Consider the following 57,671-nt stretch of genomic DNA (forward strand, 5'->3'; position numbering starts at 1 on the left):
CGTGGGTCAGGTCCTCATCGCGGCGGGCCCGTCCGGTCAGCAACGGCTGCACGCACACGAACGACATCGAACGCTCCTCGGCGAGCTGCCCGAGGACCCGCCACCGGTGCCCGGTCGGCTCACAGGCCACCGTCGCACCGGTGAACCCGGCCTTCGAAGCGTGGCCGGTGGCCCAGTCCAACGCCCGTCCCAGGTCCCACGCCTTGCACCGAAACGTCCGCCGGGCCAGGACCTTGGAGTCGTGGTCGCAGACCACGACCATCTGCTTGGCATCGGCCAGGTCGATCCCGACGATCGCGTTGCTCGTCGGGACTGCTGCCCGGAGTCGAGCCAGTCGCGCGTTCCTGTTGCGGTCACCACGCGAGACACCGTTAGCGTTGTTCATGAACGTCCTCCTTGAGTGGGGTTGGGACACCAAGCCCGAAACACCGCACCAGGGAGGACGTTCACCTGTCCACCAACGACCCCCACCTGCGGCTACCCAGAACGCCTTCCTATGCCGCACTCAGTGCGGCGCCCTGCGACGGTGCAGCGGCCACCCTGTGCATCGGCAACAGCCCCGCAATGGTGGCTGGCTCACCGCCCCCTGCCCAGCTGTGTCACGTAGGACGCTCGCGGTGCGTGAGCCACCTTCTTCCCTAGCGACGGCACCGGACAGGGTGGCTCAACCACCGCTGCCCGACCTGCCGCTTCCCGTGCCTGGTCAGGACCATGTTCAGACCGCCGCGGTTGAGCGCCTGCTGGCTACTCGGCCGCCGCGCGGCGCAGCGACTCGGAGAGCCGCTCGGCGGCAGCGATCACGGCCGGGGCGTGCATCCGTCCGGGCTGGCGCGAGAGCCGCTCCAGGGGGCCGGAGACGGAGACGGCGGCGATGATCTTGCCGCCGGGGGAGCGGACCGGCGCGGAGACCGAGGCGACGCCCTGCTCGCGCTCGCCGACCGACTGCGCCCAGCCGCGGCGCCGGATGCCGGAGAGCGCGGCGGCCGAGAACGCGGCGTTCTGCAGGCCGCGGTGCATGCGCTCGGGGTCCTCCCAGGCGAGCAGCACCTGGGCGGCGGATCCGGCGCGCATCGTCAGCTGGGAGCCGACCGGGATCGTGTCGCGCAGGCCGGAGGGGCGCTCGGCGGCGGCGACGCACACGCGGTGCTCGCCCTGGCGCCGCCACAGCTGTGCCGACTCGCCGGTGATGTCGCGCAGCCGGGCCAGCACCGGACCGGCGGTCGCGAGCAGTCGGTCCTCGCCGGCGGCGGCGGAGAGCTCGGCCAGGCGGGGGCCCAGGACGAAGCGGCCCTGCATGTCGCGGGCCACCAGACGGTGGTGCTCGAGGGCCACGGCGAGGCGGTGCGCCGTCGGGCGGGCCAGGCCGGTACCGGCGACGAGCCCGGCCAGCGTCGCGGGTCCGGACTCGAGCGCGGTGAGCACCAGCGCGGCCTTGTCGAGCACGCCGACGCCACTGGAGTTGTCCATATGGCAATACTGCCGTCTCACTCTCTGGGATGCAAGCGGTACGGTGTGTGACGTCGTCGGGACCCGGCGACCCCCAGTCGTCGTCGAAGGAGAACCGTGATGGGCAGGACCCTGTCGGAGAAGGTGTGGGACGAGCACGTCGTCCGGTCGACCCCCGGAGAGCCCGACCTGCTCTTCATCGACCTCCACCTCATCCACGAGGTCACCAGCCCGCAGGCCTTCGACGGCCTGCGGCTCGCCGGTCGGCAGGTACGCCGTCCCGACCTGACGCTGGCGACCGAGGACCACAACGTGCCGACCGTCGACTGGGACAAGCCCATCGCCGACCCGGTGTCGCGCACCCAGGTCGAGACCCTGCGGCGCAACGCCGAGGAGTTCGGCGTCCGGCTGCACCCGCTCGGCGACATCGAGCAGGGCATCGTCCACGTCGTCGGTCCCCAGCTCGGCCTGACCCAGCCCGGCATGACGATCGTGTGCGGCGACAGCCACACCAGCACCCACGGGGCGTTCGGCGCGATCGCCTTCGGCATCGGCACCTCCGAGGTCGAGCACGTGCTCGCGACCCAGACGCTCATGCAGGCCAAGCCCAAGACGATGGCCGTCACGGTCAACGGCTCGCTGCCGGCCGGGGTGACCGCGAAGGACCTCGTCCTGACGCTGATCGCCCACACCGGCACCGGTGGCGGTCAGGGCTACATCGTCGAGTACCGAGGCCAGGCCATCGAGGAGCTCTCGATGGAGGGCCGCATGACGGTCTGCAACATGTCGATCGAGTGGGGCGCCAAGGCCGGCCTCATCGCGCCCGACCAGACCACCTTCGACTACATCGAGGGCCGGCCCGAGGCGCCGAAGGGTGCCGACTGGGACGCTGCCGTCGCCCACTGGAAGACGCTGGTCACCGACGACGACGCCGTCTTCGACGAGGAGATCGTGCTCGACGCCTCGACGATGACGCCCTTCGTCACCTGGGGCACCAACCCCGGGCAGGGTGTCCCGCTGGGCGCCTCGGTGCCCTCGCCCGACGACTTCGAGGACCCGCAGGACAAGGTCGCGGCCGAGAAGGCCCTCGAGTACATGGGTCTCGAGGCCGGTACGCCGATGCGCGACGTCAAGGTCGACACCGTCTTCGTCGGCTCCTGCACCAACGGCCGCATCGAGGACCTGCGCCTCGCGGCCGAGATCATCAAGGGTCGCAAGGTCGACCCCGACACGCGTCTGCTCGTCGTGCCCGGCTCGGTGCGCGTGCGCCTGCAGGCGCAGGACGAGGGCCTCGACGTGATCTTCACGGAGGCCGGCGCCGAGTGGCGCGGGGCGGGCTGCTCGATGTGCCTGGGCATGAACCCCGACACCCTCGAGCCCGGCGAGCGCAGCGCCTCCACGTCCAACCGCAACTTCGAGGGGCGCCAGGGCAAGGGCGGACGCACGCATCTGGTCTCGATCCCGGTGGCTGCGGCCACCGCGGTCCGCGGCACCCTCTCGTCACCGGCAGACCTCGACCCGGTGGGGAGCAACTGACATGGACGCGTTCACCAGCCACACCGGCATCGGAGTCCCGCTGCGCCGCAGCAACGTCGACACCGACCAGATCATCCCGGCCGTCTACCTCAAGCGCGTCACCCGTGACGGCTTCGAGGACGGCCTGTTCTCGGCCTGGCGCAACGACCCGACCTTCGTGCTCAACAACCCGGCGTACGCCGGGGGTTCGGTGCTCGTCGCCGGGCCCGACTTCGGCACGGGGTCGTCTCGTGAGCACGCCGTCTGGGCCCTGCAGAACTACGGCTTCCGCGTCGTGATCTCACCGCGCTTCGCCGACATCTTCCGGGGCAACTCCGGCAAGGCCGGCCTGCTCGCGGCGCAGGTCGACGAGAAGGTGGTCCAGCGTCTGTGGGACCTGCTCGCCGACCAGCCCGGCACCGAGATCACCGTCGACCTCGAGTCGCGCACGGTGCGCGCCGGTGAGGGGGTCGATGCCATCGAGGACTCCTTCGACATCGACGACTACACGCGGTGGCGCCTGCTCGAGGGTCTTGACGACATCGGCATCACGCTCAGCCACGCCGACGACATCTCCTCCTACGAGGCCACCCGGCCGTCGTGGAAGCCGGCCACCATGCACGCCTGACCTCACCTGCCCCACTCGAGAACCGCGCCCGGTGCGCGGTTCTCGTGGTTTTCGAGGAGTTCACCCCCGCGTACGTGGTGCTCCCGGTGGTGACGTGAAAGTGTCTTGTGCGCAAGACAGTTTCCTCGACGAAAGGTCCCGTCATGCCCCACATCACCAGCAATGGCATCACGCTCCACTACACCGACACCGGCGGCGAGGGTCGCCCCGTCGTGCTCATCCACGGCTGGCCGCTGAGCGGCAGGTCGTGGGCTGACCAGGAAGGTGCGCTGGTCGACGCAGGCTACCGCGCGATCGCCTACGACCGCCGCGGTTTCGGCGACTCCGACAAGCCCGAGTCCGGCTACGACTACGACACCCTCGCCGCCGACCTCGCCGGCCTGCTCGACGGGCTCGACCTCTCCGACGTCACGCTCGTCGGCTTCTCCATGGGTGGCGGCGAGGTGGCGCGCTACCTCGGCACCTACGGCGACGAGCGCGTGCACTCGGCAGTGCTCGCGGCTGCGGTCCCGCCCTACCTGCTCAAGACCGACGACAACCCCGACGGCGGCCTGGGCGATGGTGACGTGCAGGGCATGATCGACGGCGTCACCACCGACCGTGAGGGTTTCCTCGAGCAGTTCACGACGGGCTTCTACTCCGTCGACGGCGCCGTCGTGGTCGACGACCAACAGTTCCAGGAGGCCCTGGCCCTCGAGGCGCAGGCCGTCGACGCCGGTCTCGCCGGGTGCATCGCCGCCTTCGGTCGCACCGACTTCCGTGCCGACCTGGCCAAGATCGCGGTGCCCACGCTGGTGATCCACGGCGACAGTGACGCGACGGTGCCGTTCGAGGTGTCCGGAAAGCGCTCAGCTGAGGCGATCGAGGGCTCGACGCTGGTGGTCGTGAAGGACGCGCCGCACGGTCTCAACGTGTCGCACAAGGTCGAGTTCAATACCGCGCTCCTGGAGTTCCTGGCGCGCTGAAACGCCCGAATCGGCCTGATTTCCCTCAACTGTGGGCAAAAAACGGCCTCACCTTCGGCGTGGCGATTGTGAGCATGCCCACGAATGCCTAGCGTGCCTAGGGAAAGTCGAGCATCGGCTCGGCATCATCAGGTTCTCTGAAGGGGAAGACAGTGAACAAGTCACAGCTCATCGAGGCGCTGGCAACGCGTTACGACGGCAACAAGAAGCAGGCGGCGCACGCGCTCGAGTCCGTCCTGGACACGATCACGCGCGAGGTGGCCAAGGGCGAGAAGGTCGCCATCACCGGCTTCGGCTCGTTCGAGAAGCGCGTGCGCGAGGCTCGTTGGGTGCGCAACCCGCAGACCGGGGCCCGCATCAAGGCCAAGAAGACCTCGGTCCCGAAGTTCACCGCGGGCGCTGACCTCAAGAACGTCGTGTCCGGTGCCAAGAAGCTGCCCAAGCTGACCGTCGCTGCTGCCGCACCTGCGGCCAAGAAGGCTGCGGCCCCGGCCAAGAAGGCTGCGGCCGCCGCGACCAAGGCCGCTGCCCCGGCCAAGAAGGCCCCGGCCAAGAAGGCTCCCGCCAAGGCGACTCCGGTCAAGGCGGCCGCGACCAAGGCGGCTCCGGCCAAGAAGGCTCCGGCCAAGGCGGCCGCGACCAAGGCGGCTCCGGCCAAGAAGGCTCCCGCCAAGACCGCGGCGGCCAAGAAGGCACCGGCCGCCAAGAAGGCCGCTCCGGCCAAGGCCGCGGCCCCCGCCAAGAAGGCCGCACCGGCCGCCAAGAAGGCGCCGGCCAAGAAGGCCCCCGCCAAGAAGACCCCGGCCAAGAAGGCCTGACCCGGCACCCACGCACCCCCGCAGCACCGCGACGGGCCGTCCTCCTCCGGGAGGGCGGCCCGTCGCGGTGCGTGCGGGCCCGCCGCGCCCTCAGAGCAGCGTGGCGCTGACGGCCGTCGTCGCGACGCCCAGACCGAGCGCGGCCGCCGCCCGCAGGTCGTCGAGGTCGTCGACGTCGCGGCGCAGCGACCTCAGCGCGCCGGGAACGGCGAGCGCACCGGCGTCGCGATGGGCCAGGGCCGAGTCGGTGCCGAACTCCGGCTCGAACTCGTCCCACGGCGCCGTGTAGAGCGTCGTGCCGGTCCCCTCGGCGTCCACGACGTACGACGCGCCGCCCGGCACCAGCGACGCGAGCGCGGCGTCGAGGTCCTCGGGCCGCAGCGCCGGCAGGTCCGCCAGCAGCGCCACCGGCTGCCGCCCCGGCCACCGGCGCTGCGACTCGGCCGCGGCCTGGCGCAGCGCCCCGTTGAGCCCACCACCCCCGTCGGGCACGGTCGCGCAGCCGGCGGCCGCGAGACGGGCCGCGAACGCGGCGTCGTCGGTGACGGCGAGCACGGCGTGCACGGCTCCGGCCGCGAGGCACGCGGCCGCGGTGTCGAGGGCGAACGCCTCGGCCAGGTCGCGCCGCCGCTCGTCGGGAACGCCCTGCAGTCGCGACTTGCCCCGGGCCGGTGGCTTGACCGGCAGCATCACGACGTAGTCGGCCACCCCACGATCCAACCAGGTGTCGGACGGCCGCAGCGCACCCGGACGAGTAGCCTGATCTGCTGTGAGAGTGCGCAAGCTGCAGGAGAAGAGAGGGTGGGCCTTCACCCTGGGCGCGATCATCCTGCGTCCGACCTTCCTGCTGACCACCAAGCCTCACTGGGTCGGCGGTCTGAAGATCCCCGAGACCGGCGGCTGCGTGCTGGTGATCAACCACCTCTCCTACGTCGACCCGCTCACCGCGGCGGTCTTCACCCACGACCACGGCCGACTCCCGCGCTACCTCGCCAAGTCCGGCCTGTTCGAGAACAAGGCGCTGGCCCGCTTCATGCGCGCCGCCGGTCAGATCCCGGTCGAGCGGCTCAGCCGCTCCGCGGCCGGGGCCTACGACGCCGCGGTCGCGGCCGTGCGCGCCGGCGAGTGCATCGTGGTCTACCCCGAGGGCACCATCACCCGCGACCCCGACCTGTGGCCGATGAAGGGCAAGACAGGTGCGGCCCGCATCGCGCTCGAGACGGGCTGTCCGGTCATCCCGATCGGCCAGTGGGGGGCCCAGGACCTGCTCGCCCCCTACGCCACCAAGCCCGACCTCTTCCCGCGCAAGCGCATCGACATCCGCGTCGGTGACCCGGTCGACCTCTCCGACCTCGTCGACCAGCCACGGACGGCCGCGGTGCTGGCCGAGGCGACCGACCGCATCATGGCCGCGATCACCGCGATCGTCGAGGAGATCCGCGGCCAGAGCGCCCCGGCCGAGCGCTTCGACCCGCGCCGGTCCGGCGTGGCCGAGATCGGCAACCCCCACACCGGCCCCCACCACGACCCGCACCAGGACCCCCACCAGCCCCACCAGGACCCGCACCGGCCCCGCACGCAGAAGGACTCCGCATGAGCAACAAGGTCGCCGTGCTGAGTGCCGGCTCGTGGGGCACGGCGTTCTCGATGGTGCTCGCCGACGCCGGCAACGACGTGACCCTGTGGGCGCGCCGCGAGGAGGTCGCCGCGGCCATCAACCACGAGCGCGAGAACGCCGAGTACCTCCCCGGCATCCAGCTGCCGCCGTCGGTCGAGGCGACCTCCGACGTCGAGAAGGCCATGCACGGCGCCGACGTCGTCGTGCTCTCGATGCCCTCGCAGACCCTGCGCACCAGCCTCACCGCGTGGGTGCCGTTCCTCGAGCCCGACGCCGTGCTTGTCTCGCTCATGAAGGGGGTCGAGCTCGGCTCCCTCAACCGGATGAGCGAGGTGATCCACCAGGTGACCGGCGCCGGCCCCGAGCGCGTCGCCGTGGTCAGCGGCCCCAACCTCGCCAAGGAGATCGCCCGCCGCGAGCCCGCCGCCTCCGTGGTGGCCTGCGCCGACGAGGACGTCGCCAAGCACCTGCAGAAGCGCCTGCACTCACCCGCGTTCCGCCCCTACTCCAGCGTCGACGTCCTCGGCTGCGAGCTCGGCGGCGCCTACAAGAACGTCGTCGGCCTCGCCGTCGGCATGGCCGTCGGCCTCGGCTTCGGCGACAACACCACCGCCTCGCTGATCACCCGCGGCCTGGCCGAGACCGCGCGCCTGGCCATGAAGCTCGGCGCCAACCCGCTGACCCTCATGGGCCTCGCCGGGCTCGGCGACCTCGTCGCCACCTGCTCCTCGCCGCTCTCCCGCAACCGCAGCTTCGGCGAGAAGCTCGGCCGTGGCATGACGACCGACGAGATCTACGCCTCCACGCGCCAGGTCGCCGAGGGCGCCAAGTCGTGCGCCAGCCTGCGGGCCCTGGCCGAGCGGTCCGGCTGCGACGCCCCCGTGGCGACGTACGTCGACGACGTGGTGGCCGGACGGATGACCGCCCCCGAGATGATGGACGCCATCCTCGCCCGCGACACCAAGTCCGAGATCGGCTGACCCCCGATAGTCGTGGACCTTCCGCACGCGTGCAGAAGGTCCACGACTATCGGGTCAACCGGTGGTGAGGGTGTCGAGGGCGCTCTCGAGGTCGGCCCACAGGTCCTCGACGTCCTCGATGCCGACCGACATGCGCACCAGCCCGACGGGGATCGAGGGCGACTCGGTCTTCCAGCGGCGTCGGCGCTCGAAGGTCGACTCGACCCCGCCGAGCGACGTCGCGTGCACCCACAACGTGGTCTTGCGCACGAGGAGGTCGGCGGCGAGCTCGCCCTCGGCGAGGACGATCGCGACGATGCCGCCGAAGCCGGGGTAGCGCACCTCGCCGACCGCCGGGTGGGCCTCGAGCCGCGGCAGCAGCGCCTGCGCGTTGGCCTGGGCCCGCTCGACCCGCAGGTGCAGGGTGCGCATCCCGCGCACGGCGAGCCACGCCTCGAGCGTGCCCGGCGTGGATCCGGCCAGCGAGCGCCGGCCCTGGAGGACGTCGTGGAGCTCGTCGTCGGTGACGACCAGGGCGCCGAGGAGGGCGTCGCTGTGGCCGGCGAGGTACTTGGTGGCGGAGTGCACCACGATGTCGGCACCCAGGGCCAGCGGCTGCTGCAGCAGGGGAGTGGCGAAGGTGTTGTCGACGACGACGGAGGCGCCGGCGGCGTGCGCCGCGGCGGCGATCGTCTCGATGTCGGCGACCTCGAGCGCCGGGTTGGTCGGTGACTCGATCCAGACCAGGGCGGCGTCGTCGCACGCCGCGACCACGGCCGCGGTGTCGGTGATGTCGACGAGCTGCCCGGTCAGCCGTCCCCGGGCCTCGAGGTCGGCGACCGCCATGATGCTGCCCTGGTAGGCGTGCTGGGGCAGCACGACCTTGGCGCCGTGCCCGACGAGGTCGAGCACCGTCGTCACGGCCGCCATGCCGGAGGAGAAGGCCAGGCAGCGCCCGCCCTCGAGCCCGCCCAGCACGTCCTCGAACGCCGTCCACGTCGGGTTGCCGTAGCGGCCGTACTCGAGGTCGCCGCCGGCGACGTAGGTCGAGGCCATGGTGATCGGCACGTTGAGCGGCTGGTCGGGCTCGTGGGGCGGGCGGCCCGCGGTCACCGCGACGGTCGAGGGGCGAAGCGTCGTCGGAATCGGGTCGGGCATGTGCTCGAGGATAGGGTCGTCGCCGTGACCGGCACTCCCAGGCCCACTCCCAGGCCCACCACCCGGCCCCGCGTCGCCGTCGTCTTCGGTGGCCGCTCGACCGAGCACGCGATCTCGTGCGTGTCCGCGGGCAGCGTGCTGGCCGCCATCGACCGCGAGCGCTACGACGTCGTCCCCATCGGCATCGCCACCGACGGCCGTTGGGTCCTCGAGTCCGGCGACCCCGAGCGGCTGCGGCTCGACGGCGCCGGCGCCCTGCCCCGCGTCGACGGCGACCGCGCCCCGGTGGCGCTCTCGCGCGTCGAGCACGGCACCGACCTCGTCGTCTCCGAGCCCTCGCACCCGCCGCAGACCCTCGGCGAGGTCGACGTCGTCTTCCCGGTCCTGCACGGCCCCTGGGGCGAGGACGGCACCATCCAGGGCATGCTCGAGATGGCCGGGGTCCGCTACGTCGGCGCGGGCGTGCTCGCCTCGGCCGTCAGCATGGACAAGGCCTACATGAAGGTGGTGCTCGCGGCCGCGGGGCTGCCGGTGATGCCGAGCATCACCGTGACCACGCGCTCGTGGGCCGCCGACCCCGACGCCTGCCGCCGGGCCGCCGACGCCCTGGGCTACCCGCTGTTCGTCAAGCCCGCCCGCGGCGGCTCCAGCATCGGCATCTCCAAGGCCCACGACGCCTCCGAGCTCGACGCCTGCCTGGCCGTGGCGTTCGAGCACGACCCCCGGGCCCTGGTCGAGGTGTCGGCCGAGGGGGCGCGCGAGGTCGAGTGCGGGGTGCTGCAGGCCCTCGACGGCACCCCCGAGACCAGCGTCCCGGCCGAGCTGCGGGTCAACGGTGACCACGAGTTCTACGACTTCGAGGCCAAGTACCTCCCCGACGAGGCGACCTCGGTCGACATCCCCGCGGTGCTGCCCGACGGCGTCGAAACCGAGATGCGGGCCCTGTCGGTGCGGGCCTTCGAGGCCGTCGGCTGCGAGGGGCTCGCGCGCGTCGACTTCTTCGTCATGCCCGACGGCTCGCTGGTGGTCAACGAGGTCAACACGATGCCCGGGTTCACCCCGCTGTCGATGTTCCCCCAGATGTGGGCCGCCACCGGCCTCGACTACCCCGCGCTGGTCGACCGGCTGATCGCGCTGGCCCTGGCCCGCGGGACGGGCCTGCGCTGACCGGTGCCCCGTCAGCCGTCGCAGCGTTGCTCGAGGCGCAGGTGCTCGTCCACGAGCGGTGACAGCTCGGCCAGGGCCGCCGCGGTGGTGTCGTCGCCCTGGAAGGGCTCGTCGGGGCGGTAGTCGGAGGGCACCACGAGCGAGACGACCGGGCGGTAGCCGGGCGCGGTCGCGCGCAGGTCGACGCTGGTGTCGTCGTCGGTGCCGTCGAGGATGAACCAGCCGACGCCGTTGACCTCCTGGCAGCGTGACGTCTGGTCGAAGTCGCCGGGCACCGGCACCCCGCAGGTGACGGTGATCGCGGGGTCGCCGTACGCCGCCCCCAGCGCGTCGGCCGGGGACGCGTCGACCCGGTCCTCGTCGGCGAGCGAGTCGGGCAGGTCGGCGACGAAGGCCTCGCAGGCGGCGCGGTCGGCCGCGCTCAGGTCGTAGGAGGCGATCTCGGGCGAGCCGCTGCAGGCGAGCAGGACGACCGCGAGGGGCGCGAGCACGAGGGCGCCCCGGGCCCCACGGGACCCGGGGCGTCGCGGCGTCACGGTCAGATGTGGACGACCGGGCACGTGAGGGTGCGCGTGATGCCGTCGAGGTTCTGCACCTTCGACACGACGAGCTTGCCCAGCTCGTCGACGTTGCGGGCCTCGGCCCGCACGATCACGTCGTAGGGACCGGTGACGTCCTCGGCGAGCGTGACGCCCTTGACCTGGGCGATGGCCTTGGCCACCTCGGCGGCCTTGCCGACGTCGGTCTGGATCAGGATGTAGGCCTGGACGACCATGGGTGCGCTCCTTTGCGGCGGCTCTCACTGCCCTGACGGTGGCGAGCAGGAGATCTGGCGGCCAACCTATCGCGGGGCTGCGGGCTGTCGATACCCGCCGTCTGGTGGGATGGCGTCATGGCCCCACCCTCCTCGACGTCACCGTCGCCGCAGCCGGGTGCGACCCTGTCGGACGTCGGCGAGTTCGGCCTGATCGCCGAGCTGGTCGCGCACTTCCCGCAGGGCGAGCACGTCCTGGTCGGACCCGGCGACGACGCCGCCGTGCTGCGGATCAAGGGCGGCCACGTGGTGGTGTCGACCGACCTGATGGTCGAGGGGCGCCACTTCCGCCGCGACTGGGCCTCGGCCGAGGACGTCGGGCACCGCGCCGCCGCCCAGAACCTCTCCGACATCAACGCGATGGGCGGGCGGGCGCACTCGCTGACCGTCGGGCTGGCCGCTCCGGCCGACCTGCCCGCGGCCTGGGCCCTCGACTTCGCCCGGGGCTTCGCCGCCGAGTGCGCGCTGGTGGGCGCCTCGGTGGTTGGCGGCGACCTGACCCGCGCCAGCGAGATCGTGATCGCGGTGACCGTGGTCGGGGCGTGCACGCAGGCGCCGGTGCTGCGGTCGGGTGCCGCTCCCGGTGACGTGCTGGCGCTGTGCGGTCGGCAGGGGTGGGCGGCCGGCGGGTTGGCGGTGCTGGGCCGGGGGTTCCGCTCGCCGCGGGCGCTCGTCGAGGCCTACCGCCGCCCCGAGCCGCCCTACGACGCCGGCCGCGCCGCCGCCGAGGCCGGCGCCACCGCGATGATCGACGTCTCCGACGGGCTGCTGGCCGAGGCCGGCCACCTCGCCGCCGACTCCGGGGTTGTCATCGACGTCCGCTCGGCCGCCTTCGACCTGCCCGAGCCGCTGCGCGCGGTGGGGGCGGCGCTCGGCTCCGACCCGCTGGCCCTGGTGCTCGGGGGAGGCGACGACCACGCGCTGCTCGCGACCTTCCCCCCGGGCTCGCTGCCCGAGGGCTGGACCGCGGTGGGCGAGGTGCGGGCCGCCGCCGCGGGGGAGCCGGGCTCGGTCACCGTCGACGGGGCGACGTACGACGGTGTGACGGGGTGGACGCACTTCTGAAAAACAAGAGGACCGCCACCCGAAGGTGGCGGTCCTCCCGACATGCTCCCGATGGTGGTCGGGAAGATCAGGGGGTCAGCGGCTGACCTTGCCGGCCTTCAGGCAGCCGGTGCAGACGTTGAGACGCTGGGGGGTGCCGTTGACCTTGGCGCGCACGCGCTGGATGTTGGGGTCGAAGCGGCGCTTGGTGATCTTGCGCGACCACGGCCGGTTGTTGCCGAAGGTCGGCTTCTTGGCGCAGATGTCGCAGACGGCAGCCACGGGACACTCCTGGATCGTTGACGTTCGAGAAAGATGTGCGGGCCCGGTGGTCCGGGCAACCGAAGAATCGTATCCGACGCGCCGCGCGGGTCGAAATCGTCGGCCCCCGACCCGGTCGGTAGCCTCGCCCGTCATGGAGCAGGCCCCGGCGAGCGACCGTATCGAGCTGGCCGTGGTGCTCCGCTTCGTCGACATCGCCGTCGACGCGCTCGCCGAGGCGCGCGAGGAGATCGACGCGCTCAACGTCTACCCCGTGCCCGACGGCGACACCGGCACCAACATGTACCTCACCGTCTCGGCCGCGCGCGACGCCGTGCGTCAGGCCACCGGGGGCGACCCGCGCGCCGACCGCGAGCAGGCGCTGGCGGCGTTCGCCCGGGGCGCCCTGCTCGGCGCCCGCGGCAACTCCGGGGTGATCCTGAGCGAGATGCTCGGCGCGATCGCCCGCCGGGTCGCCGGCTCGACGCCCGACGACCGCAACGCCGAGGTGATGGCCGAGGCCCTGCACGACGCCACGCAGGCGAGCTACCGCGCGGTGGGGGAGCCTGTCGAGGGCACGATGCTCACGGTCGCCCGGGCGGCGTCCGAGGCCGCACGCCGGCGCGCCGCCGAGGACGGGGCCCGGGCCCGCGACGTCTTCACCTCGGCCGCGGAGGCCGCGCGCGAGGCGCTGGCCCGTACCCCCTTGCAGCTCGAGGCGCTGAGGCTGGCCGGCGTCGTCGACGCCGGCGGCCGGGGGCTGAGCGTGATCCTCGACGCGGCCGAGACCGTGCTGACCGGACGTCGTCCGGTGGCGGTGACCAGGGCGGCCATCCCGGTGCCGCACGTGCCCGACCCCGGTGACCACGCCGACCTGGGCCCGGAGGGTCCGGCCTACGAGGTGATGTACCTCCTCGACGCCGGCGACGACGCCGTCGCGGGCCTGCGCGCCCGGCTGGCCGACCTCGGCGACTCGCTGGTCGTCGTCGGCGGTGACGGTCTCTGGAACGTCCACGTGCACGTCGACGACGTCGGCGCCGCGATCGAGGCCGGCATCGAGGCGGGTCGCCCGCACCGCGTCCGGGTGACGCACTTCGCCGAGCAGGTCGCCGAGCGACGCGGCGCGCCCACGTCCGTGCCCGCCCCCACCCGCATCGGCCGCCGGGTGGTCGTCGTGGCCGCGGGCCCCGGGCTGGCCGGGCTCTTCGAGGCGGCTGGCGCCGTGGTCGTCCTCGGCGGACCGGGCAACCGGCCCTCCACGGGTCAGGTGCTCGAGGCGATCACCGCCTGCGGCGCCGCCGAGGTCGTCGTGCTGCCCAACGACCCCGACTCCGTGCGCGTGGCCCGCATCGCGGCCAGCACCGCCGAGGCCGACCACGCGATGCGGGTCGCCGTCGTGCCCACCCAGGCGCAGGTCCAGGGCCTCGCGGCCATGGCGGTGCACGAGCCCGGCCGCAGCTTCGACCAGGACGTCCTCGAGATGACCGCGACCGCCCGCCACGCGCGCCACGGCGCGGTCACGCTTGCGGCGCGCAAGGCGCTGACCATGGCCGGCTGGTGCGAGCCGGGCGACGTGCTCGGCGTGATCGAGGGCGACTTCGTCGAGATCGGCGCCGACCTCTTCTCGGTGACCACGGCGATCCTGGGCCGCCTGGTCGCGGGCGGCGGTGAGCTGGTCACCCTGGTGACCGGTGACGGCGCCGACGACCTCGGCGAGCGCGCCGCGGCGTGGCTCGACACCACGCACCCGACCGTCGACGTGGTCGTCTACGACGGGGGCCAGGAGCGCTACCCGCTGCTGCTGTCGGTGGAGTGAGGCAGGGTTGAGGTCGTGATCTCCCTCGACTCGCCGGTGACCTCGGTGCTGGGCGACTCCAAGAAGGCCAAGGCGTTCACCGACGGACTCGGCCTACGCACCGTCGGTGACCTGCTCCACCACTTCCCGCGCCGCTACCTCGAGACGGGCCGGCTCACCAAGGTCGACGACCTGCAGCCCGGCCAGATGCTCGCCGTCATCGGCGAGATCGTGAAGAGCGAGGTCAAGACCCACCAGGACCGCCGTACCGGCAAGATGGCGGCCCGGGTCGAGACCTGGGTGCGCACCGACGGCCCGCGCCTGCAGATCACCTTCTTCGCCCGCAACGCCAAGGCGGCCGCGTGGCGTGCGGGCAAGCTGGGCCCCGGCACCACCGGTCTCTTCCTCGGCCAGGCCAAGCTCTTCAACAGCCAGTGGCAGCTGACCCACCCCAAGTTCGTGCTCTTCGGCGCCCAGGAGAGTCACGACGACGACATCGCGACCGTCGAGGCCATCGGCGACCTCTACCCGATCTACCCCCTCACCAAGGGCCTCGAGTCGTGGGACGTCGCCCGCGTCGTCACCTTCGCCCGCTCGATGGTCGACGCGTTGCCCGACGTGGTCCCTGACTCCGTGCGCGCGCAGTACGACGTCGTCGACGCGACCACCGCCCTCGGCTGGGTGCACGCGCCCGAGGACCTCGCCCAGGTCCGCCGGGCCCACCGCCACTACCGCTTCGAGGAGGCCCTGGTCACCCAGCTGGTGCTGGCCAAGCGTCGGCGCGCGGTGCGCGAGACCGGTGCCCAGGCCCGCGACGGCGGCGACGGCGCGCTGCTGGCGGCGTTCGACGCGCGGCTGCCGTTCGAGCTCACGGCCGGTCAGCGCGAGGTAGGCGCCCAGCTCGAGGCCGACCTCGCGCGGCCCCACCCGATGAACCGGCTGCTCCAGGGCGAGGTCGGCTCCGGCAAGACCCTGGTCGCGCTGCGCGCGATGCTGCGCGTCGTCGACTCCGGCGGCCAGGCGGCCCTGCTCGCCCCCACCGAGGTGCTCGCCCAGCAGCACCACCGCTCGATCACCGCGATGCTCGGCGACCTCGCCGAGGGAGGGGTCTTCGGCGGGACCACCGTCGAGCTGCTCACCGGCTCGATGACCAAGGCCCAGCGCACGGCGCCGATGTCGCGGATCGGCAGCGGCGAGGCCGGCATCGTCATCGGCACCCACGCCCTGCTCGAGGACAAGGTCCAGTTCGCCGACCTCGGCCTGGTCGTCGTCGACGAGCAGCACCGCTTCGGCGTGGAGCAGCGCGCCGCGCTCACCGACAAGGCCGGCAGCCCGCCCCACGTGCTGGTGATGACCGCGACCCCGATCCCGCGCACCGTCGCCATGACCGTCTTCGGCGACCTCGAGGTCTCCACCCTGCGCGAGCTGCCCGCGGGGCGCGCCGAGATCCAGACCAACGTGGTCAACCTCGTCGACCACCCCGGCTGGATCACCCGGGTGTGGGAGCGCGTGCGCGAGGAGGTCGACAAGGGCCACCAGGTCTACGTCGTGTGCCCGCGCATCGCCGGTGACGAGCTCGAGGCCAACCAGACCGACCTGCCCGAGGTCGACGACGACGGCCACGCCGTGGCCCCCGAGGCCTCGAGGCCGCCGCTGGCGGCGGTCGAGGACGTCGTCACCGAGCTGGCCGACGGCCACCTCGCCGGGCTGCGCCTCGCGGTCCTGCACGGGCGGCTGGCCCCCGACGTCAAGGACGCCACCATGCGCGCGTTCGGCCTGGGCGAGATCGACGTCCTGGTCTCGACGACCGTCATCGAGGTCGGCGTCGACGTGCCCAACGCCACCGCGATCGTGCTGCTCGACGCCGATCGCTTCGGCGTCTCCCAGCTCCACCAGCTGCGTGGTCGCGTCGGCCGCGGGGGCCTGCCCGGTCTGTGCCTGCTGGTCTCGTCGGCCGAGTGGCTCTCCCCGGCCCGCGAGCGCCTCGACGCGGTGGCGAGCACCACCGACGGCTTCGAGCTCAGCCGGGTCGACCTCGAGCAGCGCCGCGAGGGCGACGTGCTCGGCGGGTCCCAGTCGGGGCGCCGCTCGACCCTGCAGAATCTCCGGGTGCTCCGCGACGAACAGACCATCGTCCAGGCCCGCGAGGCCGCCGAGGCGCTCCTCGAGGCCGACCCGACCCTCGCGGCCACGCCCCTGCTCGCCGAGGCCGTCGCCGACCTCGAGGCCTCCGCCAACGCCGACTTCATCGAGAAGTCGTGACCCGCATCATCGCGGGCCAGGCCAAGGGCCGCCGGCTGCGCACCCCTCCCGGCGAGCACACCAGGCCGACCACCGACCGGGTGCGCGAGGCGCTCTTCAGCGCCCTGGAGTCGTGGTGCGGCTCGCTGCACGGGCTGCGCTTCCTCGACCTCTACGCCGGCAGCGGCGCGGTCGGCCTCGAGGCCTGGTCGCGCGGCGCCGGGGCGGTGACCTTCGTCGAGTCCGACAAGGCGACCGCCGCCCTGATCCAGGCCAACGCCCGCGACCTGGGCTTCGCCGCCGCCGACGTCAAGCCGCTGCGCGTCGTCACCGCGCTCGCCGGGCCCCCGGCCCAGCCCTACGACGTGGTGTTCAGCGACCCGCCCTACCCCCTGCCCGAGACCGACCTGGCCGACGACCTGCGGCTCCTCGCCGACGGCTGGCTGGCCCCCGACGCCCTCGTGGTCGTCGAGCGGTCGCGACGCAGCCCCGAGCCCACGTGGCCGCCGGGCCTGGTGGCCGATCGCGACAAGCGCTACGGCGAGACCCGGCTTTGGTACGGTCACGCCCCGTGAGCCAGTCATGAGTCGTGCCGTCTGCCCCGGGTCCTTCGACCCCGTGACCCACGGGCACCTCGACATCGTCGGACGGGCCGCGCGGCTGTTCGACGAGGTCGTGGTCGCCATCGGCGTCAACCAGTCCAAGAGCCGGCTCTTCGGGCCCGAGGAGCGCGTCGCCATGCTCGAGCGCGCGGTGGCGGGCTTCCCCAACGTGCGCGTCGAGGGCTTCACCGGCCTGGTCACCGACTTCTGCGTCGAGCACGACGCACAGGCGATCGTGAAGGGCCTGCGGTCCTCCAGCGACTTCGACTACGAGCTGCCGATGGCCCACATGAACTCCGCCCTCACCGGGGTCGAGACGGTGTTCCTGCCGACCGCGACCGGCCAGTCCTTCGTGTCCTCGAGCCTGGTCAAGGAGGTCGCCTCCTTCGGCGGCGACGTGTCGGCGTTCGTCCCCGACTTCGTGCTCGAGGCCCTCACCCGCCGCTTGGCGGAGCGCACATGATTTCGCGGCACGGCGAGCGACCAGTACGCTTCTGGTCTGTTCTGTTGTGCCCGGACCCGGAAGTGATCCCCTGACCAGCCTGGACCCGAGAGCGCCGCTCGTGCTCGACACCCGCGAGCTCGGCCGCCGCCCGGGGTCCCAGCGTGAGGTGACACTGACGGTGCCGGCCCCGACAGGACTGGGCATCGACATCCTCTCCGTCCCCGAGGGCTCACCGGTCACCATCGACCTGCGGCTCGAGGCGGTCATGGAAGGGGTGCTGGTCACGGGCACGGCGCGAGCCGGGCTCGACGGCGAGTGCGCACGGTGCCTGGATCCGATCGTCGACGAGATCGACGTGACGCTCCAGGAGCTGTACCTCTACGACGACGACCATCACCACCACGGCAGTCACGACGAGGCCGGTGAGGACGACGAGGTCAGCACGATGGAGGACGACCTGGTCGACCTCGAACCCCTGCTGCGGGACGCGGTGGTGCTCGCACTACCGTTCCAGCCGCTGTGCCAGGACGACTGTCCCGGGCTGTGCGCCGAGTGCGGCGCATCGCTCAAGCAGGACCCCGAGCACTCGCACGACGACCCGATCGACCCGAGGTGGGCAGCGCTCACCAGGCTCGACACGCAGACCGACCTGAACACCTAGGAGAATCCAGTGGCTGTCCCGAAGCGGAAGATGTCGCGGAGCAACACCCGCCACCGTCGCTCGCAGTGGAAGGCCGTCGCGCCGACCCTGGTCACCTGCGCCAACCCGGCGTGCGGTTCCCAGCACCTGCCGCACCGTGCGTGCGGCGAGTGCGGCCAGTACGGCGCCCGCACCGCCCGTCGCCAGGTCCTCTGACCTCCTCACCGTCGCGATCAGCAACTACGTCTCGCTGCGCACGGCGCTCGGGGATCCGGTACTCGACCCCGAGCTCCTCGAGCGCGCCCTGACGCACCGGTCCTACGCCTACGAGAACGGTGGGCTGCCGACCAACGAGCGGCTGGAGTTCCTCGGCGACTCGGTGCTCGGGGTCGTGGTGACCGAGACGCTCTACACGATGCACCCCGACCTGTCCGAGGGTCGGCTGGCCAAGCTGCGCGCCGCGGTCGTCAACGCACGCGCCCTGGCCGGGGTCGCGATCACCATCGGGCTCGGTGAGCACGTCAAGCTCGGCCGCGGCGAGGAGTCGACGGGCGGGCGCCACAAGGCGTCGATCCTGTCCGACACCGTCGAGGCGGTCATCGGCGCCGTCCACCTCAGCGGTGGCATCACCGTGGCCGCCGAGGTCGTCCACCGGCTCTTCGACCCCCTCATCGAGGAGGCGTCGGCGATGGGCGCCGGCCTGGACTGGAAGACCTCGCTGCAGGAGCTCGCCGCCGAGCACACCCTCGGCGTGCCCGAGTACGTCATCACCGACGAGGGCCCCGACCACATGAAGACCTTCCACGCACAGGTCCGCGTCGGCGGCCGGCTCTACGGCAACGGCGTCGGGCGCTCCAAGAAGGAGGCCGAGCAGGCCTCGGCCGAGACGGCGTACGGCGAGATCGTGGCCGCGATCGAGGCTGCGTCCGTCCCCGACCCGAGCGCGTGACCCGGCCCGTCCGTGCCTGAGCTGCCCGAGGTCGAGGTCGTGCGCGCCGGCCTCGAGCGCCACGTCCTCGGCGCGCGGATCACCCGCGTCGACGTCCTGCACCCCCGCCCGGTGCGCCGCGACCCGCGCGGCCCCGAGGGTTTCGCCGGCGCGCTCGCCGGACGACGGATCGCGGCGGCCCGCCGTCGCGGCAAGTACCTCTGGCTGCCCCTCGACAACGGCGACGCCCTGCTCGCCCACCTCGGCATGAGCGGGCAGATGCTCGTGCAGCCGCAGGACGCCCCCGCCGAGCGCCACCTGCGGGTGCGGCTGGTGCTCGAGGGCGCCGCCGAGGACCGCGAGCTGCGCTTCGTCGACCAGCGGATGTTCGGCGGGCTGTCGATCAGCGCCGGTGGGGCCGACCTGCCCGCCGAGATCGCCCACATCGCGCGCGACCCGCTCGACCCCGAGTTCGACGACGACCTGTTCGTGGCCCGCGTCCGCAAGCGGAGCTCGGGCGTCAAGCGGCTGCTGCTCGACCAGGGCCTGGTCTCCGGCGTCGGCAACATCTACGCCGACGAGTCGCTGTGGCGCGCGGGCCTGCACGGCGAGCGGCCCGGCGAGCGGCTCACCGGCGCCCAGGTGCGTGCCCTGCTCGGGCACGCCCGCGAGGTCATGGGCGAGGCGCTGCGCCAGGGCGGCACCTCGTTCGACGCCCTCTACGTCAACGTCAACGGTGAGTCGGGTTACTTCGACCGGTCCCTGCACGCCTACGGGCGCCAGGACCAGCCGTGCGACCGCTGCGGCACGCCCATCAAGCGCGTCGCCTTCATGAACCGGTCGTCCTACTTCTGCCCGAAGTGCCAGCCGGCGCCGCGCCGGCGACGCCCGCCCTTAGCAGGCAACACGCCGGATTGACCCTCGCCTTTCGGGGTGGGACTCTGGTAGGCGGCCCGCCGGACCTGACCGTCAACCTCCGAACGGACATTTCCGGACCCACCCACCGTCACACCCCACCACATCGGAAGGTTCACCATGGCCAAGGCGCTGATCGGCTACCTGAGCAGCGACCAGCGAGACCCCCGCGACGCCGCCGACAACGCTCGGCTCCGCAAGCGGGTGGCCGAGCTGGAAACCCTCGTCCTCCGACTCTCGGAGGAGAACGACAGGCTGGTGGCCGCGCGGGCCGCCGAGCTCCTCGACACCGCCCCGATGCCGGAGATGCAGCCGGCCTGAGCACGTCGGTCGGCGGCGGCCGCCGACCGGGCCCCGCCCCTGACGGGGCGGGCTCCCGACGACCTACCGGGTCAGCCGGTCACCGGACCCGGACGGTGTTCGACACGTCGGCGACCGTCCTCGGGGTCGAGCCGACCTCGGCGACGTACGTCGTGCCCCGGCGGGCGTTGCGGTCCCTGACCCGGACGACGACCCGGCCGGTCGCGTCGAGGACGCCGACCCGCACGACCCGACGTACGCCGTGGGCGACCCGGACGATCCTGACCCTGGCGCCCGCGGCCATGCGAGGCGCGCGGACGGTGAGGACGTCGGCGGCGCGCCCGCCCTCGGGCGTGCCGACCAGGGTGGACCTGATCACGGATCCGAAGACGACGGTGCTGTCGAGCGTGCGGCTGCGGACGCCGTCGCTGACGACCGCGGTCAGCTGCGCGCGGCCGAGCCTGGTCCCGACGAAGGTGTAGGTGGCCTCGCCGCGGGCGTTGGTGACCCGGTTGGCCCGAGCCTCGCCGCCGCTGCGCTCCGGGCCGAAACGGAAGAACTGCACCCGGTAGCCGCGCACGGGGTTGCCCTCCTGGTCGACGACCCGCACGGTCTGGGTGACGGTGCTGCCGACGGCGACCACGTCGGTCGCGTCGGAGGTGACCTTGAACCGGGACGCGTCGAAGTCGAGCTCGTAGAAGTCGGCGGTGCTGGAGCCCACGGCGTCGTCGGTGCCCGTGGCGGCGGTGCCCGCGGTGTCGGTGTAGCGGTAGGTCGGGGCGTTCCACGTGCCCGTGAGGTCGATCGACCCGGTCTCGAAGGAGACGACCCAGACGTCCCCGGCGTCGTCGAGGTCCGACACGACGAAGTCGTCGCTGTAGTCGTAGTTGTCGAGATCGCCGCTGTAGGTGAGCGCCACGGGCTTGCCGACGACCCGGTTGCCGAACTGGTCGAGGGTGTCGACCTCGTAGTAGGTGCGGTTGCCGGCCAGGGCCGGGTCGACGGGAGCCACCTGCTCGGCGGCGGGGGACCGCACGATCTCGACCCTGCCGTTGAGCGGGTTGCTGGTGTCCCACTCGGCGGTCTCGCTGCCCGTGAGCGCGCCGGCGTGCGTGGTGACCGTCGCGGTGACCTGGCCGTCGGGGTCGAAGTCCCGGTCGCGTCCGATCGCGACCTTGAAGTCGATCGCGCCGTCGGCGTCGGTGAGCCCGGTCAACGACCGGCCGAGCTGCTCGAGGGTGCCCGCCGGTGCGCCCACGACGGACGGCAGCTGCTCGTCGCCGGTGGTGAAGAAGCCGTGGTCGAGCTCCACTGTGGTGAGCTGGCCCACGACCGGGTCGGGCAGCAGGTCCGCGTCGCCCTGGACGCCGGAGGCGGTCGGGTCGACGTCGAAGGTGTCGTCGGGCGCCGTGACCGTCACCTTGCCGACCAGCGGCCGGCCGGGGGTGCCGCTGCCCAGGTCGTCGACGACGACCGTGCTCCCGGTCGGGGGAGCCACGCTGACCAGGTCGACGTCGAGCGACGAGGTGGCGTCGGCGTCCCCGATCGCGGGGGTGGCGGCGGTGGTGGCGTCGATCGTGCCCCCGAGCTCGCTGCCCTGGCCGTCCTCGGGCGGGTCGCTCAGCACCGCGGAGAAGGAGCCGTCGGCGTCAGTCGGCACCTGGAGGGAGGTGACCAGCGGGCCCGGGGTGGCGGGGACGAACCCGGCGTCCGCGAGCGGGTCTCCGCCCGCGGCGCCGCGCACGAGGGCCAGGTCGACCAGCCGGCCGGGCAGCCCGGTGCCGTTCTCCAGGCGCAACGACCCGGCGACCGGGCGGTCGGCACCCGCGGCCGTGCGCAGCGGGCTGTCGTCGTCGAGGTCGATCGTGGCGTTGCCGACCTCGAGGGTCAGGATGCGGCTGCGCGGGATGGCGTGGGCGTCGGCGGCGTCGGGTCCGAGACCGGCGACGAGCACGTAGGTGCCCGGGGTCTGCGTCGTCGGCAGCGGTACGACGAACTCGCCGACGACGTCGCTGGTCACGAGGTCCATGCCGACCGCGGGCAGCTGCGACGCGGGGACCGCGGGGTCGAACGGCGTGATGGTCCAGAAGTAGCGCAGGTCCTGGGCGTCGTCGACGTCGACCGCACCCGCGACCGGGTCGGTGACCTGCACGGTGAGATCGCCGGGGGCGTACTCGTCGAGGTCGAAGGCGCCGCCGTCCTGCGAGGTCGCCACCAGTCGGAGCGTGGCGGGGGCCGCCACCGCGGTCGACGCGAGCGAGCTCACCGCCGAGAGGGCCAGGGTCGAGGCGAGGGCGAGGGCGAGGCCGCGCCCGTGCGGGGTGGGGTTCATGGAGGTCCTTTTCGGGGATGGGGATGAGGTGGTCGGGGCGCGGCGCGTGGCCGTGACCCGGGTCAGCCGGTCTCGCAGACGAAGCTCCCCTGGTCGGGGTAGGGGACCAGGCGTTCGGGGGCGGGGATCGCCAGCTCGGCCGAGCCGACGGACCCCGTGGCGGCCGCCAGCTGGCGCAGCGCCGAGACCATCGACGACGTCGGCTCGCGCAGGACCCGGCCGCTGCCGTAGCCGGACCGGCAGACCTTGTAGTAGTTGGTCGTCGAGCGCCAGTCGATCAGCCGGTCGCCCTGGGCCCGCCGGGCGCTGCCCTCGTCGCCCATGTCGGCCTGCATCGCGTCGGCCCCGGAGCCGCCGTACAGGACGTCGCGGCCGTTGACGGTGCGTCGACGCCGGTCGGTGTCCTCGACCGGTGCGGCCAGCTGCCACAACCGCCGGTCGAAGGTGCGGCGCTTGACGTCGAGCAGGTCGTTGCCGGCCCCGCCGAACAAGCGGTCGTGGCCGGTCCCGCCCCAGGCGGCGTCGGCGCCGTCGCCGGCGAGGACGACGTCGTCGCCGCTGCCCGCGTTGACGACGTCGTTGCCCGCGCCCGCGTGCAGGGAGTCGAGGCCGTCCCCGCCCAGCAGGAGGTCCTCGCCGCCGAGGGTCGACTGCGAGAGGGTCACGACCCGCACGAGGGTGCCGTGGGGGCGGACCAGCTCGCGGATGAACCCGGTGCGGTCCGAGACGGTGCGGTCGACGCCTCCCAGGGCGCCGGCCGGCGTCGGGACGTCGATGCCCTGGTCGCCGACGAGGGCGTCGTCGCCGCTGCCGCCGTCGAGCACGTCGCCCGCGACCCGCTGGCCCAGGTAGGACTGCTGGGCGCGGGTGGTGCGGGTCGCGTCGAACTGCCCGTAGAGGTCGTCGTCGCCGGCTCCGCCGGCGAGCCGGTCGCTGCCGGCCCAGACGCCGGGCACCTCGTCGGCCATGGCCACCCGGCGTACGACGTGCACGCCGGAGGACCCGCCCGCGAGCAGGGCGCTGGGGCCGTCGCGGGTGACCCGGCCGTTGTCGCCGAGCAGGACGTCGCCCCCACCGTCGCCGCCGAGCACGTCGTTGCCGTCGACGAGACCGGCCGCGCTGCGGTCGAGCGAGCCGGGGACCGGTGTCAGCAGGCGGTCGGTGACCGTCGTGCCGGCCACGGTGATGATCGCGCCGGTGGTGTGGGACCCGCCGCCCAGCACGTCGTCCTCGCCGTCGCCGCCGCTGAGCGCGTCGTCACCGACGTTGCCCTCGAGGTAGTCGTCGTCGGCGCCACCGTCGGCGGTGTCGTCGCCGGCCTGGCCGAAGACGAGGTCGCGGCCCTCACCGGAGGCGATGGTGTCGCCGCCGCCGATGCCGGCAGGGACGGCGTCGGTGGTGGTGGCGACGTCGAGGAGCAGCACGGTGCGCAGGCGGGTGCCGTCGGCGCGGGTCGTGGGCGTGCCGGGGGCCGACGGGCGGGTGAGGACGCCGTTGTCGCCGAGCACCACGTCGTCGCCGCTGCCGCCCTCCAGGGCGTCGCCGTCGTCGAGCAGGGTCGTGGTGCTGCCGGCGGAGGCCGGGCCCGGGCTGGTCAGGCGGGTCCCGGTGTCGCCGAGCGGGCGGCCGTCGGTGGCCGAGGAGCCGCCGAGCACGTCGTCGTCGCCGGGGCCGGCGGCGATGGTGTCGCCGCCGTCGTTGCCCTCGAGGTGGTCGTCGCCGGACCCGCCGTCGATGACGTCGCGGCCACCCTGGCCGAAGACCAGGTCGGCGTACCCGCCGCCGAGGATCGTGTCGGCGCCGGCCGTGCCGACGTCGGGGCTCGAGTCGAACGTGGCGACGTCGTCGAGGGTCAGGACGTAGGGCGGGGCGTCGTGCGCCTGGGGCGTGACCAGGGCCTCGACCCGGGTCGGCAGGGCGTTGTCGCCGGCGACCAGGTCGGCGCCGTCGAGCCCGTCGGGGCCGCCGTCGCCCCGGATGGTGTCGAGGCCGTCGGGCACGCCCGCGCCGTCGCGGACGACGGTGTAGCGCGACCGCGTGGTCGGGTCGAACGTCGAGCCGCCGACGACCACGTCGTCGCCGTCGTCGCCGTAGGCGAGGTCGGACCCCGGCCCGCCCTCCACGACGTCGTCGTCGGGTCCGCCGCGGACCAGGTCGTCGCCGGTCGAGCCGAGCACGAAGTCGCAGGAGCTGCCGCCGTAAAGCTCGTCGTAGGCGGTCTCGGTGCCGGGGGAGGCCACCGGGACCCCGTCGACGCCGTCGCCGGGCAGCACCGTGAGGTAGCGGGTGGTCGGCGTCGGCCCGCAGACCAGGGCGCTGGAGTCGAAGCGCAGCGGGGAGCCCGCCGTCGCCACCACCGCGGCCGGGACCAGCGGGGACGCTCGCCAGGCGACCGCGGGGTCGGTGACCGCCGTGACGATCGACTCCGAGACCACGACGGCGTTCTCGGCGACCAGCACGTCCTCGGCGCGGCCGCCGAGCAGCACGTCCTGGCCGTCGGTGGCGCCGCCGGTGGGGCTGCCGCCGACGAGGTCGTCGGCGCCCTCGTTGCCGCGCAGGCGGTCGTCGCCCGCGCCGCCGTCGAGGTGGTCGTCGCCGAGGCCGCCGACGACCACGTCGGAGGCGGCGCCGCCGAGCAGGACGTCGGTGCCGTCGTCGCCGAGCAGCAGGTCGTTGCCGTCGCCGCCGTCGGCGAGGTCGGTGCCGTCGCCGGCGCCGAGGTAGTCGGAGCCGGAGCCGCCGCGCAGCTCGTCGTCGCCGTCGCCGGCCAGGACGCAGTCACCGTCGGCGTTGTCGCCGCCGGGGGTGAGCATGGAGGGCAGGTCGACGACGCCCGTGTCGTCGGGGTCGGCGTTGCCGTCGACGTCCACGGTGACGCCGTCGCGGTCGAGGTCGACGCGACCGCCGGTCACCACGACCTCCCCGCGGAGCAGTCCCTGGAAGCCGTCGGTCGAGCCGGGCCGCTGGATCCGGCCGTCGACGACGTCGAGCCCGGCCAGCGTGCCGGTGTCGGCGGTGAGGCCGTCGTTGGCGTCGCCGGCGTAGAGGTCGCCGTCGAGGTCGACGAGGCCCTTGACCACGCGGGTGACCGAGTTGCAGGCCAGCAGGCGCTGCGCGACCGACGGATCGGTCGCGCCCGCGTCGGGCTCGGTGTCGCGGCCCTCGCCGTAGACGCTGTCGACGCCCACGTCGCCGACGAGCAGGTCGGAGCCGCTGCCGCCGGCGACGACGTCGTCGCCCGCGCCGCCGTCGAGGTAGTCCTTGCCCGCGCCGACCGCGTCGGGGCCGAGGGTGCCGTCGAGGAGGCGCCGGCCCCCGCGGACGAGGGTCACGTCGTCGCCGTACAGCACGTCGTCGCCCGGGCCGCCCTCGGCCCGGTCGTCGCCGGTGCCGCCGCGGATGACGTCGCGGTCGGTCGTGCCGTCGGTCGTGCCGTCGGTCGTGCCGTCGGTCGGGGTGGTGACGTCGTCGCCGGTGGCCCCGGCCGCGTCGCCGGACAGGTCGTCGTCGCCCGCGCGCCCGCAGATCTCGTCGGGACCGCTGCCGCCGTCGAGGGTGTCGACGCCGTTGCCGCCGACCACGACGTCCTTCTCGGTGCCGCCGGTCACGAAGTCGCCGGTGGCGGCGCCGCTGTCGGGGGTCCCGGACTCGCAGAGGTCGTCGAGGGCCGCGTCGCCGGGCACCCGGGCGGTGAGGGTGTCGACCGTCGTGGGCTCGGGGTTGGTCCGGCCCTCGGTGAGCACCAGCGCCGTACGCCGGCCCGTGGTGAACAGGGTGTCGATCCCGGGGGCGGTGAGCGTGGACTCGTCGCCGCCGACGACGACGTCGGACCCGTCGCCGCCGTCGACCGAGTCGAGGCCGGGTCCGCCGACGAGCACGTCGCCGCTGTCGAAGCCGAGCCGGACCTGGTCGGCCACGTCGGCGTCGGTGCCGTCGGCCTTGCGGACGAGCACCGCGCGCACGTCGCGGCCGGGCCCGCCGACGAGGCTGTCGTTGCCGTCGCCGCCGTTGCCGCGGTCGGCCCCGGGTCCGCCCTCGAGGCGGTCGTTGCCGGTGCCGCCCGCGAGGTCGTCGCGACCCGCGCCCCCGCCGACGACGTCGTCGTCGGCGCCGCCGGTCGCGGTGTCGTCGCCCAGGCCGGTCTCGATGCTGTCGGTGCCGGGGCCGCCGTCGATGCCGGTGTCGTCACCGTCGCCGGTGCTCAGGGTGTCGTCGCCGACACCGCCGGACAGACGGGTGACCCGGGCCGAGAACGCCGAGGTCGTCAGGGCGATCCCGCCCTGGGCGTCGGTCGAGAACTCCTCGCCGGCCAGGAACGAGATCTTGTCGTCGCCGGTGCCGCCGTCGGCCTGGAAGGTCGGGGGAGCGGCCAGGTCGTCGGTGGTGCCGACGGTGGTGGACAGGACGTCGGTCGCGGACATCGAGAGCCCGGACTGGTAGATCGTCAGGTCGTAGTGGCCGTTCGGCTTGAGCTGGGTCTCGACGTTCTGGACCCGTCCGAAGCCGCTGACCTCGTAGACCGTGCGTCCGGAGCCCTTGTCGAACTCGCGCACCTCGTACTCGTCGGCGATGTCCGCGGCGCCGGCGATCCGTTGGGTGCTCTGGTCGCCTGAGGTGAGCACGAGGGTGCCCCCGTCGCGGAGCACGAGGGTCGGGACGACGTCGGGGCAGCCGTACTTGAACAGCTCGTAGGGGCCGAGCTTGAGCAGCTCGTACTCGTACTCGAGCGAGGTGAGCAGCAGCTCGATCTCGACGTAGACCGAGATCGAGGCCTCGATCTCGGCGCTCGCGTCGAAGACGCACGACGCCTGGCCGGAGAACAGGGTCTTGATCTCGGCGGTGCGCAGCCGTCCGTCGTCGTCGGGGTCGTTGATGTCGAGGTTGACCGTGAGGGTGACGCTGCCCTTGAGGCCGGCGGTGACGATGCCGATGCTGACGCCGGCCCCGGCCTCGAGGGTCGTGACGACCTTGACCTCGGGCACGTCGACGCCGTCGCCGTCGAGGTCGTCGAGGTAGAAGCCCTGCCGGATCACGCTGCCGCCGTCGAAGGCGGCGTACGCCGTGCGGAGGGCATCGACGTCGCCGGGGGCGACCGAGCGGGCGGCCAGGGTCTGGGCGTAGGAGTCGAAGCCGAGCGCGAGGCGGCCCTCGACCGAGATCGACCCGCCGACGAACGGCGTGATCGGGACGGGTCCGGCCATGATCGGGCCGAACGTCTGGTGGTAGGCCACCTGGGCCTTGAGGGTGCCGAGGTCGAGGCGGAAGTAGGACGCCTCGCCCTCACCGGTGAGCACGTCCATCAGCTGGTCGGGGTCGGACAGGAAGGGCAGCGAGAAGCCGGGCAGCTGGCCGGTCACCTCGCGGGTGCGGGTCGCCACGCTGGTCTTGGTCTTGCGCGCGCCGAGGCGGTTCTCCTGGGTCGTCTGACCGGGGGCACCCTGGGCGGGCTTGTCGGCGGCGGCGAGGTCCTCGTCGTCGGGGCAGGGCTGCGGGGCCTTCTTGACGACCGTGGGGGGCGGCGTCGTGCCGCCGGTCGCAGGCCCGGCGGTCGACGTGGTGATCGCCTCGGTGCACTTGCTGTAGAGGGACACGTCGCTGGGGTCCAGGCTCAGGGCCGTCCCGGCGGTCGCGAGGTTCTCGAGCGGGACGTAGCCGTCGCCGGTGCTGCTCTTGAGCGCGGCCACGCCGTGGAGCACGTCGGTCACGCCGCCGACGAGGGTGATCACGCGGTGGGCGAGCTCGAGCTGGGGCTTCTTGGTGGCCTTCGAGAGCGTCTCGAGCAGGCTGAGCAGCGACACCTCGTCGCCTCCGGCGAGCTCGGAGAGGTCGGAGACCACGGGGATCGGGGTGCGTAGCACGTCGACGACGTCGCGGACGGGTGCGAGGTAGGGGTCGATGACCGCGAAGGGCGTGGCCACCGTGTCGATGACGCCGCCCATCGCGAGCTGCACGTCGTTGTAGGTGATCTCGGTGGGCTCGCCCGCGGAGTCCTCGTCGAAGCCGCCGGTCGGGCTCCACGGGATGTCGATGCGGCCCTTGAGGCCGAAGACGCCGTTGGCCATGGCGCCCTTGTCGTCGGTGGTGTCGAACCCGAGCTCGAGGCCTTGGTCGTCGCCGACGAAGCGCGGCGTGGTCGCCAGGCCCCCGTCGTAGAGGTCGAAGAGGCTGTAGGCCGTCGTGTCGGTGGTGGTCGGCGTGATCTCGATCGTGGTGTCGACCGAGCCACCGGTGGCCGTCGGGGTGAGCAGGGCCGGCAGGTAGCCGACGATGGCGTCCATCGTGGCGGGCATGTCGGCCCGGACCTTGAGCGACAGCGTGTCGGAGGGAGCGACGACGACCTGGGGGCCGACGCCGCGCTGCAGCTGCAGGGTGACCGGCAGGGTCCAGCTCGTGGTCGTGGCGACGAGCTTGGTGGAGCGGACCTCGAGCCCGGGCAGACCGGTGTCGAACGGCTTCTGGCCCGTCTTCGACGACCCCTTGAGGATGGTCGTGACCGTGACGGTGTCCCACCCGGTCGCGGTGTTGGTCGCGCAGGGGGTCGTGCTGGGCGGCGTGGTGGGCGCGGGGCACGGGCTGCACGCCTTGTTGGTGCCGCCGCAGGCGACGGTGACGGTGACGGCGCCCGGGGCCTCGAGGCCGGGCGCTCCCGTGATGGCGGCCCTGACTGCGGTCGCGAGCGCCGTCTTCAGTGCGGTGTCGGTCGTGGCGGTGGTGACGGCGGTCGTCGCGAGCTGGGTGCGCAGCCTGCTGGTCAGCCCGGTGAGGATCTCCGGGACGCCGGCGCCGGCGTCGAGGTCGGTGCCGATCAGGGGGGCCGAGACGGGGGCGCCGTCGGGGCCGAGGTTGCGGGGCGCGGAGCCGTCCATGGCCGACCCGAGGGCGGCGGCCAGGCCGTCGAGGCCCTCGGCGAGGTAGGCGACCTTCATGGCGTCGCGCACGGGCGCGACGGCGCCGGCGCCGCCGGAGGAGTCGGTCGCCAGGCCCCGGTAGGCGATCACGCCGCCGGTGCCGACGGCGAGCGCGGCCCGGGCGGCGTCGCCGGAGCGCGCGTTGCTACGACGGGTCTCGAGCCGGCCGCCGGTCGTGCCGCTGGGCACGTAGTCGGTCACGACCCGTACGCCGAGGTCGGCGGAGGAGCCCGTGGCGGCGACGGTGAGCTCGCCGACCCCGGCCTGCAGCGCGCCGGCCAGGGGGGTGCCGCTGCTGGTCAGGGTGGCGGTCGAGTCGGTCCTGGTGTCGTCGTCCACGGCGGGTCGGGCGGTGGTGCGGTCGACGCGGACGGCGAGGGTGGTGGTGGACGCGACACCGACGTCGGGGGTCTTGGTGCTGGTGACCTGCCCGCGGCCGGGCTTGGCGGGGTCGCCGCCCGCCGCGGGCATGCCGAGGTCGTCGAAGCGCAGCGGGGCGGGCAGGGTCGTGCCGTCGGGCGCCGACGCCTGCAGCCTCACCTCGAGGTCGGTGGAGCCGAGGACGAAGGAGAGGCGGGGGAGGTAGCTCCCCGGCTGGCCGCTGACCGTGACCATGCTGCCGACGGCGGCCGCCATCTCCTGGGCGCTCGACACGTGCGCCAGACCGGCGGTCGTGGTGCCGGTGCGCTCGTCGGCGGTGGCGGTGGCGGCCAGGGTGGCGAGGCCCTGCCGCAGGGCCTCGCGCTCCACGGCGAGCTGGGCGGGCTTGAGGTCGACCAGCGGCAGGGTCGAGGTGTACTGGTCGAACGGCAGGCCGTCGGCGACGTTGTCGCCCTCGAGACGGTCGAACTCCGAGAGGCTGGTCGACAGCCCGTCGATGACGGAGTCGCGCAGGGCGAAGGGGTCGCCGAGCACGATCGTCTCGACGACCTGGCCGTCGGTCAGCGGGGTCTGCCCGTTGGGGGCCAGCCCGGAGCAGGTGAGGGTGTCGGCCGTGACGATCTCGACGTTCTGGCAGCCGAGCCCGTCGGCCAGCAGGCGCCGCGCGACCTGCGTGTCCTCGCCGCCCGCGACGGGCACGGCGGCGTTGAGGGCCGAGTAGAGCGTCTGGCCCGGCGCGAGCGAGGTGATCGCGAGCCGGACGGTGTCGGTGGCGCCCTGGGTGACCCGGGCGGTCCCGGTGAGGAACTGGGCCGGGACGGGGTCGAAGACCCGCAGCGGGGCGTACCCGGCGTCGAAGCTCGCCGTCGGCAGCCCGGTGGGGTTCCAGGTGACGCCGGCCGAGCCGGTCGCGCCGCCGGCCTGCCCGGTGGCGTACGTCGAGCCCGAGAGCGGCTCCTCGCGGGCGCGGAAGGCGATCGAGGCGGTCATGGCGGAGGTCAGCGCGAGCTGGTCGGGGTCCAGGCCGCCGTCCTCGTTGAAGAGGTCGGTGATGTCGAGGGGCGAGGTGGCCGAGGCCGTGCCGGACGGCACGCGGTCGAGGGTGACCGCGGGGCCGGTGCCGGCCCGGCCGAGCGTGAGGTCGGTGAGGTCGGCGGTGACCTTGAGGAAGCCGATGCGGGCCGCGAGGCCGGTGACCTGGGTCTGGGTCGTGGCCGACAGCCCGCCGATCCGGATGAGCGAGGCGTCGTGGGGCAGCAGGAAGGTCTGGCGGTCGCTGCCGGCCGCGGGGGTGCCGGTCTGGATGCCGAAGCCGACGTCGAAGGACGCGTCGGTGGCGGTGGCCCTGGCGACGCCCGGGTTGTCGGGGTCCGTCGACCGCAGGCCCGTCAGGCCGACGAGCGCGCCGAGGGTCCCGGGGTTGCCGAGGGCGAGCTCGGCGGTGCTGGACGCGCGCTCGACGTCGACGGCCACGTCGAGGCGGCCGTCGACGAGCTCGGCTGCGGCGGAGGAGCCCGGGATCTCGCCGATGCGGCCGACGACGTCCTGGACCGTGCGCGGCAGGGAGCGAGCCGTGTAGGAGGTCGTGGAGACCTCGCCGGTGCCGGGATCGGTCACCGCGGAGGTGAAGGAGACCTCGAGGTCGGGCTCACCGTCGGAGCCGTCGATGCGGACCAGTCCCGAGGGCGCCTCGCCCAGGGCGGTGTCGGGCTCCTCGACGATCGACCCGGGGCCGTGGAGCACCCAGTCGTCGACCGTGAGCGTGCCGAGGCCGCTGGCGGTGGTGGCCTGGCAGTAGACGGTGTCGCCGGGCGCCGCGACGCCGGTCGGCGGGTTGGCGGGGGACGGCCCGCACACGACCTGGGCGGCCGCGGCCGTCGAGAGCAGGGCCAGCAGGTCGTCGCCGGGGGCGAAGAGGTCGGAGGTGCCGCCGCCGAGGTGGGGGAAGGGGACGTCGGCGGCGTCCTGGAGCGCCAGGACCGTGCCGGTGTACTGGGCCAGCGACGTCACGCCGTCGACCATCGACAGCCCGGTCGCCTGGGCCAGGCGGCCGCCGTAGGTGCGCACGGCGTCGGCAGCCGCCGGCCAGACCTCGGCGCCGGGGTCGCCGGACCGCTCGAGGGTCAGGCTCCCGGAGCGCTCGGCGTCGGTGCCGCCGGTGAGGGAGGCGGGCAGGGCGACGTCGAGGGCGACGTCGAGGTCGTTGTCGGTGGTGGTGACCCGGAACAGGTCGGCCAGGGTCGAGTAGCGCAGGTCCTCGAGGGTCAGCAGGGAGCGGCCGTCGGGGTCGCGCATCGTGATGACCTGGTCGCGGTGCGCGCGGTAGTGACCACCGGTGACCCTGACCCTGGTGAAGCCCTGGCGGGCGTCGAAGCCTCGCAGCGAGTCGGTCTCGAGGTCGACGGAGAGGTCCATGACCGGCTGGCTGACCAGCGCCACCCGCAGCAGGGGGTCGTCCTGGGCCGGGTCGATCGCGACCACGAACGGGGCGTCGTCGCGCGTCGTGAGCGACACCGTGGCGGTGCCCGCTCCGTCGTTGGGCCCAAGGCGCAGGTCGCCGTCGTCGTGCACCAGCGGCACCCCGGTGCTCACGGTGCGGTCGTAGGTGAAGGCGATCGTGGACGGGTCGGAGTCGTCGACGATCGTGACGCCCTCGACGGCGTCGAGCGCCGCGTCGAGGTCGGTGTTCTGCAGGGCCGTCTCGAAGTTGCGGGTCAGGCTCTCGTCGAGCCCGAGCACGTCGGCCAGGGAGGTCGTCGTGAACGGCAGGGGTGTCGCGAGCTCGGGGGTCTGGCCGACCGCCGAGATCGACCCGGTCAGGGCCAGGACCCCGATGCGCAGGGCGGAGGCGTCCCCCGCCGTCGACGGCACCGCGGCGGCCGGTGCGGTCAGTGCCGGGCTGCCGAGCACCACCAGCGCTGCGGCCACCAGGGTTGTGACGGCGCGACGCAGCGGCCTCAGGACATGGCTGTTCACGAGAATTCCCCCCCCGGGTCGCCGGAAATCGGCGACCCGGGGCCGGTCTACGCCCTCTCGGGGCCGTGCGCACCGCTTTCGGACCAATTGAGGCAAAGATGTGGATCACGGGACGGCGGGGGCGCCGCGGGGTCGTGGCACTCCACCGTTCCGACGGCGCGCGCGGGTAGGGTGGGGCCCGCTGAGCTTCCCCCGCGTCAGTGCCACCCGACGTACCCCCTCACCGGTGACGGAGCCCCGCGTTGTACCTCAAGAGCCTGACCCTCAAGGGCTTCAAGTCCTTCGCGTCGGCGACCACGCTCCAGCTCGAGCCGGGCATCACCTGCATCGTGGGGCCCAACGGCTCCGGCAAGTCCAACGTCGTCGACGCCCTGGCCTGGGTGATGGGCGAGGCGAGCGCCAAGAGCCTGCGCGGCGGCAAGATGGACGACGTCATCTTCGCCGGCACCTCCGGCCGCCCGCCGCTGGGCCGGGCCGAGGTCGTGCTCACCATCGACAACTCCGACGGCGCCCTGCCGATCGAGTACGCCGAGGTCACCATCAGCCGCACGATGTTCCGCAGCGGCGGGTCCGAGTACGCGATCAACGGCACGGGCTGCCGGCTGCTCGACGTCCAGGAGCTGCTCAGCGACTCCGGCATCGGCCGCGAGATGCACGTCATCGTCGGCCAGGGCCAGCTCGACACGATCCTGCACGCCACGCCGGAGGACCGGCGCGGCTTCATCGAGGAGGCCGCCGGCGTCCTGAAGCACCGCAAGCGCAAGGAGAAGGCGCTCCGCAAGCTCGACGCGACCGACGGCAACCTGACACGGCTCGGCGACCTGCTCCACGAGCTGCGCCGCCAGCTCAAGCCGCTGGGGCGCCAGGCCGAGGTCGCGCGGCGGGCCGCCGGCGTCCAGGCCGACTTCCGTGACGCGCGCGCCCGCCTGGCCGCCGACGACCTCGTCACCGCCCGGCAGGCCCTCGAGCAGGAGATGGCCGACGAGTCGATCCTGCTCGAGCGCCGCCAGCAGGTCGAGGCGCAGCTGGCGACCGCCCGGCAGCAGGAGGCCGAGCTCGAGGCGGCCCTGCGCGAGGACCTCCCGGCGCTGAGCCGGGCCCAGGAGACGCAGTACGCGTTGACCGGCCTGCGCGAGCGCTTCCGCGGCACCCAGGGCCTGGCCGCCGAGCGCATCCGCAACGCCGCCGGGGTCGCCGAGTCCAGTGCCGACCGCGGCAAGGACCCCGACGCCATCGAGGCCGACGCCGAGCGGATCCGCGTGCAGGAGCAGCAGATCGCCGCCGAGGTCGAGGCCGGGCGGGTCGCGATGGAGGAGGCCGTCAAGGCCCGCCGCGCCGCCGAGGACGCCGCGGCCGAGGAGGACCGGCGCATCGCCGCCCTCCAGCGCGCTGCCGCCGACCGCCGCGAAGGCCTGGCCCGGCTGCACGGCCAGGTCAACGCACTGCGCTCGCGCGCCACCGCCGCCGAGGACGAGCTCGGACGCCTCGCCCTGGCCCGCGAGGAGGCCATCGCCCGCGCCGAGCGCGCCCAGCACGACTTCACCGCCCTCGAGACCCGCGTGGCCGGTCTCGACGCCGGCGAGGAGGGGCTCGACGCCGAGCACGAGGCGGCGGTGTCGCTGCTCGACGACGTCGAGGAGCGGCTGGCCAAGACCCGCGCCGAGGCCCTGCAGGCCGACCGGGACCGCTCGACCCTCGCGGCCCGCAAGGACGCCCTCGAGATGGGGCTGGCCCGCAAGGACGGGGCCGGTGCCCTGCTGGCCGCCGAGCAGGAGGTCGGCGGGCTGATGGGCTCGGTCGCCGCGCTGCTCGGCGTGCGCTCGGGCTACGAGGCCGCGGTCGCGGCCGCCCTGGGTGCTGCCGCCGACGCCGTGGCGGTCACCGACCCCGCCGCGGCCGTCGCCGCGCTCACCCACCTCAAGAGCGGCGACCTGGGCCGCGCGGGCCTGCTGCTCGCGGCCCCGGCCGGCACCCCCGAGCCCGACCGGTCCGACTGGCCCGCGCTGCCGGGCCACGCGACGTACGCGCTCGACCTGCTCGAGTGCCCCGACCGGCTGCGCCCCGCCCTCGCGCGGCTCCTCGAGCGGGCCGCGGTCGTCGACGACCTCGACGCCGCGCAGGCGCTGGTCACCGACCTGCCCACCGTCGTCGCGGTCACCCGCGACGGCGACCTGCTCGGCGTCCACCTGGCCGCCGGCGGGTCCCACGCCCAGCAGAGCCTGATCGAGATCCAGGGCGCCGTCGACGAGGCCGCCGAGGCGCTGCTCGAGGCCACCGCGGCCGGCGAGCGTCTCGGCTTCGACCTCAGCCGGCTCGAGGCCGAGCGGCTCGAGGCGCACAAGCGCGTCGACGTGGCGCTGGCCAAGCTGCACGAGTCCGACGCCACGCTCGCCGCCGTCGCCGAGGAGCTCGGCCAGTACGGCTCCCAGGCCCGCGCCGCCAAGGGCGAGGCCGAGCGGCTGGCCGCCGCCATCGCCAAGGCCGAGGCCGCGCGCGACCAGGCCGTCGCGGGACTCGCCGAGCTCGAGCAGCGGCTCGAGGCGGCCGAGCGGTCCGGCGCCGACGGGCTCGATGCCGGCGCCGAGCCCGACACCACCGAGCGCGCGCGCCTGGTCGAGGCCGCCAAGGCCGCCCGCCAGGGCGAGATGGACGCCCGGCTCGCGCTGCGCACCGCCGAGGAGCGCGCCCGCGCGATTCACGGCCGGGTCGACGGCCTGCTGCGCCAGGCCCGCCAGGAGCGCGAGGCCCGTGCCAAGGCCGCCGAGCGCCGTGAGCGGCTCATGCGCGAGGGGGCGGTCGCCGAGGCGGTCGCCGTCGCAGCGTCCTACACGCTCGCGCGCCTCGAGGTCGCGATCCACGAGGCGACCCAGGCCCGTCAGCAGGTCGAGCAGGCCCGCAGCGGACGCGAGCGTGCGCTGCTCGACGTCCGCGCCACCCTGCGCGACCTCACGAAGCAGCACGACGAGCTCGTCAACTCGGTCCACCGCGACGAGATGGCCCGCACCCAGCAGAAGATGCGCATCGAGCAGCTCGAGGAGCGGGTGCTCGACGAGCTCGGGCTCGACCCCGACGGCCTGGTCGCCGAGTTCGGCCCCGACCAGCCGGTGCCGCCCCCGGCCTCCCTGGAGCTGCCCGAGGGGGCGGCGGCACCCGAGCCCACGCCGTACGTCCGCGAGGAGCAGCAGAAACGGCTGCGCACCGCCGAGCGCCAGCTGCGCGAGCTCGGCAAGGTCAACCCGCTGGCGCTCGAGGAGTTCTCCGCGATGGAGGAGCGCCACAAGTTCCTCACCGAGCAGCTCGAGGACCTCAAGTCGACCCGCAAGGACCTGCTCGACATCGTCAAAGAGGTCGACAACCGCGTCGAGCAGGTCTTCACCGAGGCCTACGCCGACGTCGAGAAGGCCTTCGACGCGACCTTCGCGCGGCTCTTCCCCGGCGGCGAGGGCCGGCTCGTGCTCACCGACCCCGACAACATGCTGACCACGGGCATCGAGGTCGAGGCCCGCCCGCCCGGCAAGAAGGTCAAGCGGCTCTCGCTGCTGTCCGGTGGCGAGCGGTCCCTGGTCGCGGTGGCCTTCCTCGTCGCGCTGTTCAAGGCCCGGCCGTCGCCGTTCTACATCCTCGACGAGGTCGAGGCCGCGCTCGACGACACCAACCTCGGACGGCTGCTGCAGATCTACGAGGAGCTGCGCGAGAGCTCGCAGCTGCTCGTCATCACCCACCAGAAGCGCACGATGGAGGTCGGTGACGCCCTCTACGGCGTCACGATGCGCGGCGACGGCGTCTCGACCGTCATCAGCCAGCGCCTGCGCGAGACCGAGAGCCCCTGATGCCTGCTGCACGACCCACCCGGGCCGACTACGTCGCCTGGCGCACCGCCACCACGCGCTGGAGCGACGACGACGTCTACGGCCACATGAACAACGCCCGCTACTTCGACCTCATCGACACTGCGGTCAACGTCCACCTCGCCGAGGCCACCGGCACCGACATCCGCCTGCTGCCCGCCGTGGGGCTCGTCGCCGAGGTCTCGTGCCGCTACTTCGCCGAGATGGGCTACCCCGGCGACGTCGAGATGGGGCTGGTGGTCGACAAGGTCGGCACCTCCTCGGTCGTCTACCGCATCGGTCTCTTCCAGGGCGACGGCGACGAGGCCCGCGCCGAGGGGCGCTTCGTGCACGTCTACGTCGACAACAGCGGCGGCGACGGCGGTCCGCGGGGCGTCACGCCCGTGCCCGACGTCGTACGCGCCGCGGTGCTGCCGCTGCTGCGGGAGCCCGCCCCGTGACCCGCCCCGTGAGCGCGCCCGCCATCGCGGCGACCCGCGGGCGCTACTGCCCGTGCTGCGACCGCCACCTGCGCGAGGGCTTCCTGCCCGGCCCCGACGGTCGGCCCGACGCCTCCTGCCCCAGGTGCAGGTCGCTGGAGCGCCACCGGTTCTTCGCGATCCTGCTGGGCGCGCTGCGTCCGCAGATCGGCCGCGTCGGCACCCTCCTCGACATCGCGCCGGCGCCCCAGGCGCGGGCGCGGCTGCTCGAGCTCGAGCCCGACCACTACGTGCGCTTCGACCTGCGACCCGGTCGCGGCGTCGACCTGCGTGGCGACATCACCGCGATGCCGCTGCGCGACCGGTGCGTCGACCTGCTCGTCTGCTACCACGTGCTCGAGCACATCGTCGACGACCGGGCCGCGATCGCCGAGATCGGTCGCGTGCTGGCCGCCGACGGCCTCGGCATCCTCCAGGTGCCGTGGCGCCCCGGCACCGTCACCGACGAGGACCCCGACGCCCCGGAGGAGGAGCGCATCCGCCGCTTCGGCCTGGCCGACCACGTGCGCTACTACGGCGACGACGTCGAGGACCGCCTCGTCGCCGGTGGGCTCGACGTCACCCGGGTGACCCCCGCCGACTATGTCGGCGCCGAGGCCAACGCCTGGATGGGCCTGGGGGAGGACCAGTCGGTGTGGCTGGTGCGTCCCGCGTCGTCGCCGGGGGGCGCGAGCCGCTGGACGATCCCGACCACCAGCCCGCTGACCACCACCCTCGACTCGCTGGTCGCCGAGCTGGCCAAGGTGCGCGCCGAGCGCCAGGACGCCCGCCGCGCACTGCGCCAGGCCTCGGCTCCCCGCTGACCCGTCGCGTCTACGCGACGGGTCGGCGTCGATGTGGGGCTCGTGGTGCGCGTGTGCCACGGTGGGATGTCAAACCGCTGAACCGCTGAACCGCTGAACCCCGACTCGGAGGAGTGCCCGCTCTCGTGGCCCCAGTCCTGATCTTCATGCTCGTCGTGGTCGGCGTCGCCGTCCTGGCCCTGGTCTACGCCGCGTTCCCGCACCGCGGCGAGCCCGTTCCCGGAGCACCGTGGATCGGCGACCTCCTGGAGCGGGCGGCCGACGCCGTACCGACGATCGAGGACGGTGACCTCGACCCGGCACGGGTCGGCGACGACGACCGGCCCTCCCGGCGCTCGCCGCACGACCCGGCTGGTTAAGTAGCACCCATGGAGTGGCTCTACCTTGTCATCGGCATCGCGGTCCTGCTCGTCGCCGCGGTGGTCGGCCTCGTCACGACCCGCGGTCGTCGTACGCCGCCGTCGGTGCCGCCGGGCGGTGGCACCGACGTCCTCGAGGCGCCCCCGGTCCAGGCACCGCTGGTCGAGACGCCGCTGGTCGAGCCGCCGCTGGTCGAGCCGCCGGTCGAGGCCCCGGTCCGCGAGAAGCCCGAGAGCACGAAGTCGCGGCTGGTCCGGCTGCGCGAGCGCCTCGCGGGCTCGCAGGGCGGATTCGGGCGCGGGCTGCTCGCGCTGCTGAGCCGTGACCGCCTCGACGAGGACACCTGGGAGTCGATCGAGGACCTCCTGCTCACCGCCGACATCGGCGTCGCGCCCACCCAGCAGGTCGTCGACAACCTGCGCACCCGGCTCCGGGTCGACGGCTCCGAGGCCGGCGACCCCCGCGCGGTGCTGCGCGACGAGCTGATCACCCTGGTCGACCCGACGATGGACCGCCGCCTGAAGGTCAGCGGCGTCGACGGCAAGCCCGGCGTCGTCCTCGTGGTCGGCGTCAACGGTGCCGGCAAGACCACGACCGTCGGCAAGATCGCCCGGATCCTGGTCGCCGAGGACCGCAGCGTCACCCTCGGGGCGGCCGACACGTTCCGTGCCGCCGCCGTCGACCAGCTCGCCACGTGGGGAGAGCGCGTCGGCGTCGAGGTGATCCGCGGGGCGGAGGGCACCGACCCGGCCAGCGTCGCCTTCGAGGCCGTCAAGCACGGTGTCGACGCCGGTGTCGACACCGTCATCGTCGACACCGCCGGCCGGCTGCAGAACAAGCAGGGCCTGATGGACGAGCTCGGCAAGGTCAAGCGCGTCATCGAGAAGCAGGCCGAGGTCACCGAGGTGCTGCTGGTCCTCGACGCGACCACCGGCCAGAACGGCCTCATCCAGGCCCGCGTCTTCCGCGAGGTCGTCGACGTCACCGGCATCGTGCTCACCAAGCTCGACGGCTCGGCCAAGGGCGGCATCGTGGTCGCCGTCCAGCGTGAGCTGGGGGTACCGGTCAAGCTCGTGGGTCTCGGTGAGGGGCCCGACGACCTGGCGCCGTTCGACGCGGCCGCGTTCGTCGACGCGCTGCTGGGCTGAGGCCGCGGCGCCGGATCTCGGGCGGTCGCGCCGGAAGATCTTCGACGCCGGGCTGGTGTGAAACGTCCACGAAACACGTGGGCCGAACTCGTTTCCTGAGCGAAACACAGTGAGGTCTGCCTCGAAACCTCCTCCGACCAGGGTTTCCTCCACTGGGACAGGGGTCGACGCGCGACATCGTGGTCGCGTCCGGCGGCTCCTTCTGTGGATCGCACTTTGGAGGTTCTGTGAACTTCGCCTACGACGGCTACTACGCGTGGATGCTGGTGGCCTCCTCGATGGTGTTGCTGATGACGGCACCCGGACTGGCGCTCTTCTACGGTGGCATGAGTCGCGCCAAGTCCGTGCTCAACATGATGATGATGTCGTTCGTCTCCCTCGGGCTCGTCGGCGTCGTCTACGTCCTGTGGGGCTGGTCGATGTCCTACAGCGACAACTTCAGCGGTGACGGCAACCTCATCGCCGACCCGTTCTCGCAGTTCGGGCTCACCGACACCGACCCCGCCAACTACGTCTTCGTCGCCTTCCAGATGACCTTCGCAGTCATCACGGCGGCGCTGATCAGCGGTGCCATCGCCGACCGCGTCAAGTTCTCCGCCTGGGTCGTCTTCGTGCCGATCTGGGTGACGCTCTCCTACTTCCCGCTCGCCCACATGGTGTTCGGCGGCGGCTTCCTCTCCGGCGCTGCCGGCGGCCTCGCCTCCAAGATCTTCGAGGGCGCCGAGGGTGCGGCCGAGATCGCCCCGATCGACTACGCGGGCGGCACGGTCGTGCACATCAACGCCGGTGTCGCGGGCCTGGTGCTCGCGCTCGTGATCGGCAAGCGTCTCGGCTTCGGCAAGGAGCCCATGAAGCCGCACAACCTGACGCTGACCATGATCGGCGCGGGGCTGCTGTGGTTCGGCTGGTTCGGCTTCAACGTCGGCTCGATCGTCTTCAGCTCCGACGCGCTGGCCGACCCCGAGGCCTACATGACGCAGTTCACCACCGAGACCGGGCTGGTGTGGGTCAACACGACCGCAGCCACCTGCGCCGCCATGCTCGGCTGGTTGCTGCTCGAGAAGATCCGTGACGGCAAGGCCACCTCGCTCGGTGCCGCCTCCGGCATCGTGGCCGGCCTGGTCGCCATCACGCCCGCCTGTGGCGCGCTGTCCCCGATCGGCTCGCTCATCCTGGGCGCCGTGGCCGGCGTCGCCTGCGCCATGGCTGTCGGCCTCAAGCACCGCTTCGGCTTCGACGACTCCCTCGACGTGGTGGGTGTCCACCTCGTCGGCGGCATCATCGGCACCATCGGCATCGGCTTCCTCGCCACCGGCACGGGCCTCTTCTACGGCGAAGGCGCCAAGCAGCTCGTCATCCAGGTGACCATCGCCGTCTTCGCGATCGTCTGGTCGGCCGTCGTCACCCTGGTCATCGCCTACGCCATCAAGTTCACCATCGGCTGGCGCCTCAGCGACGAGGACGAGATCGACGGGATCGACTTCGTCGAGCACGGCGAGTCGGCCTACGACTTCTCCAGCGGCGGTGGTGCTCGGCGGACCTCGGTCCTCGAGACCAGGACCGCGTCCCCGCTCACCAAGTCCGAGGAAGGAGCCACGGCATGAAGCTCGTGACCGCAGTCATCAAGCCGCACAAGTGGGAGGACGTCCGCGAGGCCCTCGAGACCTTCGGCGTCACCGGCATGACCGTCAGTGAGGTCAGCGGCTACGGCCGCCAGAAGGGCCACACCGAGGTCTACCGCGGCGCCGAGTACGACATCGCGCTGGTGCCCAAGATCCGCATCGAGATCGTGGTCGACGACAACGACACCGAGGACGTCGTCGGGATCATCGTCAAGACCGCGCAGACCGGTCGCATCGGTGACGGCAAGGTCTGGGTCAGCCCGGTCGAGACCGTCATCCGGGTCCGGACCGGCGACAAGGACGAAGCTGCGTTGTAGGAGCAGCAGCTGTCGTGGACGCCCCGGTCGTCGTGAGACGGCCGGGGCGTTTACACGCGCGAAACATTCGGCCCGGAGGCTGGTGACCCATGGTTTCCCTACCGGTCGCGACCGCCGCGCTCGTCATCGACTCGGGCGACACCGCCTGGCTCCTGACCTCCTCCGCCCTCGTGCTGCTGATGGCGCCGGGCCTCGCGCTGTTCTACGGCGGCATGGTGCGCTCCAAGAGCGTGCTCAACATGATGATGATGACCTTCGGCTCGCTGGCCGTGATCGCGGTGCTGTGGACCGTCGTCGGCTACTCGCTCGCCTTCGGCGACGACGTCGGGCTCGGCCTCGTCGGTGACCCGATGCAGTACGCCGGGCTCGGCCAGCTGCTCGATCCCGGCAGTGACGGATCCTCGACCTACCCCCTCATCCTGTTTGCCATGTTCCAGGGGCTCTTCTGCGTGATCACCGGAGCGCTGGTCTCGGGCGCGATCGCCGACCGGGCCCGCTTCGGCGCCTGGATGGTGTTCGTGTCGGCCTGGACGCTGCTGGTCTACGCCCCCGTCGCGCACTGGGTCTTCGACGTCTCCTCCGGAGACCACGTCGGGGGCTGGCTCGTCAACCGGCTTGGCCTGGTCGACTTCGCCGGTGGCACGGCGGTCGAGATCAACTCAGGTGCCTCGGCGCTCGCGCTCGCCCTCGTGCTCGGGCGCCGCGTCGGCTTCGGCAAGGAGCCGATGCGTCCGCACAACCTCACGTTGGTGATGCTCGGTGCGGGCCTGTTGTGGTTCGGCTGGTTCGGTTTCAACGCCGGCTCCGCGCTGGCCGCGGACCACCGTGCGGCTGTGGTGTTCGCCGCCACGCTGCTCGCCGGGGCCGCCGGCACCCTGGGCTGGCTGGTCGTGGAACGGTTCCGTGACGGCCACGCCACCTCGCTCGGCGCGGCGTCCGGCCTCGTGGCAGGACTGGTCGCGATCACGCCGTCGTGCGGCTCGGTGTCACCGGTCGGCGCGATCGTCATGGGCGCCGCGGCCGGCGTCGCGTGCGCCTACGCCGTGGGCCTGAAGTACCGGCTCGGCTACGACGACTCCCTCGACGTCGTCGGCGTCCACCTCGTCGGCGGTCTCGTCGGCACGTTCGGTGTCGGTCTGCTCGCCACCGCCGCCGCGCCCACCGGCGTGGACGGCCTGTTCCACGGTGGTGGCCTGGGCCAGCTGGGCAGACAGCTGGTCGGTGGCGGCGCGGTGCTCGTCTATGCCTTCGTCGTGTCCGGCATGATCGGGTGGGTGGTCGACAAGATGATGGGCTTCCGCATCGACGAGGAGCACGAGGTCAGCGGTATCGACCTGGTCGTGCACGCCGAGACTGCCTACGACCTGCACGCGACCGCCGGTGCCCGATCAGCGGGGCCCTTGCTCACCCCACCCAGGAGAGAAGACTCATGAAGCTCGTGACCGCCGTGATCAAGCCCCACAAGTGGGAGGACGTGCGCCAGGCCCTTGAGGCCGTCGGCGTGACCGGCATGACCGTCAGTGAGGTCAGTGGCTACGGCCGCCAGAAGGGTCACACCGAGGTCTACCGCGGTGCCGAGTACGACATCGCGCTGGTGCCCAAGATCCGCCTCGAGGTCGCGGTCGACGACGCCGACGCGGCGACCATCGTCGAGACCATCGAGAAGAGCGCCCACACCGGTCGCATCGGTGACGGCAAGATCTGGGTCTCCCCGCTCGAGACCGTCCTGCGCGTGCGCACCGGCGACCGCGACGCCGAAGCGCTCTGACACCCCCACCTCCCGACAGGAGCAACGCCCGGAGTGACCGCCGCCGAGCGCGCCCAGCGCACCACTGACGCCGACGCTCTCTGCTCCTCGGCGTTCGACACGTGCGGCGGCCCCGACGTCGGCGTCGCCCTGGTGGCGGTCGGCGGCTACGGGCGCGCCGAGCTGGCGCCGTACTCCGACCTCGACGTCGTGCTCGTCCACGACGAGGACGTCGAGCTCGGAGCTCTCGCAGAGCAGCTGTGGTACCCGCTGTGGGACTCCGGTGCCCGCCTCGACCACTCGGTGCGCTCGCTGCCCGAGATGCTGGCCGCGGCCGACGCCGACCACCGGGTCGCCTCGGGGCTGCTCGACGTACGGCACGTGGCCGGCGACCCCAACCTGACCCTGCGCCTGCGCACGACGATGCTGGCCCACTGGCGCCGCGGGGCGCGCGAGCGCCTGCCCGAGATCCACGCCGCCTCGCAGTCGCGTCACCGGCTGATGGGCGAGCTCGCCCACCTGTCGGTGCCCGACCTCAAGGAGGCCGAGGGCGGGCTGCGCGACGCCACGACGCTGCGCGGCCTGGTCGCGACCTGGTTGGTCGACGTCCCCCACACCGAGCTCGAGCACAGCCGCCAGGTGCTGCTCGACGTCCGTGACCTGGTCCACGGCATCGCGGGTCGGGCGACCGACCGCGTGTCGCCCGAGATGTGGCCCGACCTCGCCGCCGCCCTCGGGCTCGCCGACGTGCCCGGCCCCGAGGGGCGCGCGGCGCAGGTGCTGGTGCGGGAGGCCGGACGCCGCATCACCCACCTGACCCGGCTCGCCTGGCGACGGGTCGACGGCGTGCTGTCGGCGCCGGCCTCGCCCACGCAGGCCCGGCGGCCGGTGCTCGAGCCGCTGGCCCCCGGCGTCGCGCTGTCGAAGGGCGAGGTCGTGCTCGACCGGGCCGCCGATCCCGCACGCGACCCGTTGCTGCTGCTGCGCGCCGCCACGGCGGCCGCCGAGAACGGCGTGGCCCTGGCGCCCCCCACCGCAGCCCGCCTGGCGCGCGAGTGCGCCCCGCTGCCCGACCCGTGGCCGGAGGAGGCGCGGCGCCTGCTGGTGCGGCTGCTGGCCTCGGGCCGCGGGCTGCTCGAGGTGTGGGAGACCCTCGAGGAGACCGGGGCCCTCGGCACCCTGCTGCCCGAGTGGGAGCGGGTCCGGATGCTGCCCCACGCCTCGGTGATCCACCGCTTCACCGTCGACCGGCACGTGGTCGAGACCTGCATCGAGGCCTCGGCGCTGATCCGCTCCGTGGCCCGCCCCGACGTCCTCGTCGTGGCCGCGCTGCTCCACGACATCGGCAAGGGGGGGCTGACCGAGCACAGCGTCGCCGGCGAGCCGATCGCCCGGGCGGTCGCCACCCGGATGGGCTTCGACGCCGAGGAAGTCGACCTGGTCGCGCTCCTGGTGCGCTGGCACCTGCTGCTCGCCGAGACCGCCACCACCCGCGACCCCGACGACCCGGCCACCGTCGAGCTGGTCACCTCACGGGTGCCGAGCACCGAGGCCCTGTCGCTGCTGAGCGCCCTGACCGAGGCCGACGCCAGGGCCACCTCGCCCAAGGCCTGGACCTCGTGGCGCGCCGGGCTCGTGGTCGACCTGGCCCGCCGCGCGCACGCCGCCCTCGACTCCGGGGTCGCCCTGCCGCCGATCGTCACCGACGACGTGCCGGTGCCGGCCGCCCTGCGGTCCGACTCCGTCGCGATCGAGGTCGAACGGCTCGAGGACGGCAGCCGGGTCACCACCATCGCCCACGACCGGGTCGGGCTGCTCGCGGACTTCGCCGCCATGTTCGCGCTGCAGCGGGTGCCCGTGCGGGCCGCGCGGGTCTGGGCCCAGGGCGACCACGGCGTGTCGGTGTGGGAGGTCGCCTCCGACGAGGTCGACGCTGCCATCCTGCGCACCAAGTACGACGCCATCGTCGGCGGCCGGCTCGACCCCGGCACCCGGTTCGCCGCGGCCGCGCCGGCCGACGGGCTGGCCCCGAGCGTCGTCGTACGCCCCGAGGCCAGTGAGCAGGCCACCGTGCTCGAGGTCCGCGCCGCCGACCGACCCGGCGTCGTCTACCTCGTGTGCGCCGCGCTCGCCGGCCTCGACGTCGCCGTGCGCTCCGCCCACGTCGACACCCTCGGCCCGCAGGCCGTCGACGTGTTCTACCTGCAGGAGCCCTCGGCCGGCGCGCTCTCCGAGACGCGGGCCGCCCAGGCCGCGCACGCCGTACGCGCGGCGCTCACGGCGTCCTGACGCGGCGGCGCGCTCAGGCCGGCGGCGGGGTCTTGCGGATGTGGATCTTGCCGGTGCGCAGGTCGACGCGCACGGGCCGGTCGTCGTCGTCGGGGGCCGCGAACATCTCGCCCTCGGTCTCCTTGGAGTCGAGGTCCTCCTTCATGCGGCCCTGACCGGGGTCGAAGACGTCGAAGCCGCCCAGGGCGTTGCCGCCGCTGGAGGGACCCGGGTTGCGCAGGCTGTGGTTGCCGAACCAGATGGCGAGGCCTCCCAGCACGACGACACCGACGACGGTGAAGAGGACGACCACTCCCTGACGGTATCCCGTGCGCGGTTAGGCTGGGTCCGACCTTCCGAATGACCTGACCCCTGCACCCCGACGGGACCCCTGTGTTCGCCACCCTCTCCGACCGCCTCGCCGACACGTTCAAGAACCTGCGCGGCAAGGGCCGGCTCTCCGAGGCCGACATCGACGCGACGGCCCGCGAGATCCGCATCGCGCTGCTCGAGGCCGACGTCGCGCTGCCGGTCGTCAAGGACTTCGTCGCCGCGGTCAAGGAGCGCGCCCGCGCCGACGAGGTCAGCCAGGCCCTCAACCCGGCCCAGCAGATCATCAAGATCGTCCACGACGAGCTCGTCGAGATCCTCGGCGGCGAGACCCGACGGCTGCGCTTCGCCAAGTCGGGCCCGACCGTCATCATGCTCGCCGGCCTCCAGGGCGCCGGCAAGACGACCCTGGCCGCCAAGCTCGCGCTCTGGCTCAAGGACCAGGGCAAGGCGCCCCTGCTCGTGGCCTGCGACCTGCAGCGCCCCAACGCGGTCAAGCAGCTGCAGGTCAACGGTGAGCGGGTCGGCGTCCCCGTCTTCGCCCCCGAGCCCGGCAACGGCGTCGGCGACCCGGTCGCGGTGGCGCGGGCCGCGATCGAGGAGGCCAGGCGCAAGCTCCACGACATCGTCATCGTCGACACCGCGGGGCGTCTCGGCGTCGACGCCGAGCTCATGCAGCAGGCCTCCGACATCCGCGACGCCGTGCAGCCCGACGAGGTGCTGTTCGTCGTCGACGCCATGATCGGCCAGGACGCCGTCGTCACCGCCCAGGCGTTCCTCGACGGGGTCGGCTACGACGGCGTCGTGCTGACCAAGCTCGACGGCGACGCCCGCGGTGGCGCGGCCCTGTCGATCCGCCAGGTCACCGGTCGGCCCGTGATGTTCGCGTCCTCGGGCGAGAAGTTGACCGACTTCGACGTCTTCTACCCCGACCGGATGGCCTCGCGCATCCTCGACATGGGCGACGTGCTCACCCTGATCGAGCAGGCCGAGAAGGCCTTCGACCAGGAAGAGGCCATGAAGGCCGCCGCCAAGCTGAGCGGCCAGGGCGGGGAGTTCACCCTCGACGACTTCCTGTCGCAGATGCAGCAGGTGCGCAAGCTCGGCTCGATGTCGAAGATCCTCGGGATGCTCCCCGGCATGGGCCAGATGCGCGAGCAGCTGGAGAACTTCGACGAGCGCGAGATCGACCGCATCCAGGGCGTCATCCACTCGATGACCCCGGCCGAGCGGGCCAACCCCAAGATCATCGACGGCTCGCGTCGCGCCCGCATCGCCAAGGGCTCCGGACGCCAGGTCTCCGACGTCAACCAGCTCGTCGACCGCTTCTTCGAGGCCCGCAAGATGATGATGCAGATGGCGCGCGGCGGCGGCATCCCCGGGATGCCGGGCATGCCCGGGATGCCCGGCATGGCCGGCGGCGGCAAGCGGGGCAAGGCCAAGCAGCAGGTCAAGAAGGGCAAAGGTGCCAAGCGTTCCGGCAACCCGGCCCGGGCCGCCCAGGAGGCCGCGGCCGCCAAGCAGAAGGCCGACGCCGCCGCAGCCAACCCGTTCGGCAACCCCGAGGGCATCGACTACGAGACCGCGGCGGCCAACCTCGAGCTGCCGCAGGACTTCTCCAAGTTCCTCAAGTGACGTGGCCAAGCCCCCACCCAGCACCGTCCTGATCGTCGACGGCGCCAACGTCGTCGGCGCGCGCCCCGACGGCTGGTGGAAGGACCGTGCGGGCGCCGCCCAGCGCCTGCACGAGAGCCTGATGGTCGCCGCGATCCCGCACGAGGTGGTGGTGCTGGTGCTCGAGGGGGCGGCCAAGGGCGGCGTACGCCCCGGGCGCGACGCGCACGTCCGCACCGTCCACGCCCAGGGCAACGGCGACGACACGATCGTCGCCGAGACCGAGAAGGCGGCCGCGCAGGGATCGCGGGTCAGCGTCGTGACGGCCGACCGGATCCTGATGGGTCGTGTCGAGCGCCACGGCGCGATGATCATGAGCCCGACCTGGCTGCTCGGCGAGCTCGACTGACGCTCGTTAGGTTGGGCCCATGACCGCCCAGCGCTTCACCGGAGTCGTGCTGCCCGACGAGGAGACGCGCGACCTGTACGTCGTCGACGGCCGCGTCACCTACGAGCCGCAGGCCGGCGCCGAGACTGTCGCCGACGGGTGGCTGCTGCCGGGCCTGGTCGACGCCCACAACCACCTCGGGCTCGAGGACGGCGGGGCGGTCGACGACGCCGAGACCGAGCGGCAGGCCGTGGCCGACCGCGACAGCGGGGTGCTGCTGCTGCGCGACTGCGGCTCGCCGGCCGACACCCGCTGGGTCCAGGACCGTGACGACCTGCCCCGGCTGGTCCGCGCCGGGCGCCACGTGGCCCGTACCCGCCGCTACATCCGCCACTACGCCCACGAGGTCGAGCCCGACGACCTCGCCGCCACGGTCGCCGCCGAGGCCCGCGCCGGCGACGGGTGGGTCAAGCTGGTCGGTGACTGGATCTCCCGCGACGCCGGCGACCTGGCCCCCTCGTTCCCGGCCGACGCCTTCGCCGCCGCGATCGCCGCCGCCCACGCCGAGGGCGCCAGGGTCACCGCCCACTGCTTCGGCAGCGACGTCCTCGACGGGCTGCTCGCCGCCGGCATCGACTGCCTCGAGCACGGCACCGGCCTGCGCGAGCACCACCTCGACGCGATGGTCGCCGGGGGAGTGGCGCTGGTGCCGACGGTGCTGCAGACCGGCAAGTTCCCGGAGTTCGCCGAGGCCGGGCGCGACAAGTTCCCCCGGTACGCCGCCACGATGGACGACCTCCACGCCCGCCGGCGCGCCACCCTGCTGACCGCCCACGAGGCCGGCGTCGCCCTCTACGTCGGCAGCGACGGCGGCGGCACCGGCCGGCACGGCTACCTCGCCGAGGAGATCCTGGCGCTGGCCGACATGGGCGTCCCGGCGGCCGACGTCGTCGCCGCGGCGTCGTGGCGGGGGCGCGGCTGGCTGGGCTTCGCGCCGGTGCTCAGCGAGGGCGCCCCGGCCGACTTCGTGGTGCTCGACGCCGACCCGCGCCTCGACCTCGGCACGCTGACCCGACCCGCGTGCGTCGTGCTGCGCGGTGCGGTGGTCGCCACCCGCGTCTGAGCGGCGGTCCGCGCCGGCTCAGGTCCGGCCCTCAGGTCTGGCTGGCGCGCGTCAGCGCCAGGCTGACCGCCCCGACCACCTCGGCGCGCTCGCCGAGCTCGCCGGGCAGCACCTGCAGCGCCGCGGCCGTGTCGGGCTGGGCGTAGCGGTCGATCGACGCGCGCACGGCGTCGACGAGCGAGGCCGCCCGCCCCAGCGACCCGCCGAGCACCACCAGCTCGGGGTTGAGGCTCGTGGCGAGGTCGGCGAGCGCGCGCCCGACGGCCCGGCCGGCGTCGCTGAGCACGCGGCGTACGCCGGCGTCGCCGGCCGCGTCGAGCTCGAGCACCTGCGCCACGTCGAGCCCCTCGTCGTACGCCGGGCGCAGCAGCTCCACGAGCCGGGGCGCTGCGACCAGCGTCTCGAGGCAGCCGCGGTTGCCGCACCGGCACACGGCACCGTCCTCGCCGACCTGCACGTGGCCGATCTCGCCGGCGTTGCCGCTGCTGCCGCGGTGGAGCCGTCCCCCGAGCACGATGCCTGCGCCCAGGCCGCTGGCGAGCTTGACGTAGACCAGGTCGGCCGCGGGACCGGCCGCGCGGCCCGCGCCGTGACCGAGCTCGGCGAGCGCGCCGAGGTTGGCGTCGTTGTCGGCGACCACCGGCAGTCCCAGCCGTCGGCCCAGCTCGTCGGCCGGGTCGAGGCCACGCCAGCCCGGCATGATCCGGTTGCTGACCCGCGACGAGGTGCGGTCGAGCGGCCCGGGCACGCACATCCCCACCGCGGCGAGCGCGCCGACCCCCGTCGTGGCCTGGGTCTCGCCGACCATCCGGGCCGCGACGTCGAAGGCCTCGGTGCCACGGGTGTCGACGGCCACGGGCGCGACCTGCTCGCCCACGATGCTCCCGGCGCGGTCGGCGACCGCGACCCGCACGTGGCCGTGGCCGATGTCGACGCCGGCGACGTGGCCGACCGGGACGCTGAGCCTGAGCAGCACCGACGGCCGCCCGCCGCCGCCCTTGTGCGGTCGTCCGCGCGCGCTCGTCTCGCTGACGAGGCCGGACTCGATCAGGTCGCCGACCAGGCTCGAGACCGTGGTGCGCGACAGCCCGGTCAGCCGGGCGACGTCGGCGCGGCTCAGGGGTCCGTCGGCCAGGGCCGCGGCCACGGTGCGCCGGTTGGCGGCACGCAGCCGGGAGAGCGACGTCATGCCGGCAGGTTAGTCCCTGAACGGGACGAAATAGGCCGCAGATCAGGATGACCTTTGGTCGTTGACCCGGACGAATTGCTCTTCCTACGTTGACCGGGAGCGGCCACGACGACGTGGTCGTCCTCTCGGGCAAGGAGCATCCGCATGAACCGTCCACCCCTCAACCGTCCACCCCTGACACGGATCCTGGGGGTGGCCGCGACGGCGACCCTCGCGACCACGCTCCTCACCGCGCCGGCCGGCGCGGTGCAGGACGCGACCACCACGACCACCGCCACGACCACGGCGACCGCCGTACCGGCCCGCGGGGACACGCTGCCCTACCAGGACCCGCGGCTGCCCGTCGCCGAGCGCGTCGCCGACCTGCTGGGCCGGATGACGATCCAGGAGAAGGTCGGCCAGATGACGCAGGCCGAGCGGGCCGACGTGGCCGCCGACCCGTCGCTGATCACCACCTGGCACCTGGGCAGCGTCCTGTCCGGCGGTGGCTCGACCCCCGCCCGGAACACGCCGAAGGCCTGGGCCGACATGGTCGACACCTTCCAGCGCGCGGCGACCAGCGACCGGCTCGGCATCCCGCTGCTCTACGGCGTCGACTCCGTCCACGGGCACGGCAACCTGCTGGGCGCGACCGTCTTCCCGCACAACATCGGCCTGGGCGCGACCCGCGACCCGCAGCTGGTCGAGCAGATCGCCGCGATCACCGCCGAGGAGACCCGGGCCTCCGGGCCCAACTGGGCCTTCGCGCCCTGCGTCTGCGTCGCCCGGGACGACCGTTGGGGTCGCACCTACGAGTCGTTCGGCGAGGACCCCCGCCTGGCGGCGACGATGTCGGTCGCCATCGAGGGCCTGCAGGGCAAGCCCGGCCAGCTCGACCGGCCCGACAAGGTGCTGGCCACGGTCAAGCACTTCGCCGGCGACGGCCTCACCTCCTTCGGCACCGGCGAGGGCGACTACACCGTCGACCAGGGCATCGACCGCGTCTCGCGCGCCGACTTCGCCCGACTCGCGCTGACGCCGTACAAGCCGGCCATCACCAGGTACCACGCCGGCTCGGTCATGCCGTCGTTCAGCAGCGTCGACTGGACCGACGACGGCCTCGGCAACCCGGTCAAGATGCACGCCAACCGCGAGCTGGTCACCGGCTGGCTCAAGGACACGCTGGGCTTCGACGGCCTGGTCGTCTCCGACTGGCGCGCCATCCACCAGATCCCCGGCACGTACGCCGAGCAGGTGGCGACGTCGGTCAACGCCGGCGTCGACATGTTCATGGAGCCCTACAGCGGCGACGCCGTGGGCTGGCGGGAGTTCATCACCACGCTGCTCGGCGAGGTCGACGCGGGCCACGTCACCCAGGCCCGCATCGACGACGCCGTCTCGCGCATCCTCACCCAGAAGTTCGAGCTCGGCCTGTTCGAGAAGCCCCTCACCGACCGTCGCCACATCGGGTCCATCGGCAGCCGGGCCCACCGCGCCGTCGCCCGCCGTGCGGTCGCCGAGTCGCAGGTGCTCCTGCGCAACCGCAGGCACACGCTGCCCCTGGCCAGGGCCGGCAAGGGCAAGGGCAAGGGTGCGCAGGTGAGGCCCGTCTACGTCGCCGGCAGCAACGCCGACAACATCGGCAACCAGGCCGGCGGCTGGACGCTGACCTGGCAGGGCGGGTCCAGCAACGTGGTCCCCGGCGACACCATCCTCGACGGTCTGCGCAAGGGCACCAAGCGTCCGGTCCTCTTCTCCGAGACCGCGAGCACGACGGTGCCGCGCCGGGCCGACGGCGTCGTGGTCGTCGGTGAGACGCCGTACTCCGAGGGGTTCGGCGACGTCGGCGGCCCGCAGTGGGCCTACGACCCCGCCGACGCCGGGGTGCCGCGCCCGGCCAAGACGATGCAGCTCAGCGACGCCGACCAGCAGGCCGTGCGCACCGTCTGCGCCCAGGCGGCCACCTGCACCGTGCTCGTGGTCTCCGGCCGGCCGATGATCATCCCGTTCGAGCTGCGCTCGCAGATCGACGCGCTCGTCGCCTCGTGGCTGCCCGGCAGCGAGGGCCGCGGCGTGGCCGACGTCGTGCTCGGCCGCAAGCCCTTCACGGGCACGCTGCCGGTCTCGTGGCCGCGCTCGCTGGCCCAGGAGCCGATCAACGTCGGCGACGCCGACTACGACCCGCTGTTCCCCTACGGCTTCGGCCTGCGCGGCTAGCCGCCTGCCCCACGGCCCCGGCCCACGCGCCCGGCCGCCGTCCCCCTCGCGGGGGCGGCGGCCGGTGCGCGTCCCCGACCGCACGCGGCCTAGCAGATGGCGGCCGGGAGCGCGAGGCACCGACGGGTCCTGACACCGACGGTCGGCCGGTGCTGCAGTGGGTCCCCACGAGGAGCCGCGGCGGCTCCCACCGGTCCTGGGGGTTCCCATGCGTCGAGATCTGTTCTGGGCGGCGGTCGTCGTCGTCGTGATCACCCTGCTCGGGTCCGCGTCGTACGCGGCCGGCACGGTCATCATCACCTCGTCGAAGCAGGTCAAGGACGGCTCGCTGCGCGCCGCCGACCTGTCGGCCGCGGCCCGTGCCTCCCTGCGGGGCAGGACAGGAGCGGCCGGACCGCAGGGCGAGGTGGGTCCGCAAGGACCCGTCGGCCCGAGCGCCGCCTACGCCGCCCAGCGCACCTCGGTCCTGGCCATGCCCGCTTCCGCTCCGGGGTTCGACGTCGTCACGGTGGCGGTGCCCGCCGGTTCCTACGTCGTCTCCGCGCGTCTGCAGGGTCGGACCGGGACCGACCCGGACCCCGGCAACAACTACCGCTTCGACTGCGCGCTGCTCGTGGGCGAGGTGGTGGCCGACGACCCGACCTACCGCGTCGGGGTGGAGCCCAGCGTCGAGCGCTACCGGACCTACCAGGGCATCGGCACGCTCGAGGCGCCCGGGTCGATCACCCTGCAGTGCTCGGCGGGCAACGGCCATGACCTGGAGGCGCTCAGCGCCCAGCTCACGGCGACCCGGGTGGCGAGCCTCGGCTGAGCCGCTCGGGCCCCGAGCCCGCGTCAGCGGCGTACGACGACGGCGGCGTCGGGCACGTAGGTCACCAGCGCGCGGTTGCGCTTGACGAGCTCCTCGGCGAGCGTCGTGCCCGTCCGCTTGTCGATGACGGTGCGCCAGATCTCGTTGTGCCGGTGGACCGCGGCGTCCGGGCCGGGGCCGTCGGCGACGAACTCCTCGTGGCGGGCCTCCACCCGGTACGACGTCGCGGTGGGCCGGTCGGCGCGCAGCTCGCCGCGCAGGTGGCGCTCGCCGACCCAGGTGCGCAGCTGGAAGGTGGTGTCGGTGTCGTTGCGCACGACCAGGTCGACGTAGTTGTAGACGATCGAGCAGCCGACGCCCCACGGGAGCACCCGTCCCTTGTCGGGGAAGGGGTCGAAGGAGTGCTCGCTGCGCTCGACGACGGTCAGCGGCGAGTGCAGCACCATCCAGTGGACCAGGTTGGCCAGCTGGCAGATCCCGCCGCCGACCCCCGAGATCGCGCGGCCGTTGGAGAGCCGCATGCCCTCGACGTAGCCCTTGCGGGCGGTACAGCTGCCGACCACCTTGTTGAAGCTGAAGGTCTCGCCGGGGGCGATGAGCACCCCGTCGGTGCGGGCCGAGGCCAGGCGCAGGTTGACGACCTTGTTGTGCTGCAGGCGCATCTCGTCGGCAGACAGCTCGCGCACCAGCAGCGAGCCGTGCTGCTTGACCCGCAACGGCAGGTCGGTCGTGCCGCGCCCGCGGGCCCAGGTCGTGCCGGAACGCAGCCACTGCAGGTGGCGGCGGGCCTGGTGCACGCGGACCGCCCACGGGAACAGCCACGGGTGGCGTTGCGCGAGCCGCGGGCGGGCCGGCGCGGCGGGCTGGACAGCGGGCTGGGTGCTGGCGACGAGGGGGGTCGACGGTGACCCGCCGCGGTGGTCGAGGATGGTCATGCCCGTACGACGTCGCACCCGGTCGGATTTGTTGCCGGGGTGCCGTCCGCGCGACCGTCGCTGGTGGATTTAGGTGCGGGAGCACGCATCTGGCAGACTCGACCGCTGAGTCCCGCGCGACCGGACCCTCTCTCCGACGCGTCGTGGCCATCGAAGGGTTGTCGACCTGGTGTTCCCCACCCGTGCCGGCGCCCTCACCCACACACGAGAACTCCGAGGAGACACCACAACCGTGGCCGTCAAGATCCGTTTGAAGCGCCTGGGCAAGGTCCGGGTGCCGCAGTACCGCATCGTCGTCGTCGACTCGCGCAAGAAGCGCGACGGCAAGGTCCTCGAGGAGATCGGGATCTACCAGCCCAAGGAGGAGCCGAGCTACATCAAGGTCGTCTCCGACCGGGCGCAGTACTGGCTCGGCGTGGGGGCGCAGCCCACCGAGGCGGTCGAGAAGATCCTCAAGATCACCGGCGACTGGCAGACCCACAAGGGCATCTCCGGCACCGAGGGCACCCTCAAGACCAAGCCGGCCAAGACCTCCAAGCAGGACATCTTCAACGAGGCGCTCAAGGAGGCCGGCGGCTCGGCCACCGGCGAGGCCGTGACGAAGAAGGCCACCGCCAAGAAGGCCGAGAAGAAGGCCGAGCCCCAGGCCGAGGAGGCTCCCGCCGAGGAGACCCCCGCTGCTGAGGCCCCCGCCGAGACTCCCGCCGAGACCGACGCCGAGCCGAGCGCCTGATGCTCGCCGACGCGCTCGAGCACCTCGTCCGGGGTGTCGTCGACAACCCTGACGACGTCTCCGTGCGCGACAAGCAGCTGCGCAACGGGTCGATCCTCGAGGTGCGCGTGCACCCCGACGACCTGGGCAAGGTCATCGGCCGTGGTGGCCGGACCGCCTCGGCGTTCCGGACCGTCATCTCGGCCCTGGCCGGCAAGGGCGGCGCCCGCATCGACTTCGTCGATGTCGACCGCGCCCCCGGCCGCCGCTGAACATCTCCACCCACGCTGACCCGTCGTACACGTACGACGGGTCAGCGTGATTTTCCCAGGGGTCCCAGGAGGACACGTGAGCGACACGATCGAGGTCGTGGTCGGCCGCGTCGGCAAGCCGCACGGCATCCGCGGCGAGCTGACCGTCGACGTACGCAGCGACGAGCCCGAGCGCCGCTTCGCCGAGGGCGCCGTGCTGCGTGCCGCGGCGCCCCGCGGCTCGGCCTTCGCCCACCGCACCCTCACCGTGACGCGGACCCGCTGGCACCAGCAGACGCTGCTGGTGACCTTCGCCGAGCTCGCCGACCGCAACGAGGCCGAGTCGGCGCGCGGCGTCGTGCTCCACGCGACCGTGGGTCTCGACGAGACGCCCGACGACCCCGACGAGTACTACGACCACCAGCTGATCGGTCTGGCCGTGCACGACGTCGACGGCACCCTGCTCGGCGAGGTGACCGGTCTGGTCCACGGGGCCCAGGACCTGCTGGCGATCCGTGCGGTCGACGGGCGTCCGACCCTGGTGCCCTTCGTCGCGGCGCTGGTGCCCGAGGTCGACCTGGCGGGCCGACGCGTGGTCGTCGCCGACCGGCCCGGGCTCGTCTCCCCGCTGCCCGACTGAGCCCGGCCGGGTCCCACCCATGCGCCTCGACTACGTCACGATCTTTCCCGACTGGTTCGCCCCGCTGTCGCTGTCGCTGCCCGGCAAGGCGGTCGACTCCGGCCTGCTCAGCGTGGGCGTGCACGACCTGCGCACCTGGACCCACGACCGGCACCGCACCGTCGACGACACCCCCGCCGGCGGCGGCGCGGGCATGGTCATGAAGCCCGAGCCGTGGGGAGCGGCCCTCGACGAGCTGCTGCCCGACGGCGGCACCCTCGTGGTGCCGACCCCGTCCGGGACCCCCTTCACCCAGTCCCTGGCCCGTGACCTGGCGACCCGCGAGCACCTCGTCTTCGCGTGCGGCCGCTACGAGGGGATCGACCAGCGGGTGCTCGACCACGCCGCGAGCCGGGCCGAGGTGGTCGAGGTCAGCCTCGGCGACTACGTGCTCAACGGGGGAGAGGTGGCGGCGCTGGCCGTCACCGAGGCCGTCGTACGCCTGCTGCCGGGGTTCATGGGCAACGCGGCGTCGCTGGTCGAGGAGTCCCACGAGGACGGCCTGCTCGAGTACCCCGTCTACACCAAGCCGGCCTCGTGGCGAGGTCTCGACGTGCCCGCGGTCCTGCTGTCGGGCGACCACGCCCGGATCGCCGCGTGGCGCCACGACCAGGCGGTGCGTCGTACGGCGCAGCGGCGGCCCGACCTGCTGCCGCCCAGCGCCGCGGCCACCGGGTGGACGATCGTGCCCGCGACCCGCGCCGACGCCGGCGAGCTGCTGACGCTGCAGCGGGCGTGCTGGCTGCAGGAGGCCATCGCGAACGACGACGTCGCCGGCATCCCGGCCCTGCGGGAGTCCCTCGACGACGTCCTGGCCTGGCTGCAGACCTGGACGACCTTCGTCGTGCGGGTGCCGACCGACGGGGGGCGGCTGGTGGGCGCGGTCCGCGGCCGGCTCGTCGTCGACGACGACCGGGGCGGGCGGGCCTGGGACATCGGCCGGATCATGGTGGCCCCCGACCTCCAGGGTCGCGGGCTGGGTCGGGTCCTCCTCGAGCACGTCCAGGCCGTCGCGCCGCCCGAGGCCACGTCGTACGTGCTGTTCACCGGCCACCGCAGCACCGACAACATCCGGATGTACAAGAAGGCGGGCTTCCGGCTGCGGCCCGACCTCGAGGCGCCGCCGCTGGCCGTCGTGATGACCAAACGGCGGATTGGTCGCGCCTGAGGGCGCTGTGGCAGACTCGTCCCTCGGTCCGACCAGCCGAAGGTCCGCCCCGACCATGTCGCTCGACATGCGCCCGAGGGGACTGCGTGGGCTCCTGCCACAGGGGGCGCCTCACGCCACCGGTCACGACGGTCCGACCAGCACCGCCCGCACGATCCCATCTGAACACCATCCGTTCCGCGGCTGACCTGTGGCACTCGCGAGGAGACACACATGACCAACGTCATTGCCGAGCTCGGCAACGCCCACAAGCGCGACGACGTCCCGGCCTTCCGCGCCGGCGACACCATCAAGGTCCACGTCAAGGTCGTCGAGGGCAACCGGGCCCGCGTCCAGATCTTCCAGGGCGTCGTGATCCGCATCCACGGCAGCGGCATCGGTCGCACCTTCACCGTCCGCAAGGTCTCCTTCGGCATCGGTGTCGAGCGCACCTTCCCGCTCAACAGCCCGATCTTCGAGCAGATCGAGGTCGTCAGCCGCGGCGACGTGCGTCGCGCCAAGCTCTACTACCTGCGCAACCTGCGCGGCAAGGCCGCCAAGATCAAGGAGCGCCGCGAGGCGTGACCGGGGTTCCCCGACACCACTCCTAGGCTCTGCGCGTGACCACCGACGACGACCGCCTGACCCCCGACGGGGGCGAAGGACCCGTGTCCACGGCCTCCCAGGACGAGTCCGGCACGACCGACCAGCACGACGCGACCGACGGGGCCGGCGACACCGCCGCGCCCCGTCGGCGCCTGCCGGTCTGGCAGGAGTCGCTGGTGCTGGTGGCGGCCGCGGTCGTGGTGGCGGTCGTCATCAAGGCCCTGTTCGTCCAGGCCTTCTAC

General features: G+C 73.2%; 50 protein-coding genes (1 of these 50 running past the window's edge). 38 read left to right on the top strand and 12 right to left on the bottom strand.

Annotated features, from left to right (window positions below):
* A partial coding sequence (locus FZC61_RS12095) for an IS110 family transposase (RefSeq protein ID WP_148614449.1) occupies window positions 1-385 on the bottom strand: 385 nt, incomplete at its 3' end.
* A 359-nt stretch (window positions 386-744) separates the two neighbouring features.
* Window positions 745-1,467: an IclR family transcriptional regulator gene (locus tag FZC61_RS12100; RefSeq protein WP_148614450.1), complete on the bottom strand. Its 723-nt coding sequence runs from the start codon at window positions 1,465-1,467 to the stop codon at window positions 745-747.
* Window positions 1,468-1,566: 99 nt separating this feature from the next.
* Between FZC61_RS12100 and leuC the strand changes: the two genes are divergently transcribed.
* The 4 genes from leuC to FZC61_RS12120 all read left to right on the top strand — a co-directional run bounded on the left by leuC (window position 1,567) and on the right by FZC61_RS12120 (window position 5,372).
* Window positions 1,567-2,982: a 3-isopropylmalate dehydratase large subunit gene (leuC, locus tag FZC61_RS12105; RefSeq protein ID WP_148614451.1), complete on the top strand. Its 1,416-nt coding sequence runs from the start codon at window positions 1,567-1,569 to the stop codon at window positions 2,980-2,982.
* Window position 2,983: 1 nt separating this feature from the next.
* Window positions 2,984-3,589, top strand: a complete 606-nt coding sequence (leuD, locus tag FZC61_RS12110; protein ID WP_148614452.1) for a 3-isopropylmalate dehydratase small subunit — start codon at window positions 2,984-2,986, stop codon at window positions 3,587-3,589.
* A gap of 143 nt (window positions 3,590-3,732) precedes the next feature.
* Entirely contained in the window at window positions 3,733-4,554 is an 822-nt protein-coding gene (locus tag FZC61_RS12115) for an alpha/beta fold hydrolase (RefSeq protein ID WP_148614453.1), read from the top strand.
* Between the two features lie 152 nt (window positions 4,555-4,706).
* The gene (locus FZC61_RS12120) at window positions 4,707-5,372 is read left to right on the top strand and encodes an HU family DNA-binding protein (protein ID WP_148614454.1); all 666 of its coding nucleotides are present in this window, start codon (window positions 4,707-4,709) and stop codon (window positions 5,370-5,372) included.
* A gap of 90 nt (window positions 5,373-5,462) precedes the next feature.
* Here FZC61_RS12120 and cofC read toward each other — a convergent pair whose 3' ends face one another.
* Complete coding sequence (cofC, locus tag FZC61_RS12125) at window positions 5,463-6,080, bottom strand: 2-phospho-L-lactate guanylyltransferase (RefSeq protein ID WP_246142659.1); 618 nt, start codon at window positions 6,078-6,080, stop codon at window positions 5,463-5,465.
* A gap of 61 nt (window positions 6,081-6,141) precedes the next feature.
* Between cofC and FZC61_RS12130 the strand changes: the two genes are divergently transcribed.
* Both FZC61_RS12130 and FZC61_RS12135 read left to right on the top strand, forming a co-directional pair.
* On the top strand, window positions 6,142-6,969 hold the full coding sequence (locus FZC61_RS12130; RefSeq protein ID WP_148614455.1) for a lysophospholipid acyltransferase family protein: 828 nt from the start codon (window positions 6,142-6,144) through the stop codon (window positions 6,967-6,969).
* Window positions 6,966-7,970, top strand: a complete 1,005-nt coding sequence (locus tag FZC61_RS12135; RefSeq protein ID WP_148614456.1) for an NAD(P)H-dependent glycerol-3-phosphate dehydrogenase — start codon at window positions 6,966-6,968, stop codon at window positions 7,968-7,970. Before FZC61_RS12130 ends, FZC61_RS12135 begins: the two co-directional genes overlap by 4 nt.
* A gap of 54 nt (window positions 7,971-8,024) precedes the next feature.
* Here FZC61_RS12135 and FZC61_RS12140 read toward each other — a convergent pair whose 3' ends face one another.
* Entirely contained in the window at window positions 8,025-9,107 is a 1,083-nt protein-coding gene (locus FZC61_RS12140; protein ID WP_148614457.1) for a trans-sulfuration enzyme family protein, read from the bottom strand.
* A 24-nt stretch (window positions 9,108-9,131) separates the two neighbouring features.
* Here FZC61_RS12140 and FZC61_RS12145 point away from each other — a divergent pair, with 24 nt between their 5' ends.
* Window positions 9,132-10,274: a D-alanine--D-alanine ligase family protein gene (locus FZC61_RS12145; protein ID WP_148614458.1), complete on the top strand. Its 1,143-nt coding sequence runs from the start codon at window positions 9,132-9,134 to the stop codon at window positions 10,272-10,274.
* Window positions 10,275-10,285: 11 nt separating this feature from the next.
* On the opposite strand, the gene FZC61_RS12150 is transcribed toward FZC61_RS12145, so the two are convergent.
* Window positions 10,286-10,765 (bottom strand): DUF3515 domain-containing protein, encoded by a 480-nt coding sequence (locus FZC61_RS12150; protein ID WP_170286088.1) that lies wholly within the window; start codon window positions 10,763-10,765, stop codon window positions 10,286-10,288.
* Window positions 10,766-10,812: 47 nt separating this feature from the next.
* On the bottom strand, window positions 10,813-11,049 hold the full coding sequence (locus FZC61_RS12155) for an Lrp/AsnC family transcriptional regulator (RefSeq protein ID WP_010833736.1): 237 nt from the start codon (window positions 11,047-11,049) through the stop codon (window positions 10,813-10,815).
* Between the two features lie 117 nt (window positions 11,050-11,166).
* Here FZC61_RS12155 and FZC61_RS12160 point away from each other — a divergent pair, with 117 nt between their 5' ends.
* Window positions 11,167-12,153: a thiamine-phosphate kinase gene (locus FZC61_RS12160; protein ID WP_148614460.1), complete on the top strand. Its 987-nt coding sequence runs from the start codon at window positions 11,167-11,169 to the stop codon at window positions 12,151-12,153.
* A gap of 75 nt (window positions 12,154-12,228) precedes the next feature.
* Here the strand turns inward: FZC61_RS12160 and rpmB are convergent, their stop codons facing one another.
* Window positions 12,229-12,414 carry a 50S ribosomal protein L28 gene (gene rpmB, locus FZC61_RS12165; protein ID WP_148614461.1) on the bottom strand — a complete coding sequence of 62 codons (186 nt, stop codon included), beginning with the start codon at window positions 12,412-12,414 and terminating at the stop codon, window positions 12,229-12,231.
* Window positions 12,415-12,547: 133 nt separating this feature from the next.
* Here rpmB and FZC61_RS12170 point away from each other — a divergent pair, with 133 nt between their 5' ends.
* The 9 genes from FZC61_RS12170 (at window position 12,548) to FZC61_RS12210 (ending at window position 20,280) form a co-directional block, all read left to right on the top strand.
* A complete protein-coding gene (locus FZC61_RS12170) occupies window positions 12,548-14,209 on the top strand; it encodes a DAK2 domain-containing protein (protein ID WP_148614462.1) in 1,662 nt (553 codons plus the stop codon).
* A gap of 15 nt (window positions 14,210-14,224) precedes the next feature.
* Window positions 14,225-16,450 (top strand): ATP-dependent DNA helicase RecG, encoded by a 2,226-nt coding sequence (locus FZC61_RS12175; RefSeq protein ID WP_148614463.1) that lies wholly within the window; start codon window positions 14,225-14,227, stop codon window positions 16,448-16,450.
* Entirely contained in the window at window positions 16,447-17,004 is a 558-nt protein-coding gene (gene rsmD, locus FZC61_RS12180) for a 16S rRNA (guanine(966)-N(2))-methyltransferase RsmD (RefSeq protein WP_148614464.1), read from the top strand. Before FZC61_RS12175 ends, rsmD begins: the two co-directional genes overlap by 4 nt.
* A 7-nt stretch (window positions 17,005-17,011) precedes the next feature.
* Entirely contained in the window at window positions 17,012-17,494 is a 483-nt protein-coding gene (gene coaD / locus FZC61_RS12185; RefSeq protein WP_148614465.1) for a pantetheine-phosphate adenylyltransferase, read from the top strand.
* Window positions 17,495-17,594: 100 nt separating this feature from the next.
* On the top strand, window positions 17,595-18,137 hold the full coding sequence (locus FZC61_RS12190) for a YceD family protein (RefSeq protein ID WP_246142660.1): 543 nt from the start codon (window positions 17,595-17,597) through the stop codon (window positions 18,135-18,137).
* Between the two features lie 9 nt (window positions 18,138-18,146).
* Window positions 18,147-18,332, top strand: coding sequence for a 50S ribosomal protein L32 (rpmF, locus tag FZC61_RS12195; protein ID WP_148614466.1), 186 nt, complete (start codon window positions 18,147-18,149; stop codon window positions 18,330-18,332).
* Complete coding sequence (rnc, locus tag FZC61_RS12200; protein ID WP_425465819.1) at window positions 18,274-19,065, top strand: ribonuclease III; 792 nt, start codon at window positions 18,274-18,276, stop codon at window positions 19,063-19,065. The genes rpmF and rnc overlap by 59 nt, the downstream gene beginning before the upstream one ends.
* Before the next feature lie 12 nt (window positions 19,066-19,077).
* Window positions 19,078-19,962, top strand: coding sequence for a bifunctional DNA-formamidopyrimidine glycosylase/DNA-(apurinic or apyrimidinic site) lyase (gene mutM / locus FZC61_RS12205; protein ID WP_148614467.1), 885 nt, complete (start codon window positions 19,078-19,080; stop codon window positions 19,960-19,962).
* Window positions 19,963-20,079: 117 nt separating this feature from the next.
* A complete protein-coding gene (locus FZC61_RS12210) occupies window positions 20,080-20,280 on the top strand; it encodes a hypothetical protein (RefSeq protein ID WP_148614468.1) in 201 nt (66 codons plus the stop codon).
* A gap of 79 nt (window positions 20,281-20,359) precedes the next feature.
* Here FZC61_RS12210 and FZC61_RS12215 read toward each other — a convergent pair whose 3' ends face one another.
* Window positions 20,360-22,591, bottom strand: coding sequence for an Ig-like domain-containing protein (locus tag FZC61_RS12215; protein ID WP_148614469.1), 2,232 nt, complete (start codon window positions 22,589-22,591; stop codon window positions 20,360-20,362).
* Window positions 22,592-22,653: 62 nt separating this feature from the next.
* Window positions 22,654-32,856 (bottom strand): calcium-binding protein, encoded by a 10,203-nt coding sequence (locus tag FZC61_RS12220; protein WP_148614470.1) that lies wholly within the window; start codon window positions 32,854-32,856, stop codon window positions 22,654-22,656.
* Window positions 32,857-33,098: 242 nt separating this feature from the next.
* Between FZC61_RS12220 and smc the strand changes: the two genes are divergently transcribed.
* The 10 genes from smc (at window position 33,099) to FZC61_RS12270 (ending at window position 45,469) form a co-directional block, all read left to right on the top strand.
* Complete coding sequence (gene smc / locus FZC61_RS12225; RefSeq protein WP_148614471.1) at window positions 33,099-36,686, top strand: chromosome segregation protein SMC; 3,588 nt, start codon at window positions 33,099-33,101, stop codon at window positions 36,684-36,686.
* Window positions 36,686-37,144 (top strand): acyl-CoA thioesterase, encoded by a 459-nt coding sequence (locus FZC61_RS12230; RefSeq protein ID WP_148614472.1) that lies wholly within the window; start codon window positions 36,686-36,688, stop codon window positions 37,142-37,144. Before smc ends, FZC61_RS12230 begins: the two co-directional genes overlap by 1 nt.
* Window positions 37,141-37,986, top strand: coding sequence for a methyltransferase domain-containing protein (locus FZC61_RS12235; protein ID WP_148614473.1), 846 nt, complete (start codon window positions 37,141-37,143; stop codon window positions 37,984-37,986). The genes FZC61_RS12230 and FZC61_RS12235 overlap by 4 nt, the downstream gene beginning before the upstream one ends.
* Before the next feature lie 125 nt (window positions 37,987-38,111).
* Window positions 38,112-38,345 carry a hypothetical protein gene (locus tag FZC61_RS12240; RefSeq protein WP_148614474.1) on the top strand — a complete coding sequence of 78 codons (234 nt, stop codon included), beginning with the start codon at window positions 38,112-38,114 and terminating at the stop codon, window positions 38,343-38,345.
* A 9-nt stretch (window positions 38,346-38,354) separates the two neighbouring features.
* Window positions 38,355-39,494 (top strand): signal recognition particle-docking protein FtsY, encoded by a 1,140-nt coding sequence (gene ftsY, locus FZC61_RS12245; protein ID WP_148614475.1) that lies wholly within the window; start codon window positions 38,355-38,357, stop codon window positions 39,492-39,494.
* Window positions 39,495-39,721: 227 nt separating this feature from the next.
* A complete protein-coding gene (locus FZC61_RS12250; protein WP_246142661.1) occupies window positions 39,722-41,098 on the top strand; it encodes an ammonium transporter in 1,377 nt (458 codons plus the stop codon).
* Window positions 41,095-41,433 (top strand): P-II family nitrogen regulator, encoded by a 339-nt coding sequence (locus tag FZC61_RS12255; RefSeq protein WP_148614476.1) that lies wholly within the window; start codon window positions 41,095-41,097, stop codon window positions 41,431-41,433. The genes FZC61_RS12250 and FZC61_RS12255 overlap by 4 nt, the downstream gene beginning before the upstream one ends.
* A gap of 89 nt (window positions 41,434-41,522) precedes the next feature.
* A complete protein-coding gene (locus FZC61_RS12260) occupies window positions 41,523-42,866 on the top strand; it encodes an ammonium transporter (protein ID WP_148614477.1) in 1,344 nt (447 codons plus the stop codon).
* The gene (locus FZC61_RS12265; protein ID WP_148614478.1) at window positions 42,863-43,201 is read left to right on the top strand and encodes a P-II family nitrogen regulator; all 339 of its coding nucleotides are present in this window, start codon (window positions 42,863-42,865) and stop codon (window positions 43,199-43,201) included. The genes FZC61_RS12260 and FZC61_RS12265 overlap by 4 nt, the downstream gene beginning before the upstream one ends.
* Window positions 43,202-43,234: 33 nt before the next feature.
* Complete coding sequence (locus FZC61_RS12270) at window positions 43,235-45,469, top strand: [protein-PII] uridylyltransferase (protein WP_148614479.1); 2,235 nt, start codon at window positions 43,235-43,237, stop codon at window positions 45,467-45,469.
* 13 nt (window positions 45,470-45,482) lie between these two features.
* On the opposite strand, the gene FZC61_RS12275 is transcribed toward FZC61_RS12270, so the two are convergent.
* Window positions 45,483-45,761, bottom strand: coding sequence for a hypothetical protein (locus tag FZC61_RS12275; RefSeq protein WP_148614480.1), 279 nt, complete (start codon window positions 45,759-45,761; stop codon window positions 45,483-45,485).
* Between the two features lie 80 nt (window positions 45,762-45,841).
* Between FZC61_RS12275 and ffh the strand changes: the two genes are divergently transcribed.
* The 3 genes from ffh to FZC61_RS12290 are packed head-to-tail and all read left to right on the top strand — an operon-like array spanning window position 45,842 to window position 48,903.
* A complete protein-coding gene (gene ffh, locus FZC61_RS12280; protein WP_148614481.1) occupies window positions 45,842-47,413 on the top strand; it encodes a signal recognition particle protein in 1,572 nt (523 codons plus the stop codon).
* Between the two features lies 1 nt (window position 47,414).
* Window positions 47,415-47,801, top strand: coding sequence for an NYN domain-containing protein (locus tag FZC61_RS12285; RefSeq protein ID WP_148614482.1), 387 nt, complete (start codon window positions 47,415-47,417; stop codon window positions 47,799-47,801).
* Window positions 47,802-47,820: 19 nt separating this feature from the next.
* Complete coding sequence (locus FZC61_RS12290; protein ID WP_148614483.1) at window positions 47,821-48,903, top strand: amidohydrolase family protein; 1,083 nt, start codon at window positions 47,821-47,823, stop codon at window positions 48,901-48,903.
* Window positions 48,904-48,934: 31 nt separating this feature from the next.
* Here FZC61_RS12290 and FZC61_RS12295 read toward each other — a convergent pair whose 3' ends face one another.
* Window positions 48,935-50,092 (bottom strand): ROK family transcriptional regulator, encoded by a 1,158-nt coding sequence (locus tag FZC61_RS12295; protein ID WP_148614484.1) that lies wholly within the window; start codon window positions 50,090-50,092, stop codon window positions 48,935-48,937.
* Window positions 50,093-50,236: 144 nt separating this feature from the next.
* On the opposite strand from FZC61_RS12295, the gene FZC61_RS12300 reads away from it, so the two are divergent.
* Window positions 50,237-52,288: a glycoside hydrolase family 3 protein gene (locus FZC61_RS12300; protein WP_148614485.1), complete on the top strand. Its 2,052-nt coding sequence runs from the start codon at window positions 50,237-50,239 to the stop codon at window positions 52,286-52,288.
* 208 nt (window positions 52,289-52,496) lie between these two features.
* On the top strand, window positions 52,497-53,099 hold the full coding sequence (locus FZC61_RS12305; RefSeq protein WP_148614486.1) for a hypothetical protein: 603 nt from the start codon (window positions 52,497-52,499) through the stop codon (window positions 53,097-53,099).
* A 23-nt stretch (window positions 53,100-53,122) separates the two neighbouring features.
* Here FZC61_RS12305 and FZC61_RS12310 read toward each other — a convergent pair whose 3' ends face one another.
* On the bottom strand, window positions 53,123-54,034 hold the full coding sequence (locus tag FZC61_RS12310) for a VanW family protein (RefSeq protein WP_148614487.1): 912 nt from the start codon (window positions 54,032-54,034) through the stop codon (window positions 53,123-53,125).
* Between the two features lie 232 nt (window positions 54,035-54,266).
* Here FZC61_RS12310 and rpsP point away from each other — a divergent pair, with 232 nt between their 5' ends.
* The 6 genes from rpsP to lepB form a co-directional block, all read left to right on the top strand.
* Window positions 54,267-54,767 carry a 30S ribosomal protein S16 gene (gene rpsP / locus FZC61_RS12315; RefSeq protein ID WP_148614488.1) on the top strand — a complete coding sequence of 167 codons (501 nt, stop codon included), beginning with the start codon at window positions 54,267-54,269 and terminating at the stop codon, window positions 54,765-54,767.
* Window positions 54,767-55,018, top strand: a complete 252-nt coding sequence (locus tag FZC61_RS12320) for an RNA-binding protein (protein ID WP_148614489.1) — start codon at window positions 54,767-54,769, stop codon at window positions 55,016-55,018. Before rpsP ends, FZC61_RS12320 begins: the two co-directional genes overlap by 1 nt.
* 76 nt (window positions 55,019-55,094) lie before the next feature.
* Window positions 55,095-55,637, top strand: coding sequence for a ribosome maturation factor RimM (rimM, locus tag FZC61_RS12325; protein ID WP_148614490.1), 543 nt, complete (start codon window positions 55,095-55,097; stop codon window positions 55,635-55,637).
* A gap of 19 nt (window positions 55,638-55,656) precedes the next feature.
* The gene (gene trmD / locus FZC61_RS12330; protein WP_148614491.1) at window positions 55,657-56,844 is read left to right on the top strand and encodes a tRNA (guanosine(37)-N1)-methyltransferase TrmD; all 1,188 of its coding nucleotides are present in this window, start codon (window positions 55,657-55,659) and stop codon (window positions 56,842-56,844) included.
* A gap of 213 nt (window positions 56,845-57,057) precedes the next feature.
* Window positions 57,058-57,408: a 50S ribosomal protein L19 gene (gene rplS, locus FZC61_RS12335; RefSeq protein WP_148614492.1), complete on the top strand. Its 351-nt coding sequence runs from the start codon at window positions 57,058-57,060 to the stop codon at window positions 57,406-57,408.
* A 35-nt stretch (window positions 57,409-57,443) separates the two neighbouring features.
* On the top strand, window positions 57,444-57,671 hold the start of the coding sequence (gene lepB, locus FZC61_RS12340) for a signal peptidase I (protein WP_246142662.1). 615 nt of this gene lie beyond the right edge of the window; only the first 228 of its 843 coding nucleotides appear in the window; the start codon lies at window positions 57,444-57,446; the stop codon falls past the right edge of the window.

The organism is Nocardioides rubriscoriae (genome assembly GCF_008087085.1).
GTDB classification, from domain to species: Bacteria; Actinomycetota; Actinomycetes; order Propionibacteriales; family Nocardioidaceae; genus Nocardioides; species Nocardioides rubriscoriae.

Excerpts from the sequence above, each read along its gene's own strand:
- FZC61_RS12100 (WP_148614450.1), bottom strand. The coding sequence starts at position 1,467 with ATGGACAACTCCAGTGGCGTCGGCGTGCTCGACAAGGCCGCGCTGGTG.
- leuC (WP_148614451.1), top strand. The coding sequence starts at position 1,567 with ATGGGCAGGACCCTGTCGGAGAAGGTGTGGGACGAGCACGTCGTCCGG.
- leuD (WP_148614452.1), top strand. The coding sequence starts at position 2,984 with ATGGACGCGTTCACCAGCCACACCGGCATCGGAGTCCCGCTGCGCCGC.
- FZC61_RS12115 (WP_148614453.1), top strand. The coding sequence starts at position 3,733 with ATGCCCCACATCACCAGCAATGGCATCACGCTCCACTACACCGACACC.
- FZC61_RS12135 (WP_148614456.1), top strand. The coding sequence starts at position 6,966 with ATGAGCAACAAGGTCGCCGTGCTGAGTGCCGGCTCGTGGGGCACGGCG.
- FZC61_RS12140 (WP_148614457.1), bottom strand. The coding sequence starts at position 9,107 with ATGCCCGACCCGATTCCGACGACGCTTCGCCCCTCGACCGTCGCGGTG.
- FZC61_RS12155 (WP_010833736.1), bottom strand. The coding sequence starts at position 11,049 with ATGGTCGTCCAGGCCTACATCCTGATCCAGACCGACGTCGGCAAGGCC.
- FZC61_RS12160 (WP_148614460.1), top strand. The coding sequence starts at position 11,167 with ATGGCCCCACCCTCCTCGACGTCACCGTCGCCGCAGCCGGGTGCGACC.
- FZC61_RS12170 (WP_148614462.1), top strand. The coding sequence starts at position 12,548 with ATGGAGCAGGCCCCGGCGAGCGACCGTATCGAGCTGGCCGTGGTGCTC.
- coaD (WP_148614465.1), top strand. The coding sequence starts at position 17,012 with ATGAGTCGTGCCGTCTGCCCCGGGTCCTTCGACCCCGTGACCCACGGG.
- FZC61_RS12210 (WP_148614468.1), top strand. The coding sequence starts at position 20,080 with ATGGCCAAGGCGCTGATCGGCTACCTGAGCAGCGACCAGCGAGACCCC.
- FZC61_RS12215 (WP_148614469.1), bottom strand. The coding sequence starts at position 22,591 with ATGAACCCCACCCCGCACGGGCGCGGCCTCGCCCTCGCCCTCGCCTCG.
- FZC61_RS12230 (WP_148614472.1), top strand. The coding sequence starts at position 36,686 with ATGCCTGCTGCACGACCCACCCGGGCCGACTACGTCGCCTGGCGCACC.
- ftsY (WP_148614475.1), top strand. The coding sequence starts at position 38,355 with ATGGAGTGGCTCTACCTTGTCATCGGCATCGCGGTCCTGCTCGTCGCC.
- FZC61_RS12255 (WP_148614476.1), top strand. The coding sequence starts at position 41,095 with ATGAAGCTCGTGACCGCAGTCATCAAGCCGCACAAGTGGGAGGACGTC.
- FZC61_RS12260 (WP_148614477.1), top strand. The coding sequence starts at position 41,523 with ATGGTTTCCCTACCGGTCGCGACCGCCGCGCTCGTCATCGACTCGGGC.
- FZC61_RS12265 (WP_148614478.1), top strand. The coding sequence starts at position 42,863 with ATGAAGCTCGTGACCGCCGTGATCAAGCCCCACAAGTGGGAGGACGTG.
- FZC61_RS12290 (WP_148614483.1), top strand. The coding sequence starts at position 47,821 with ATGACCGCCCAGCGCTTCACCGGAGTCGTGCTGCCCGACGAGGAGACG.
- FZC61_RS12295 (WP_148614484.1), bottom strand. The coding sequence starts at position 50,092 with ATGACGTCGCTCTCCCGGCTGCGTGCCGCCAACCGGCGCACCGTGGCC.
- FZC61_RS12300 (WP_148614485.1), top strand. The coding sequence starts at position 50,237 with ATGAACCGTCCACCCCTCAACCGTCCACCCCTGACACGGATCCTGGGG.
- FZC61_RS12305 (WP_148614486.1), top strand. The coding sequence starts at position 52,497 with ATGCGTCGAGATCTGTTCTGGGCGGCGGTCGTCGTCGTCGTGATCACC.
- FZC61_RS12310 (WP_148614487.1), bottom strand. The coding sequence starts at position 54,034 with ATGACCATCCTCGACCACCGCGGCGGGTCACCGTCGACCCCCCTCGTC.
- FZC61_RS12320 (WP_148614489.1), top strand. The coding sequence starts at position 54,767 with ATGCTCGCCGACGCGCTCGAGCACCTCGTCCGGGGTGTCGTCGACAAC.
- trmD (WP_148614491.1), top strand. The coding sequence starts at position 55,657 with ATGCGCCTCGACTACGTCACGATCTTTCCCGACTGGTTCGCCCCGCTG.
- rplS (WP_148614492.1), top strand. The coding sequence starts at position 57,058 with ATGACCAACGTCATTGCCGAGCTCGGCAACGCCCACAAGCGCGACGAC.